The 55,254-nt window shown below is 73.4% G+C and carries 54 protein-coding genes (1 of these 54 only partly in view); 18 read left to right on the top strand and 36 right to left on the bottom strand.

Annotated features, from left to right (window positions below; genetic code table 11):
- The 3 genes from AB0Q99_RS04265 to AB0Q99_RS04255 all read left to right on the top strand — a co-directional run.
- Positions 1 to 69, top strand: the 3' portion of a protein-coding gene (locus tag AB0Q99_RS04265) for an SDR family NAD(P)-dependent oxidoreductase (RefSeq protein ID WP_363568331.1). The gene continues 669 nt to the left of window position 1, outside the view; 69 of the gene's 738 nt are visible here — the last part of the coding sequence; its start codon lies off the left edge, out of view; its stop codon occupies positions 67 to 69.
- An 83-nt stretch (positions 70 to 152) separates the two neighbouring features.
- Positions 153 to 545, top strand: coding sequence for a SchA/CurD-like domain-containing protein (locus AB0Q99_RS04260; RefSeq protein WP_363568329.1), 393 nt, complete (start codon positions 153 to 155; stop codon positions 543 to 545).
- A gap of 76 nt (positions 546 to 621) precedes the next feature.
- Positions 622 to 1,497: an NAD(P)-dependent oxidoreductase gene (locus tag AB0Q99_RS04255; protein WP_363568327.1), complete on the top strand. Its 876-nt coding sequence runs from the start codon at positions 622 to 624 to the stop codon at positions 1,495 to 1,497.
- A 221-nt stretch (positions 1,498 to 1,718) separates the two neighbouring features.
- On the opposite strand, the gene AB0Q99_RS04250 is transcribed toward AB0Q99_RS04255, so the two are convergent.
- The 3 genes from AB0Q99_RS04250 to AB0Q99_RS04240 form a co-directional block, all read right to left on the bottom strand.
- Entirely contained in the window at positions 1,719 to 1,985 is a 267-nt protein-coding gene (locus tag AB0Q99_RS04250; RefSeq protein ID WP_363568325.1) for an acyl carrier protein, read from the bottom strand.
- A 69-nt stretch (positions 1,986 to 2,054) separates the two neighbouring features.
- Entirely contained in the window at positions 2,055 to 3,065 is a 1,011-nt protein-coding gene (locus tag AB0Q99_RS04245) for a beta-ketoacyl-ACP synthase 3 (protein WP_363568323.1), read from the bottom strand.
- Complete coding sequence (locus AB0Q99_RS04240) at positions 3,062 to 3,838, bottom strand: NAD-dependent epimerase/dehydratase family protein (RefSeq protein WP_363568321.1); 777 nt, start codon at positions 3,836 to 3,838, stop codon at positions 3,062 to 3,064. The genes AB0Q99_RS04245 and AB0Q99_RS04240 overlap by 4 nt, the downstream gene beginning before the upstream one ends.
- Positions 3,839 to 4,073: 235 nt before the next feature.
- Here AB0Q99_RS04240 and AB0Q99_RS04235 point away from each other — a divergent pair, with 235 nt between their 5' ends.
- Entirely contained in the window at positions 4,074 to 4,487 is a 414-nt protein-coding gene (locus tag AB0Q99_RS04235; RefSeq protein ID WP_363568319.1) for an SCP2 sterol-binding domain-containing protein, read from the top strand.
- Positions 4,488 to 4,554: 67 nt separating this feature from the next.
- On the opposite strand, the gene AB0Q99_RS04230 is transcribed toward AB0Q99_RS04235, so the two are convergent.
- From AB0Q99_RS04230 to AB0Q99_RS04220, 3 genes are read right to left on the bottom strand one after another with little or no spacing between them, the layout of a single operon-like run.
- On the bottom strand, positions 4,555 to 5,724 hold the full coding sequence (locus AB0Q99_RS04230; RefSeq protein ID WP_363568317.1) for a nucleotide disphospho-sugar-binding domain-containing protein: 1,170 nt from the start codon (positions 5,722 to 5,724) through the stop codon (positions 4,555 to 4,557).
- Between the two features lie 53 nt (positions 5,725 to 5,777).
- Positions 5,778 to 6,575, bottom strand: coding sequence for an FkbM family methyltransferase (locus tag AB0Q99_RS04225; RefSeq protein ID WP_363568315.1), 798 nt, complete (start codon positions 6,573 to 6,575; stop codon positions 5,778 to 5,780).
- A 43-nt stretch (positions 6,576 to 6,618) separates the two neighbouring features.
- Positions 6,619 to 8,109, bottom strand: coding sequence for an FAD-dependent monooxygenase (locus AB0Q99_RS04220; protein WP_363568313.1), 1,491 nt, complete (start codon positions 8,107 to 8,109; stop codon positions 6,619 to 6,621).
- A gap of 268 nt (positions 8,110 to 8,377) precedes the next feature.
- Here AB0Q99_RS04220 and AB0Q99_RS04215 point away from each other — a divergent pair, with 268 nt between their 5' ends.
- From AB0Q99_RS04215 to AB0Q99_RS04205, 3 genes are all read left to right on the top strand, one after another.
- A complete protein-coding gene (locus AB0Q99_RS04215; RefSeq protein WP_363568311.1) occupies positions 8,378 to 9,574 on the top strand; it encodes an amidohydrolase family protein in 1,197 nt (398 codons plus the stop codon).
- A 152-nt stretch (positions 9,575 to 9,726) separates the two neighbouring features.
- Positions 9,727 to 11,031: a glycosyltransferase gene (locus AB0Q99_RS04210; protein WP_363568309.1), complete on the top strand. Its 1,305-nt coding sequence runs from the start codon at positions 9,727 to 9,729 to the stop codon at positions 11,029 to 11,031.
- Positions 11,032 to 11,215: 184 nt separating this feature from the next.
- Positions 11,216 to 12,412 (top strand): cytochrome P450, encoded by a 1,197-nt coding sequence (locus AB0Q99_RS04205; protein ID WP_363568307.1) that lies wholly within the window; start codon positions 11,216 to 11,218, stop codon positions 12,410 to 12,412.
- A 95-nt stretch (positions 12,413 to 12,507) separates the two neighbouring features.
- Here AB0Q99_RS04205 and AB0Q99_RS04200 read toward each other — a convergent pair whose 3' ends face one another.
- The 17 genes from AB0Q99_RS04200 to AB0Q99_RS04120 all read right to left on the bottom strand — a co-directional run bounded on the left by AB0Q99_RS04200 (position 12,508) and on the right by AB0Q99_RS04120 (position 25,926).
- A complete protein-coding gene (locus AB0Q99_RS04200; protein WP_363568305.1) occupies positions 12,508 to 13,206 on the bottom strand; it encodes an N-acyl homoserine lactonase family protein in 699 nt (232 codons plus the stop codon).
- Positions 13,203 to 14,888, bottom strand: coding sequence for an FAD-dependent monooxygenase (locus tag AB0Q99_RS04195; RefSeq protein ID WP_363568303.1), 1,686 nt, complete (start codon positions 14,886 to 14,888; stop codon positions 13,203 to 13,205). Before AB0Q99_RS04195 ends, AB0Q99_RS04200 begins: the two co-directional genes overlap by 4 nt.
- 138 nt (positions 14,889 to 15,026) lie before the next feature.
- Entirely contained in the window at positions 15,027 to 16,046 is a 1,020-nt protein-coding gene (locus AB0Q99_RS04190; protein WP_363568302.1) for a Gfo/Idh/MocA family oxidoreductase, read from the bottom strand.
- Complete coding sequence (locus AB0Q99_RS04185; RefSeq protein ID WP_363568300.1) at positions 16,043 to 17,536, bottom strand: NDP-hexose 2,3-dehydratase family protein; 1,494 nt, start codon at positions 17,534 to 17,536, stop codon at positions 16,043 to 16,045. Before AB0Q99_RS04185 ends, AB0Q99_RS04190 begins: the two co-directional genes overlap by 4 nt.
- Positions 17,537 to 17,546: 10 nt before the next feature.
- Positions 17,547 to 18,614 carry a glucose-1-phosphate thymidylyltransferase gene (locus tag AB0Q99_RS04180; RefSeq protein WP_363568298.1) on the bottom strand — a complete coding sequence of 356 codons (1,068 nt, stop codon included), beginning with the start codon at positions 18,612 to 18,614 and terminating at the stop codon, positions 17,547 to 17,549.
- Positions 18,611 to 19,651, bottom strand: a complete 1,041-nt coding sequence (rfbB, locus tag AB0Q99_RS04175) for a dTDP-glucose 4,6-dehydratase (protein ID WP_363568297.1) — start codon at positions 19,649 to 19,651, stop codon at positions 18,611 to 18,613. Before rfbB ends, AB0Q99_RS04180 begins: the two co-directional genes overlap by 4 nt.
- Before the next feature lie 26 nt (positions 19,652 to 19,677).
- A complete protein-coding gene (locus AB0Q99_RS04170; protein ID WP_363568295.1) occupies positions 19,678 to 19,896 on the bottom strand; it encodes a DUF6059 family protein in 219 nt (72 codons plus the stop codon).
- 31 nt (positions 19,897 to 19,927) lie between these two features.
- A complete protein-coding gene (locus AB0Q99_RS04165; protein ID WP_363568293.1) occupies positions 19,928 to 20,260 on the bottom strand; it encodes an antibiotic biosynthesis monooxygenase in 333 nt (110 codons plus the stop codon).
- Entirely contained in the window at positions 20,257 to 20,589 is a 333-nt protein-coding gene (locus tag AB0Q99_RS04160; protein ID WP_363568291.1) for an antibiotic biosynthesis monooxygenase family protein, read from the bottom strand. Before AB0Q99_RS04160 ends, AB0Q99_RS04165 begins: the two co-directional genes overlap by 4 nt.
- Before the next feature lies 1 nt (position 20,590).
- Entirely contained in the window at positions 20,591 to 21,340 is a 750-nt protein-coding gene (locus tag AB0Q99_RS04155) for a 3-oxoacyl-ACP reductase family protein (protein WP_363568289.1), read from the bottom strand.
- Positions 21,341 to 21,361: 21 nt separating this feature from the next.
- Positions 21,362 to 21,820: a DUF1772 domain-containing protein gene (locus tag AB0Q99_RS04150; RefSeq protein ID WP_363568287.1), complete on the bottom strand. Its 459-nt coding sequence runs from the start codon at positions 21,818 to 21,820 to the stop codon at positions 21,362 to 21,364.
- A complete protein-coding gene (locus tag AB0Q99_RS04145; protein WP_363568285.1) occupies positions 21,820 to 22,290 on the bottom strand; it encodes an SRPBCC family protein in 471 nt (156 codons plus the stop codon). Before AB0Q99_RS04145 ends, AB0Q99_RS04150 begins: the two co-directional genes overlap by 1 nt.
- A gap of 2 nt (positions 22,291 to 22,292) precedes the next feature.
- Positions 22,293 to 22,556: an acyl carrier protein gene (locus AB0Q99_RS04140; protein ID WP_363568283.1), complete on the bottom strand. Its 264-nt coding sequence runs from the start codon at positions 22,554 to 22,556 to the stop codon at positions 22,293 to 22,295.
- A gap of 91 nt (positions 22,557 to 22,647) precedes the next feature.
- A complete protein-coding gene (locus AB0Q99_RS04135; RefSeq protein ID WP_363568281.1) occupies positions 22,648 to 23,901 on the bottom strand; it encodes a ketosynthase chain-length factor in 1,254 nt (417 codons plus the stop codon).
- Entirely contained in the window at positions 23,898 to 25,169 is a 1,272-nt protein-coding gene (locus tag AB0Q99_RS04130; RefSeq protein WP_363568280.1) for a beta-ketoacyl-[acyl-carrier-protein] synthase family protein, read from the bottom strand. Before AB0Q99_RS04130 ends, AB0Q99_RS04135 begins: the two co-directional genes overlap by 4 nt.
- Positions 25,166 to 25,606, bottom strand: a complete 441-nt coding sequence (locus AB0Q99_RS04125) for a cupin domain-containing protein (RefSeq protein WP_363568278.1) — start codon at positions 25,604 to 25,606, stop codon at positions 25,166 to 25,168. Before AB0Q99_RS04125 ends, AB0Q99_RS04130 begins: the two co-directional genes overlap by 4 nt.
- Positions 25,603 to 25,926, bottom strand: coding sequence for a TcmI family type II polyketide cyclase (locus AB0Q99_RS04120; RefSeq protein WP_363568276.1), 324 nt, complete (start codon positions 25,924 to 25,926; stop codon positions 25,603 to 25,605). The genes AB0Q99_RS04125 and AB0Q99_RS04120 overlap by 4 nt, the downstream gene beginning before the upstream one ends.
- A 268-nt stretch (positions 25,927 to 26,194) precedes the next feature.
- Between AB0Q99_RS04120 and AB0Q99_RS04115 the strand changes: the two genes are divergently transcribed.
- Together AB0Q99_RS04115 and AB0Q99_RS04110 are read left to right on the top strand one after the other, a co-directional pair.
- Positions 26,195 to 27,199 carry an acyltransferase domain-containing protein gene (locus AB0Q99_RS04115; protein ID WP_363568274.1) on the top strand — a complete coding sequence of 335 codons (1,005 nt, stop codon included), beginning with the start codon at positions 26,195 to 26,197 and terminating at the stop codon, positions 27,197 to 27,199.
- Positions 27,200 to 27,319: 120 nt separating this feature from the next.
- Positions 27,320 to 28,528 carry a cytochrome P450 gene (locus tag AB0Q99_RS04110; protein WP_363568272.1) on the top strand — a complete coding sequence of 403 codons (1,209 nt, stop codon included), beginning with the start codon at positions 27,320 to 27,322 and terminating at the stop codon, positions 28,526 to 28,528.
- Between the two features lie 61 nt (positions 28,529 to 28,589).
- Here AB0Q99_RS04110 and AB0Q99_RS04105 read toward each other — a convergent pair whose 3' ends face one another.
- From AB0Q99_RS04105 to AB0Q99_RS04085, 5 genes are all read right to left on the bottom strand, one after another.
- On the bottom strand, positions 28,590 to 29,135 hold the full coding sequence (locus tag AB0Q99_RS04105; RefSeq protein ID WP_363568270.1) for a DUF1707 domain-containing protein: 546 nt from the start codon (positions 29,133 to 29,135) through the stop codon (positions 28,590 to 28,592).
- Positions 29,136 to 29,206: 71 nt separating this feature from the next.
- Complete coding sequence (locus AB0Q99_RS04100) at positions 29,207 to 30,403, bottom strand: cytochrome P450 (RefSeq protein ID WP_363568268.1); 1,197 nt, start codon at positions 30,401 to 30,403, stop codon at positions 29,207 to 29,209.
- A gap of 14 nt (positions 30,404 to 30,417) precedes the next feature.
- Positions 30,418 to 32,298 carry a BTAD domain-containing putative transcriptional regulator gene (locus AB0Q99_RS04095; RefSeq protein WP_363568266.1) on the bottom strand — a complete coding sequence of 627 codons (1,881 nt, stop codon included), beginning with the start codon at positions 32,296 to 32,298 and terminating at the stop codon, positions 30,418 to 30,420.
- 314 nt (positions 32,299 to 32,612) lie between these two features.
- Entirely contained in the window at positions 32,613 to 33,242 is a 630-nt protein-coding gene (locus AB0Q99_RS04090; RefSeq protein ID WP_363568264.1) for a methyltransferase domain-containing protein, read from the bottom strand.
- 68 nt (positions 33,243 to 33,310) lie between these two features.
- Positions 33,311 to 33,766, bottom strand: a complete 456-nt coding sequence (locus tag AB0Q99_RS04085) for a DUF1772 domain-containing protein (protein WP_363568262.1) — start codon at positions 33,764 to 33,766, stop codon at positions 33,311 to 33,313.
- A 484-nt stretch (positions 33,767 to 34,250) separates the two neighbouring features.
- Between AB0Q99_RS04085 and AB0Q99_RS04080 the strand changes: the two genes are divergently transcribed.
- Positions 34,251 to 35,039, top strand: a complete 789-nt coding sequence (locus AB0Q99_RS04080) for an SDR family oxidoreductase (protein ID WP_363568260.1) — start codon at positions 34,251 to 34,253, stop codon at positions 35,037 to 35,039.
- A gap of 77 nt (positions 35,040 to 35,116) precedes the next feature.
- Here AB0Q99_RS04080 and AB0Q99_RS04075 read toward each other — a convergent pair whose 3' ends face one another.
- The gene (locus AB0Q99_RS04075; RefSeq protein WP_363568258.1) at positions 35,117 to 36,826 is read right to left on the bottom strand and encodes an MFS transporter; all 1,710 of its coding nucleotides are present in this window, start codon (positions 36,824 to 36,826) and stop codon (positions 35,117 to 35,119) included.
- A gap of 216 nt (positions 36,827 to 37,042) precedes the next feature.
- Here AB0Q99_RS04075 and AB0Q99_RS04070 point away from each other — a divergent pair, with 216 nt between their 5' ends.
- The 3 genes from AB0Q99_RS04070 to AB0Q99_RS04060 all read left to right on the top strand — a co-directional run bounded on the left by AB0Q99_RS04070 (position 37,043) and on the right by AB0Q99_RS04060 (position 38,864).
- Positions 37,043 to 37,540, top strand: a complete 498-nt coding sequence (locus AB0Q99_RS04070) for a MarR family transcriptional regulator (protein WP_363568257.1) — start codon at positions 37,043 to 37,045, stop codon at positions 37,538 to 37,540.
- 152 nt (positions 37,541 to 37,692) lie between these two features.
- Positions 37,693 to 38,469, top strand: coding sequence for a DUF4097 family beta strand repeat-containing protein (locus tag AB0Q99_RS04065; RefSeq protein WP_363568255.1), 777 nt, complete (start codon positions 37,693 to 37,695; stop codon positions 38,467 to 38,469).
- 14 nt (positions 38,470 to 38,483) lie between these two features.
- Positions 38,484 to 38,864: a hypothetical protein gene (locus AB0Q99_RS04060; protein ID WP_363568253.1), complete on the top strand. Its 381-nt coding sequence runs from the start codon at positions 38,484 to 38,486 to the stop codon at positions 38,862 to 38,864.
- A gap of 566 nt (positions 38,865 to 39,430) precedes the next feature.
- Here AB0Q99_RS04060 and AB0Q99_RS04055 read toward each other — a convergent pair.
- From AB0Q99_RS04055 to AB0Q99_RS04040, 4 genes are all read right to left on the bottom strand, one after another.
- Positions 39,431 to 40,948: an NADH-ubiquinone oxidoreductase-F iron-sulfur binding region domain-containing protein gene (locus AB0Q99_RS04055; RefSeq protein ID WP_363568251.1), complete on the bottom strand. Its 1,518-nt coding sequence runs from the start codon at positions 40,946 to 40,948 to the stop codon at positions 39,431 to 39,433.
- Positions 40,945 to 42,312: a hypothetical protein gene (locus AB0Q99_RS04050; protein WP_363568249.1), complete on the bottom strand. Its 1,368-nt coding sequence runs from the start codon at positions 42,310 to 42,312 to the stop codon at positions 40,945 to 40,947. The genes AB0Q99_RS04055 and AB0Q99_RS04050 overlap by 4 nt, the downstream gene beginning before the upstream one ends.
- 229 nt (positions 42,313 to 42,541) lie before the next feature.
- Positions 42,542 to 42,997 carry a hypothetical protein gene (locus AB0Q99_RS04045; RefSeq protein ID WP_363568247.1) on the bottom strand — a complete coding sequence of 152 codons (456 nt, stop codon included), beginning with the start codon at positions 42,995 to 42,997 and terminating at the stop codon, positions 42,542 to 42,544.
- A gap of 406 nt (positions 42,998 to 43,403) precedes the next feature.
- A complete protein-coding gene (locus AB0Q99_RS04040) occupies positions 43,404 to 45,086 on the bottom strand; it encodes a S53 family serine peptidase (RefSeq protein ID WP_363568245.1) in 1,683 nt (560 codons plus the stop codon).
- Between the two features lie 359 nt (positions 45,087 to 45,445).
- Here AB0Q99_RS04040 and lepB point away from each other — a divergent pair, with 359 nt between their 5' ends.
- From lepB to AB0Q99_RS04020, 4 genes are all read left to right on the top strand, one after another.
- On the top strand, positions 45,446 to 46,429 hold the full coding sequence (gene lepB, locus AB0Q99_RS04035; RefSeq protein WP_363568243.1) for a signal peptidase I: 984 nt from the start codon (positions 45,446 to 45,448) through the stop codon (positions 46,427 to 46,429).
- A gap of 157 nt (positions 46,430 to 46,586) precedes the next feature.
- Positions 46,587 to 47,300: a response regulator transcription factor gene (locus AB0Q99_RS04030; protein ID WP_363568241.1), complete on the top strand. Its 714-nt coding sequence runs from the start codon at positions 46,587 to 46,589 to the stop codon at positions 47,298 to 47,300.
- Positions 47,297 to 48,712 (top strand): HAMP domain-containing sensor histidine kinase, encoded by a 1,416-nt coding sequence (locus tag AB0Q99_RS04025; protein WP_363568239.1) that lies wholly within the window; start codon positions 47,297 to 47,299, stop codon positions 48,710 to 48,712. Before AB0Q99_RS04030 ends, AB0Q99_RS04025 begins: the two co-directional genes overlap by 4 nt.
- A 439-nt stretch (positions 48,713 to 49,151) precedes the next feature.
- Entirely contained in the window at positions 49,152 to 50,894 is a 1,743-nt protein-coding gene (locus AB0Q99_RS04020) for an RICIN domain-containing protein (RefSeq protein WP_363568237.1), read from the top strand.
- Positions 50,895 to 51,073: 179 nt separating this feature from the next.
- On the opposite strand, the gene AB0Q99_RS04015 is transcribed toward AB0Q99_RS04020, so the two are convergent.
- Positions 51,074 to 52,366, bottom strand: coding sequence for a hypothetical protein (locus AB0Q99_RS04015; protein ID WP_363568236.1), 1,293 nt, complete (start codon positions 52,364 to 52,366; stop codon positions 51,074 to 51,076).
- A gap of 198 nt (positions 52,367 to 52,564) precedes the next feature.
- Between AB0Q99_RS04015 and AB0Q99_RS04010 the strand changes: the two genes are divergently transcribed.
- A complete protein-coding gene (locus AB0Q99_RS04010; protein WP_363568234.1) occupies positions 52,565 to 53,140 on the top strand; it encodes a hypothetical protein in 576 nt (191 codons plus the stop codon).
- A gap of 73 nt (positions 53,141 to 53,213) precedes the next feature.
- On the opposite strand, the gene AB0Q99_RS04005 is transcribed toward AB0Q99_RS04010, so the two are convergent.
- Both AB0Q99_RS04005 and AB0Q99_RS04000 read right to left on the bottom strand, forming a co-directional pair.
- On the bottom strand, positions 53,214 to 53,615 hold the full coding sequence (locus AB0Q99_RS04005) for a hypothetical protein (RefSeq protein ID WP_363568232.1): 402 nt from the start codon (positions 53,613 to 53,615) through the stop codon (positions 53,214 to 53,216).
- Positions 53,616 to 54,010: 395 nt separating this feature from the next.
- Positions 54,011 to 54,736, bottom strand: coding sequence for a ricin-type beta-trefoil lectin domain protein (locus AB0Q99_RS04000; RefSeq protein ID WP_363568230.1), 726 nt, complete (start codon positions 54,734 to 54,736; stop codon positions 54,011 to 54,013).
- Between the last annotated feature and the right edge of the window lie 518 nt (positions 54,737 to 55,254).

Raw genomic sequence — 55,254 nt, 5'->3', positions numbered from 1 at the left:
CTCTTCCTGGCCGGTGACGCGGCCCGTTACGTCACCGGCATCACGCTGAACGTGGACGGCGGCCTGTAAGCCGGTCGGCCGTCACCCCGCTCCACCCCTCTCACGCGGATCCCACCCGGATCCCTCTCGGATCTCACCCGGAAGGACCTCCCATGGCCACCGCTGCCATCACCTACAGGATCAAGCCCGGATTCGAGGAGGAGATCGCCGAGATCTTCTCCGGCTTCAAGCGCGCCGGCTCCCCGATCATCCGGGACGAGAGCGGCACCGAGATCGGACGCATCACCGCCACCTCGCTGTTCATCAAGGACGACCGGATGGTGCGGTTCATCCAGTTCGAGGGGACGCTGGAGGACGTGGGCCGCCACATGGCCCGCCAGGACGGTGTCCAGGAGGCCGAGCGCAAGCTCGCCCCGTACCTGGCCGAACCGCGCGACACCGCCACCGTGGAGGGGTTCCTCACCTACTTCCGGAACAGCTCGATGCGGTGCCTGTCCCAGCTCTCGGTGGACAGCCTGCCGCCCGAGATCCTCGCCCAGCTCTGAGTCCACCCCGCCCACCCGTTCGAACCGTCCCGTCGGCGGCCGGACCGCTGCTGACACGTCACCACCGGAAGGGTCGTTGATGACCGGCCGACACATCGCCTTCATCGGGCTCGGCAGCATGGGCAGCGGGATGGCGCTCCGCCTGCTCGACTCCGGGTTCCGGGTCACCGTCTACAACCGGACCGAGGAGCGGGCCCGGCCCGTCGTGGAGGCCGGCGCCGAACCGGCCGACTCGGCGGCGCGGGCCGCGGCCGCCGCCGACGTCCTCGTGCTCAGCATCGCCGACGAGGGCGCGGTCGAGGAGATCCTCTTCGACCACATCGCGTTGCGGCCCGGCGTCCTGGTGGTCAACACCTCCACCGTGTCGCCGAAGTACGCCCGCGACGCGAGTGCCCGGGTGGAGAAGACCGGCGCCCGCTGGATCGACGCCTGCGTCATCGGCAACCCGGCGCAGGCCCGCGAGGGCTCGATGCGCGTGCTGGCCTCCGGTGCGCCGGAGGACGTCGAGGCGGCCGGGCCCGTGCTCTCCGCCCTGGGCAGCACCGTGATCCCGCTGGGGCCGGTCGGCCGGGCGCCTGCCATGAAGCTGGCCTTCAACCTGCTGCTGGGGGCCCAGGTCGCCTCGCTGGCGGAGGCCGTGCGGTACGGCGAGCGGGCCGGCCTGGACCGCGACCTGCTGCTCGCCGCGATCGGGGCCAGCGGATTCAGTTCCAAGGTCATGTCGTTCCGCGCCGACCTGATGCGCAGCGGCGCGTTCCAGCCGGCCGCCTTCCGGACCAGCCTGATGCACAAGGATCTGCGGCTGGTGGTGGAGGAGGCCCGGGGCATGGGCCTGGAGCTGACCGTGACCGAGACCGCGTCGGCCTACTTCGAGCGGGCGATCGCCGCCGGGAAGGGCGACTTCGACGCGGCGGTCATCGGCGAGGCGGTCATCGGCGAGGCGACCGCCTGAGACGGCGGCCGGGGCGCGCGCACCCGGCCACCGGAAACCGGTGGGCGGCGGGACCGGACGGTCCCGCCGCCCACCGGTTTCGTCCTGCCCGGACGGACGCGACGGACGCGGTGAACCGGACGGAGGCGACGGACTTCACGGCACCGCACGACGGACTCGCCGGGCCCGGGATCGGTGATCCCGGGCCCGGCGAGTCGGGTTCCGGGCGGGCAGTCAGTCGGTCAGCCCGCCCGCCGTACCTCGGCGAGCCGGCCCGCCACGTACGTCAGCACCGAACCGAGGGTCTTGAGCTCGTCGATGTCCTCGTCCGGGATGGGGAATCCCAGGTCGTCCTCCAGCCGCGTGAACACCTCGTACACGGCCAGTGAGTCCAGTCCGAGCTCCCCGAACTCGACGTCCAGGTTGGACTCGTCGAAGACGATCGCCTCGTCGACCCCCACGCAGGCGTCGACGTTCTTCTGGAAGTCCGCCGCGGTGAATGTCCGCACTGTCTCTCCTCTTTCCCATCTCGATGGTCGCCGCCCGCATCCGGTGCGGCGTGTGGTGGTCGGCCGTGGTCACGGCATCAGGACGACCTGTCCCGCGTAGTTCAGGCCCGCGCCGAACCCGATCAGCAGCGCCGGCTCCCCGCTGTGCACCGCGCCCTCGCTGAGCAGCCGGTCCAGCGCGAGCGGGATCGAGGCCGCCGAGGTGTTGCCGCTGCCGGTCACGTCCGTCGCCACCCGCACCGAGTCCGGCAGGCCGAGGCGCTCGACCATGACCTCGGTCATCCGCAGGTTCGCCTGGTGCGGGACGAAGGCCGCCAGGTCCTCGGGGCGCACCCCCGCGGCCGCCATGGCCCGGCGGGCCGCGGGCACCACCTCGCCGACCGCCCAGCGGAAGACCCGGCGGCCGTCCATCCGCATGTACGGCCGCGGCAGGCTCGGGTCGTCCCGGACCGAGCCCCAGTCGCCGTCCATCCGCAGGGCCTGCGCGTAGGAGCCGTCGGCCCCGCGCACCGCCGGTCCGATCCCCGGCTGGTCGGACGGGCCGACCACCGCCGCGCCGGCTCCGTCCGCGAACAGGAAGGCGATGCCGCGGTCGGTCGGCTCGACGATGTCGGTCATCCGTTCCGCGCCGATCACCAGGACGGGCCCGGCTCCCCCCGAGGCCACCAGGTCACCGGCGACCGCCAGCGCCTGGCAGAAGCCGGCACAGGCCGAGGAGAGGTCGAAGGCGGCCGCCTGCCGGGCGCCCAGCGCCTCGGCCACGACCACCGCGAGGGCCGGGGTCTGGACCAGGTTCGACATGCTCGCCACGATCACGCAGTCGACCTGCCCCGGTTCCAGGCCGGCGTGCGCCAGCGCCTTCGCACCGGCGGCCGCGGCCATCACCGGCAGGGTCTCGTCGGACGAGGCGAAGCGCCGGGTGACGATGCCGGACCGCGTCTCGATCCACTCCTCGGTGGAGTCGATCCGCTCGCAGATCTCGGCGTTGGTCACCACCCGGCGGGGGCGGTACGCGCCCAGGCCGAGGACGCGGCTGTGCCGCCGCTCGGTGGTGAGCAGGCGTGCGGTCCGTGCGGTCATCGGTGGTCCCCCTCGGTGGTGGCCGGAGCCGGCACGCGCGTCGCGCTCAGGTAGCGGTCGATGACCGTGCGGTAGTAGTCCGCCCGACCGACCCGCTCGGACACGGCCGGCACCAGCTTCGCGAGCCGGTCGACCGACACGGTGTACTCGCCGGCGACCTGGCGGTAGGTCTTCCGCGCCACGGTGCCCAGCGACCGTTCGATGTGCTCGACGATCCGCTCGACCGGCACCGCGGTGCCGGAGGCCACGTTGACCACCTGTCGCGACTCGGCGGACGCGAACAGCTCGTCGAAGACCGCCACCGCGTCCTCGATGTCCAGCAGGTCGCGGTAGGCGCCGCGGTACACCTGGAGCGAGCCGCCGCGGATCCGGTCGGTCAGCGCCGGGAGCAGCTGGTGCGCCCGTTGCCCCGGCCCGACCAGGTGGGTCAGCCGCAGGACGAGGTGGTCGGCCCGGGAGGCCGCCAGGACGGCTTCCAGGGCCAGTTTGTGGCGCGCGTAGGCCGAGCCCGGGAAGACCGGTTCGTCCTCCCGGCCCCTGCTGTCCGGCGCGCCGTACATCCCCGCCGAGCAGGTCGAGAAGTACACCAGTCGCCGCCCGTCGGCCGTGCAGCGCCGGATCACCGTGTAGAGCAGGTCCGCCTCGCGGGCGAACTGTTCCTCGGCCACCGACCCGGCGCTCGACACGCCGGCGGCGAAGACCACGGTGCCGGGATGCCGGTGGGCCAGGGGGCGCAGGTGACGCGCGATGAAGCCGTCCCCGACGATCTCCATACCTTTCCGATCCTTCCTCTGAGGCTGCCGGCCCTGCGCCGTCGAGCCTGCTGCAGGGCCCTGGCAGGACGCTGGACCGCTGCTGTCACCCCGCGCGGTCGATGCCGCCGGGACCCCGGTCCGTCACCCGCGCGGTCAGGGCGTCCACGGGACGTCCAGCGGGGGGTGCGAGGGTTCGGCTCGAACCGGGGCACGTCCCGGGCGATTCGAGATCGGAGCAGTGATGGAGGCAGGCATGGATTTCGCGGAATTCCGCGGGCTGGTCGGGGGCGGCACGGCGGAGGAGGCGGAGGCGAAGGCGGTGGCCCGCTTCGGCGGCCCCGCCGAGGCCCTGGACGCGCTCTTCGCCCTGTACGAGGCCGCGTTCGTCCCGGAGAAGGCGTCCGGCGCCCGGGGCGAGTTCCAGTTCGACGTCACGACGGCCACCGGGCCGCAGCAGTACACCGTCGCCGTGGCGGACGGCGGCTGCCGGACCCGCCGCGGGGCGGCCGCGACCGCCACGGCCGTGACCACCGTCGGGCTCGGGGACCTGCTGCTCCTGTCCATCGGCGAGACCAGCGGTTTCCACCTCAGTGCCGAGAAGCGCCTCCTCACCAAGGGGGACCTCGGCGCGGCGATCGGCTTCAAGGACTGGTTCAAGCTCGGCTGAGCACCGCGGACGGGACGAGGGGCCGTACGGCGCCTCGTCCCGTCCGCGGTCCGGCGGGCCCCGGCCGTCAGCCGGTGACGGCCAGCCGCTCCAGCACGGCGACGGTCTCGCCGGGCGAGGGCATCGCCTGGATCTCCTCGCGCAGCCGCCGCGCGTTCCGCACGTGGGCGGGGTCGTCGAGGAGTTCGCCGACCGCCCGGCGGATCCCCTCGACGTCGTTCTGCTTGTCGGCGCTGTCCAGGGTGATCCCCGCGCCGGCGGCGGCCAGCCGGTCGCCGTACTCGAACTGGTCGAGGAACTGCGGGACGACCAGCTGGGGCACACCGAACGCGGTCGCCGTCAGACAGCTGCCGGCCCCGCCGTGGTGGATCACCACGTCGCACCGGTCGAGGAACAGGTTCAGCGGCAGCGACTCGACCACCCGCACCCCCTCGGGCAGGTCGCCCAGCGACTCGCGGTCGGCGGCGGTGAGCGTCACGACCACTTCGACGCCGTCGATCCCGCGGACCGCCTCGATGATCCGGCGCAGCAGCGGGACGCCGTTGAGCACGAGCGTCTGGGTGCCCAGCGAGACGCAGACCCGCCGCGCCCCGGGGCGTGGCGCCAGCGCCCAGTCCGGCACCGCCCCGGTGCCGTTGTACGGGACGTAGCGCATGGGCCGGCGCGCCGCGGCGTCCGTCCGCCCGAACGAGGGCGGGCAGGTGTCGAGGGTCAGGACGGGCTCCGGTGCCCCCTCCTTCAGCCCGAGCCGCCCGGCGACCGGGGCCAGGGCTTCGGCCGCGCTCTCCTCGAACCGCGCGGCCCGCCCGGTCAGTCCGATCCGGTGGCGGACCCACGGAACGTCCAGGACGCCGCCCATCAGGCGCGCGCAGAACTCGAAGGGTTCGGCGACGATCAGGTCGGGGGCCCAGGCCCGGCAGAAGTCCAGGTACTCGTCCACGGTGCGGTGCGCCTGGGTGGCCCAGGTCCGCGCCGCCGTCGAGTAGAGCGGTTCGACCACGCGCCCCCAGGCCTCGATCGGGGACTCCTCGCCCGGCAGGATGTTCCGCAGGTGGAGCAGTTGGTCGAAGGCCTCCCCGATCGGCTGCCCGCACAGTCCGGCGCCGCGCACCGTGGGCATCAGGTTCGGCTGGCCGCCGATCACGACCTCGTGCCCGGCGCCCCGGAGCGCCCAGGCGAGCGGCACCAGGGGGGTGACGTGGCCGGGGGCCGAGATCGACGTCATCAGGACTCTCATGCGATCTCCAAGTCTTCTGGTCGACACGGTGACTGACGGTTCGTCAGGATCCGTCAGCGGTCCCTGGTGGCGAGCAGCATGTGGACGTTGGTCCCGGCCAGCAGTGGTTCCTGACCGACCTCGACCGTGAAGCCGCGCCCGGACAGCTGCCCGGTGATGGAGCGCAGCCGGCCGTCGGTGTCGTGGATCTCCGCCACGATCCGGCGGATCCTGGACCAGCCGGCCTCGCCGACGCCGTCCAGCACGTCCTGTTCGGCCCGCTCCACGTCGATCTTCAGCAGGGCGATCTCGTCCACGGCGTACTCGTCGAGGGCCGCCGCCACCGTGGTGACCTCGACCGGGTAGCTGTGGCCCTGGTGCATCGCCGACAGGATCGCGTCCGCCAGGTCCGCGCCGATACCGCTGTTGACCATGTAGGCCGTGCTGTTGCGGCGGTCCTCGTCGGTGTCCGGGTACAGGCTGCTCTGCGCGGGCGACTTGGGGTAGTAGGTCAGCTCCGCCCGCCCCGGCGCCGAACCGACGGCGGCCCGGATCGCGGTGATGTCGGCCGGGTGGCGGGCCGCGTTCTCGCTGAGGCAGGCGTAGCAGGCCGCGGCGGGCTCGAAGGAGTACACCCGCAGGCCGGGTACCAGGTCGGTGAAGAGATAGGCGGCGAACCCGATGTTCGCCCCGACGTCGAAGACCACGTCACCGGCCGTCAGCCCGGCCACCGAACGGACGTAGATGTCGTTGTCCACGACGTCCTGCCACAGCGCGACCACCTGGTTGGGTTCCGGGCTGAGGATCTTCCGGCCGCCGGGGAGCGCGACTTCGTGGGTCTCGTAGGCCGGCACTGCCGCTGGTCCAGTCATGCCCTGCCCTCCTGTTTCTCTCGGTGCGTTCCAAGGACTTCGTTCAGCCGCCGAGGACCCGGGTCAGGTACCCGAGCGCGTCCTCGTCCGATCCGCCGCGGTAGCCGATGTGGCCGTCCGGCCGGATCAGGAGCGTCTCGCCCGGGGCCGGCCCTGCGGGCCCGCCGGCCGTCTCCGCGGGCGTCGCGGCCCGGCGCGTGGTGCGGGTGCCGGGAAGGGTGCCGGGCGGGGCGGCCGCGGTGCCGACGAGCACCCATTCGCCGTGGCGGAGCTCGTCGTAGAGGGTGGTCGCGGTCCCGTCCGCCCGGACCAGCGCGACCTGCGGGGCGCGGTCGCCGGCCGCCGGGCCCGGGCCCGGCGCCGTCTGCCGGCTGAGCGCACTGCCCCGGTAGTCGACGGCCTTCTCGCCGCGGGCCTGCTGCTGCTTGCGGACCCCGGCGGCGACGGCCTCGGCCGTGGGGGGCGTGCCGACCCCGCCCCAGAACGATCGTTCGGTGCGCTTCAGCAGGTCGTGGGCGACCGGCAGGCGCTCCGCCTCGTAGCTGTCCAGCAGCCGGTCGGGCGCCCCGGCGATGACGGCGGCCAGCTTCCAGCCCAGGTTGAAGGCGTCCTGGATGCCGGTGTTCATGCCCTGGGCGGTGACCGGCATGACGGTGCGCCCGGCGTCGCCGACCAGGAAGCAGCGGCCCTCGCGGAACCGGGCGGCGACACTGTTGTGCAGCCGGACCCGCCAGTTGTACAGCGGCGACTCCAGCCGGACGTCCGGCCGGCCGGAGAGCTTGCGGACGTACGCCTCCACCTCCGCCACGGAGGGGTCGAGGCGGTTCTCCGGATCCGGGTCGGCGACCGCGGCGAACAGCCTGCGCCGCCCGTCGGGCAGCGGCAGGTCCCCCAGGAAGCCGTCCTCGGTCAGGTGCAGGTGCGCCTCGCCCGGACCGCCGGACGGCAGGCCGTGCGCGACGGCGTCCACCTGGACGAGCTGCGTCCCGCCGAACCGGGTCGTCCGCCACGGGATGCCGAGCGCGTCCCGGAGCACGCTGTGCGAGCCCTCCGCCGACACCACCCAGCCCGCCCGGACCGCCTCCCGGGTGCCGTCGCCGTGCTCCAGGGTGAGCGAGACGCCCTCGGCGTCCTGCTCCGCGTCGACGGCGTGCACCCCGCGCTCGATCCCGCCGCCGAGGTCCCGCAGGCGCTCGGTCAGCGCCCGCTCGGTCTCCTGCTGGCCGATCAGCAGCGGGAGCGGGTACGGGCCCTCGTCCTCGCGCAGGTCCACGGCCATCTCCGGTTCCCCGAAGGGGTGGTAGACCCTGCGCCGGTAGCCCACCGCGCGCGCCCGGAAGTCCGCCACCGGCAGACCCATCAGGTCGAAGGTCTCCAGCGTGCGCTGCCATACGGTGCAGCCGCGGGTGCCCGGGCGCGGTTCCACCCGGCGGTCCACGATCCGGAAGTCCACCTTCCGGCGCGCGAGTTCGATCGCCAAGGTCAAGCCGACCGGCCCCGCGCCCACCACCACAACCTCGGTCGATCGTGCCATGTCCTCCCTTTCCACTCGTCCGAACGTCCGTCACATCCAGTTCCCGGAGCAGGAGTTGATCCGCTCCCTCGGTGGCTCGGCGTCCCGTGGACAGTCGCCCGCCTCCTCGCCTACGGTGGACCCGACCGGCTTCCCACGGCCCCGTCGAACCCTCCTGGCGCAGCCCCCGCGTGGGCGCAGCGCCCCGGAACCGCCCCCAGCTTCACCATGCGCGCTGGACGCACGGTGGACGCGCCACGGCAGCACCGGACACCCAGGAGGAGCCCCCATGACCCGTACGGTCTTCCGCGAGGCGAGGATCTTCGACGGACACCGCGTCAGCGCCGACGACACCGTGGTCGTCGCCGATGGCCGCATCGAGGCGGTCGGCCGCCGGCTCGCCGTGCCGGCCGGCGCCGAGGTGGTGGAGGGCAAGGGCCGCACCCTGCTGCCCGGGCTGATCGACGCGCACACCCACGTGATCGGCGCCGCCCTGCGCCGGGCCCTGGTGTGGGGCGTCACCACCGAGCTGGACATGGCGAACTTCCCGGAGCAGATGGCGGCCGCGAAGAAGGAGCAGGACGGCCCGCTCGGCCCGTCCATCGCCGACCTCCGTTCGGCCGGCTGCGCCGCCACCGTCCCCGGCGGGCACGGCTCGGCGCGCTTCCCGGAGATCCCGACCCTCACCGAGCCCGAGGAGGCGGCCGGCTTCGTCGACGCCCGGATCGCCGAGGGCTCGGACTACATCAAGGTCCACTACGACGACGGCCAGGTCTCGGGCCACATGGACGACCGCACGCTCCCGGTGATCCGGAAGGAGACCATGGCGGCGGTCATCGCCGCGGCCCGTGAGCGCGGCCTGCTCACCATCGTCCACACCGGTACGGTGCGGGCCGGTCTGGACGCCGTGGAGGCCGGCGCGCACGGCCTGGCCCACCTGCTCGTCGACCGCGCGCCCGGGCCGGAGTTCGGCGAGGCGCTCGCCCGGCACGGGGCCTTCGCGGTCCCCACCCTCAGCATGGTCGAGCTGTTCTCCGGCAGCGCCGAGCTCGGCACCCTCGCCGACGACCCGGCCGTGGCCCGCCACCTCACCCCCGAGGAGCTGGCGCTGCTGGAACGCCACCGGGCGGGCACCGCGCGGCGGCTCCCGGTGGACGTGTCGGCCGCCGAGGCCGCCGTCCGTTCGGCGCACGCCGCCGGAGTGCCGCTGCTGGCCGGGACCGACGCGGTGATGTGGCTGCACGGCATCGGGCTTCACCGGGAGCTGGAACTGCTGGTCCGCGCCGGGCTGACGCCCCGCGAGGCGCTGACCGCGGCCACCGCGAGCCCGGCCCGGATCTTCTCGCTGTCCGACCGCGGCCGGATCGCCCCCGGCCTGCGCGCGGACCTCCTCCTGGTGGACGGCGACCCCACCCTGGACATCCGGGCCACCCGGGCCGTCCGGGGGATCTGGAAGCGCGGGGAGCGGGTCACCCGGGAGTCCTGAGCGGACACCGCCCAGGTCGACGGGGGCCGACCGCCCGCCGCGGGGGCACGTCCAGCCGGGGTCCAGCGGACTGGACGATCCTTGGCAGCCAGCTGACCCCAGTGCCAACGCCGGCCGCTGCGGCGGGCACGACTCCTCGAACGGAGCAGATGATGTCCACCATCCTCTTGGCCACCCTGGCCGCAAGCGGTCACGTCAATCCCTTCGGCCCGGTCGCCGCCGAGCTGGTCGAGCGCGGGCACCGGGTGATCTGGTACACGGGCGCCGCCTACGCCGACCGGGTCGCCCGCACCGGCGCCGAACACGCGCCCCCGGAGGACGGCAGCTTCGTCGACCTCGACCGGCTGCCCGCCGAGTTCCCCGAGTTCCTGTCCCTGCCGCCGGAGGCCCGCGGGCCGTGGTTCCTGGAGCACGTCTTCGTCCGCCCCGTCCCGGGGCAGTACCGCGACCTCCGGGCGCTGACGGCCCGGCACGGGGCGGACGTCCTGCTCGCCGACTCCACCATGGCCGCCGCCTCGCTGGTGCACGAGCTGGACGGGCAGCTGTGGGCGACGCTGAGCGTGGCGCCGCTGGCGATCCCGGACCCGTGGGTGCCGCCGTTCGGGAAGGGCTGGCCGCCCGGCGGGCAGCCCTGGCGCCGGATCCGCAACTGGTACACCGAGGCCTCCGAGCGGCGCCGGTTCCCGGAGCCGCTCGACCGGATGAACGCCATCCGGCGGGAGCTGGGCCTGTCACCGGTCCGCTCCAGCCCGTTCGACGCCAACCTCACCCCGTACCTGTACGCGCAGGCGACCGTGGCGGAGTTCGAGTACCCGCGCCGGCGCCTGCCCGAGCAGGTGCACTTCATCGGCCCGCTGCTCCCGGCCGCTCCCGCGCCCGGCCCGCTGCCCGGCTGGTGGCCCGAGCTGGAGAAGGACCGGCCCGCTGTCCTGGTCACCCAGGGCACCGGCGCCCGCGACCTGGGCGAGCTGGTGGTGCCGACCGTCCAGGCGCTGGCCGGTCAGGACGTCACCGTCGTCGTGACCACCGCCGGCGCGTCCCACCCGGCGCTGGATCCCGCCGCCCTGCCGGCGAACGTCCACGTCGAATCGTTCCTCCCCTACGCGGAGTTGATGCCCCACCTCAGCGCCATGGTCACCAACGGCGGGTACGGGACGGTCCAGCTCGCCCTCGCCCACGGCGTCCCGATCGTGGCCGCCGGCGTGACGGAGGACAAGCCCGAGGTCTGCGCCCGGCTCGCCTGGAGCGGAGCGGGCATCGACCTGCGGTCGAAGCGTCCGCCCGTTCCGGTCCTCGCCGAGGCCCTGCGGACCGTCCTGACCGATCCCCGCTACCGGCGGAAGGCGTCCGCGCTGCGCACCGCCTTCGCCGGGCGCCAGGCGCCGAAGGAGCTGGCGGTGCTGCTGGAAAGACTCATCGCGACCAGACGGCCGGTCCTCGCTTCCGGCCGCCGCTGACCCCCGGGCCCGTCGCAGCCCCGCCCCGCCCGTCCCCCTCCCCCGCCGTGCCGGTCTCCGGACCCGGACCGGGGGACCGGGACGGCGCGGGGCGCTCCCCTCCCGTCGGACACCGTCCCGTCGGGAACACCGTCCCGTCAGGAAAATCCGTCCCGTCAGGAAACACCTCCCGTCAGGAACCGCCGTGACCACTGAACAGCCCGCCGCCCCCTTCCCCTTCCCGACCAGCGAACCCTGGCACCCCGCAGCGGAGTTCGGCGAGCTGCGCGCCGCGGACGGCCTGCACCGGGTGACGCTGCCGACCGGGGACCCCGCCTGGATCGCCACCCGGTACGAGGACAACCGCCGGCTGCTCTCCGACCCCCGGTTCAGCCGGGCCGCCGCCGCCCGCGCCGGTGCCCCCCGGGCCCGGCGCGCGGCGCTGGAGACCCGCTCCCTCACCACCATGGACCCGCCCGAGCACACCCGGCTGCGCCGGATCGGCATGCGGGCGTTCTCCTCCCGGCGGATCGACGGGCTGCGGCCGCGCATCCAGCGGACCACCGACCGGCTGCTGGACGCCCTGGCGGCGGCCGGGCCGGGCGCCGACCTGGTCGCCACGGTCGCCAGGCCGCTGCCGGTCACGGTGATCTGCGAACTGCTCGGCGTGCCGGTCGCGGACCAGGAGCGGTTCGGGGCCTGGTCCCGGGTCTACCTCAGCGTCACCGCGCACTCCGCCGAGGAGATCGAGGACGCCGCGGCCTCGCTCAAGGGCTACCTCGCGCAGCTGGTCCGGGACAAGCGCCGCCGGCCCGGCGACGACCTGCTCAGCGACCTCGCCAACGCCGCCCCGGAGGACCGCCTGGACGAGGACGAGCTGGTGACCTTCGGGGTCACCCTGCTGGTCGCCGGGGTGGAGACGGTGGCCCACTCGATCAGCGGGGGCGTGCTGGCACTGCTCCGGCACCCGGAGCAGTGGGAGCTGCTCCGCGCGAAGCCCGAGCTGCTCGACGGCGCGGTGGACGAGCTGGTCCGGTACACCCCGGCCGCGGTCAGCGGCGGCACGGTCCGGGTCGCGCTGGAGGACGTGGAGCTGGGCGGCACCCTGGTCCGCGCGGGCGAGGCCGTGCTGCCGGCCGTGATCTCCGCCGACCGGGACGCCACCGTGTTCGCCGATCCCGACAGGCTGGACGTGACCCGCAGCCCCAATCCGCACATCGGCTTCGGCCACGGCCCGCACCGCTGCCTGGGCGCCCAGCTCGCCCGCGCGGAACTCGCCGTCGCCGTCGGCTCGTTGGTCGCCCGCTTCCCGGAGCTGCGGCTGGCCGTGGCGGTGGAGGAGCTGGAGTGGGACCTGCGCACCATGCAGCGCGGTCCCCGGGCGCTGCCGGTCCGGTGGTGACCGCCGGGTGGTGACCGGCGGGCCGTCCGGCACCGAACGGCGCGGGGCGGCGGGCTTCCTGCCCGCCGCCCCGCGCCGTTCCCGGCCGTACCGGCTCAGTCGTAGTACGCGGTCGGCGCGGTCCGCAGCGTCGGCCACTGCTGCGCGTCGTGGCCGCGGACCAGCAGGGCGTTCTCGGCCTCCGCCAGCTCGACCAGCCTGCGGGTGCTCGCCCGCACCGCCGCCTCGTCCACGTCGAACGGCGTCATCGCCCGCCGGTCGGGGTCGAGGAACTCCGCCGCCGGGATGGCGTCGGCCGCCAGCAGGACCGCGCCGGTCCGGGGCAGCCGGACGAGCAGCGACTGGTGCCCCTGGATGTGCCCGGAGCTCTCCACCAGGAGCACGCCCGGGAGCAGTTCGGTGTCGCCCTCGACCAGCCGGTACTTCAGGTGGGGCAGGTCCCAGCTCGCCCGGGCCATCGCCAGCCGGCCCGGCTCGCTCGACCTCGCCAGCTCGTGGTGGCTGCGCTGGACGACGAACTCGGCGTCGGGGAACAGGTCGTGGTTGCCGGCGTGGTCCGGGTCCAGGTGGGTGCACACCACCAGGTGGATGTCCGGCGGCCGCAGCCCGAGGCCGGCGAGCCTGGCCTCCACGCCCTCCTCGGGGCCGACGTCGACGAAGGCCTTGGGGCCGGTGGCGGCGCGCGAGAAGCCGGTGTCGACCAGGACGTTGGTGCCGTCCTCGGTCTGGACGAGGTAACCCGGCACGGGCGCGCCGGTCGGGGTGGTGCCGAGCTTGAACAGGTGCAGTCTCATCCCTGGCTCCTGATATCGGTCGTGGCGGTGGTCGTCGTGGCGGTGGTCGTCGTGGCTGCGGCCGTGGTGGCCGCGGTCGTGGTGGCGGTGCCGGTCGGCCGCCCCGACAGCGCGTCCAGCGCCGCGGTGAGGGCGGTCCGCGGATCGGCCCCGGCGGTGAAGCGCTCCAGGACGAATCCGTCCGGCCGGACCAGCACGGCGCCGTCGCGCGGAACGCCGTGCGCCCCGGCCCACCCGTCCGACGGGTCGGTGAGTCCGTCCGCGCCGATCCGGTGGACGGTGACCGGCAGCGGGCTGCCGGCGGCCGCCTCGCGCCACTCGCCCGCCCCGGGCCCCGCCACCAGGACCAGCCCGCGCCCGTCGTAGAGGTCCAGCGAGGAGATGCGCACGCCGTCCCGCTCCAGCCACAGGTGCGGAGCCCGCGTCCCCGGAGCGCCGGGGTCCGCGGCCGACGCCGGTCCGTCCCCGGGGGCGACGCCGCGCACCGGGTAGCGGTACCCGAGCGCGACCACGTGGTCGGGCAGGATCGCCCCCTCCGGGATCCGCTCGCCGTGGCCGGGCCGGTCCAGGGAGCGCAGCACGGTCTGCTCCACCGTGGTCCGGGCCACCGGCTCGCGCTCGCTCGGGTAGCTGTCGAGCAGTTCCTCGGACGCCTCGCCGCGCAGCACCAGGGCCAGCTTCCAGGCGAGGTTGTGGGCGTCCTGGATGCCGGTGGCCGAACCGAACGCCCCGGTCGGCGGCATGACGTGGGCGCAGTCCCCGACCAGGAAGAGCCGCCCCGCCCGGAAGGTCTCGGCCACCAGCCCCGCGGCCTTCCAGGGCTGTGCGCCCAGGATCTTCACCGGCAGGTCCGGGAGGCCGGCCGCGGCCCGCACGGCCGCTTCGCAGCGCGCCTCGTCCCAGCGCACCTCGTCCCCGCTCTCCCCGTCGGCCTCGGCCCGCGGGTCCAGGGGGACGTGCAGCAGCCACCGGTCGGTGTTGTTGATCGGCAGCAGCCCCGCGGTCACCTCGGCGTTGCGGACGTACGCCATGACGAAGCGCCGACCGCCGAGCGCCTCGGTGAGGTCGGCGCGGAAGTGGATGTTCAGGTAGCGCGCGAGGGTGCCGCGCCCGTGCCGCGCGATGCCGAGCCGCTCGCGGACCGGGCTCCCGGTGCCGTCGGCCACCACGAGGTAGCGCGCCCGCACGGTGTACTGCTCGCCGGTGGCACGGTCGAGCACGGTGGCGGTCACGCCCTCGGCGTCCTGGGTGTGGCCGGTCAGCTCGTGCCCGAAGCGCAGGTCGGCTCCGTCCTCCTCGGCCCGGGCCCGGAGCACCGGCTCCAGTTCGTCCTGCTCGCACAGGGTCCAGCCGGTGGGGCTGACGTCCTGCGCGCCGTCGTCCTGGTAGTCCCGGTTGAAGCCGGGGGCCTGGGCCCCGGCCAGCGACTCCATCCGGACGATGCCGCTGTTGCCGGCGAGCGCGACGGCCGACTCGGTGGCCCGGATCCGGCCTTCCAGGCCGACCTGCCGGAACAGCTCCATCGCCCGGACGTTCACCCCGCGGGCCCGGGGGTGGCGCGAGGTGCCGGGGTTCCGCTCGACCAGCAGCGGCCGCTCCCCCTGCCAGGTGAGGAAGACGGCCGCCGACAGTCCGACCAGCCCTCCCCCCACGATGAGTACCGGAACACGCACGTCTTCCATCGTCGTCTCCTCAGCGGCTGGTCCGTCGATCAGCCTGGTCGCTCGGTTCGCCGGCACGGTTCGCCGGCTCGGTTCGCCGGCACGGTTCGCCGGCCCGGTTCGTCGCACGGCTTGCCGCACGGCTCGTCGCACGGCTCGTCAGGCCGGCCTGATCACCCGGGCCGTGTCACGGACGGCGCTCAGCAGCGCGGCCTGACGCAGGATCCGCGCGTACTGCTCCTCACGGGCGGCGGCCGGCCCGCGCGCGAGCTCCGCGAAGGCCGCCGCCGTGTTGCCGAACTGGTCGTCGGCGTCGAGCACGAACCGCTGGTCGTGGTCCTGCCCGGACAGCCGCAGCACCGGCCGGGCGGTCGGCGGCGGGGTGAAGGGCTGGTCGAGCACGAGCCGCCCCGTCGCCCCCCACAGCGCGCAGTGGCCGCGGTAGGCGTGTTCGAACCCGAAGCCGAGCTCGGCGGTGACGCCGGCCGGCGTGGCCAACAGCACGCTTCCGGCCGTGTCCACCTCCCGGCCCGGACCGACCCGCAGCACCGCGCCGACGACCTCGACGTCGTCGCCCAGGTACAGCACGGCCGCGCGCAGCGGGTAGGCACCGACGTCCAGCAGCGCGCCGCCGCCCAGTTCCCGCCGGTAGCGGATGTCCGCCGGCGGCCTCGGCGGGATGCCGAAGGAGGACTGCAGCGCCCGGAGTTCACCGATCTCGCCGTCGTGCAGCCGGCGCCGGGCGGCCGCGTGCTGGCCGTGCCGCAGGAACGCGAAGTTCTCCATCAGCGCCAGGCCGCGCTCGCGCGCCAGCCCGACCGCCTCCCGCGCCTCGGCGAGCGTGCCGGCGGCCGGCTTCTCCACCAGCACGTGCTTGCCCGCGTCGAGGGCCCGGACCGTCCAGCGCGCGTGCAGGCCGGTGGGCAGCGGGATGTACACCGCGTCGACGTCCGGCCGGGCGAGCAGCCGTTCGTAGTCGTCGACGGCGTCGCACCCGAACCTCGCCGCGAAGGCCCCGGCCTTCCCCGGGTCGCGGCTCGCGACCGCCGCGACCCGGACGCCGGGCGTGCCCGCCACGGCGGGCAGCATCCGGCGCCGGGCGATGTCCGCGCAGCCGAGCACCCCGACCCTGAGCTCAGCGGCCCCGGGCAGCCGCTCGGCCGGCCGGGGCGCCGTCACCGCCGGCCCTGCCAGAGGGACTGCAGGCAGGTCATCAGGGTGCGGGCCTCGACGTTGACGTGGTTGCCGTACCGCAGCAGCTCCTTGAGCTGGGTCAGAGTCACCCACCGCATGGTGGCGGGTTCGGCGTCGGGGAACTCCTCGCCGACCTCCACGACGGTGTACCGGTTGTCCCGGTGGTAGAACCGGCCGCCCTCCTCCGGGAGCACCGCGCTGAACCGCACCTGCGCGGCGTCGGCGCCGAGCACCCGGTCGAGCAGTTCGGGCCGCTCGCCCGGCGGCACGGCCCGCCAGTCCCGCGACACGCACTGCACGGTCGGTCCGATCTCGATGGCGTCCCGGATCCCCGGCTGCGCCTTGCCCTGGACGAGGACGTGCAGGACCCCGTCGATCCGCTTGACCAGGAAGGCCGCCACCCCCTGGCCCGGGAACTCCAGCATCGGCTGGGTCCACCGGCTGACCTCCCGGGTGCCGGCCCTGACCGAGACGGCGATCACCTTGAGGCAGCTGCTGGACGGCTCGGTGACGGCCTCCTCGTCCCTGCTCCACCCGGCCAGCTCCCGCAGCGGCACCAGCCGGGCCGACTGGTAGCTCTCCGACCGCAGGTCCTGCAGCCAGCTCAGCAGCTCCAGATCGCCGTGGACCGTCGGCTCGTCCCGGTCCAGGGACCGGGTCAGCGCGTGCTGGAAGGAGTCGGCCGGCTCCCCGGCGACGGCCTCCCGGGACGGCCCGCCCCGGTGCCCCAGCGGCAGGCAGCTCAGCACGGTCCGGACGTCCATGTTGACCAGGTGGTCGATCCCCATCAGCGCGTGGACCTGCCCGAGGGTCATCCAGCGGTGGCCGTCGTCCACCGGGATGTCCTCGGACACCTCCACCACCATGTTGCGGTTGCGCTTGTACAGGAAGCTGTCGCCCTGTTCGGACTGGACCGCGTCCACCAGGATCCGGCCGCGCTCCGGCCCGACGAAGTACTCCAGGTAGCGCGTGTGGCCGCCCCGGTGGACGCGCGTGTAGTTGCTCCGGGTGGCCTGGACGGTCGGGCCCAACTGGACCAGTCCGGTGTTGCCGGGCTCCATCTTGGCCTGCATGAGCAGGTGCAGGACGCCGTCGATCTCCCGGACCAGGATCCCCAGGATCCCGGTCTCCGGCTGGTTGATGATCGGTTGGTTGATGACCGGCGGGGTGGGGTTCCCGGCGGGCCGCGCGCCACCGGTCACCCGCAGCCCCTCGACGGTGAAGAACCGCCCGGTGCTGTGGACCAGGTTGCCGGTCTCCGGGTCGAAGCTCCACTGGTCCAGCGCGGCGAACGGTATCCGGTCGACGGCGAAGTCGCCCTCCCGGCGGGCCCGTTCGAGCCAGGGCAGGACCTCCTCGGTCGCGAAGCGGGGGTTGTCGAAGGTGGCGGCGGACAGGCTCAGCCGGTCGGCCAGGACCACGGTGGTGTCCGGTCCCGTGGGCCGGCCGGCGAGAGCGTCGGCGCGGTGCGACATGTTCTCTCCTTCAGTAGTTCAGGCGGACCCGACTGTGGTCGCCGATGATCAGCTGGTGGCCGCGCGGCGCGGGGCCGGCCGGGGAGACCTCCACGTTCCGGCCGATGAGCGAGTTCTGGATCCGGCTCACCCCGGTGAGGGTGGAGTGGTCCATCAGGATCGAGTACTCGATCTCGGTGCGGTCCAGCCGGCAGCCGGCCCCGACCGAGGTGAACGGCCCGACGTAGCTGTCCGCGACGACCGTGCCCGGGCCGATGGACACCGGGCCCACCAGCCGGGAGCGGATGACGACCGCGTCCTCGGCGATGTCCAGGCGGCCGATGAGCTCGCTGTCCCCGTCCACGCTGCCGCCCGCGCGGGGGGCGATGTTCTCCAGGACCATGCGGTTGCACTCCAGCATGTCCTCGACCCGCCCGGTGTCCTTCCAGTAGCCGGAGATGACGTGCGAGCTGACGTTCTCCTGCCGGACGATCAGTTCCTGGATCGCGTCGGTGATCTCCAGCTCGCCGCGCGCGCTGGGCCGCAGCCGCGCCACGATCGGGTGGACGACCGGGGTGAACATGTAGATCCCGACCAGGGCGAGGTCGCTCCTGGGCTCCTTCGGCTTCTCCTCCACCCTGACCACCCGGCCGGCGGCGTCCAGTTCGGCGACCCCGAACTCCGAGGGGTTGCCGACCTTGGTCAGCAGCAGCTGCGCGTCCGGGCGCCGGGCGCGGAACTCGGCGACGAACTCGCGGATGCCGTCGATGACGAAGTTGTCGCCGAGGTACATCAGGAAGTCGTCGTCCCCGAGGAACTCGCGGGCGATCAGCACGCAGTGCGCCAGGCCCAGCGGGGCCTCCTGCGGGAGGTAGGTGACCGACAGGCCGAACCGCGACCCGTCGCCCACCGCGCGGCGCACTTCCGCCCCGGTCTCGCCGACGATGATCCCGACCTCGCGGATGCCGCTGTCCCGGATCGCCTCCAGGCCGTAGAACAGCACCGGCTTGTTGCCGATCGGCACCAGCTGCTTGGCCGAGGTGTGGGTGATCGGCCGCAGCCGTGAGCCGGTACCACCGGCCAGCACCAGGGCCTTCACCGGGCACCGGCCCCGGACTCGGTCCAGGCCCGCTCCTCGACCGGGCGGCGCTCCAGCAGCGGCTCCCACCAGCCGGGGTTGTCGCGGTACCAGCGGATGGTCTCCCGCAGTCCCTCCTCGAACGGGACGGTCGGCCGCCAGCCCAGGGTGTCCCTGAGCAGGCCGGAATCCAGCAGGTACCGGCGGTCGTGGCCCGGCCGGTCCGGCACGGTGGTCTGCAGCGAGGCCGGCAGCCCGAGTTCGTCGAGGACCAGGTCGGCGATCCGCTGGACGCTCGCCTCCGTCCCGGTGCCGACGTGGTAGGTCCGCCCGACCTCGCCGGCGGTGAGCACCGCGTCGATCGCGCGGCAGTGGTCGTCCACGTGGATCCACTCCCGCCGGTTGTGCCGGGACGCGTAGACCGGCAGGCTCACCCCGCGCAGCGCGTTGGTCGCGAACAGCGGGATGACCTTCTCCGGGAACTGGTAACGCCCGTAGTTGTTGGCGCAGTTGGTGATGGTGACCGGCAGGCCGAAGGTCTCGTGGTAGGCGCGCACCGCGTGATCGGCGCCGGCCTTGCTGGCGTTGTACGGGGTGCGGGGCCGGTACGGGGTCTCCTCGTGGAAGGCCTCCGTGCTGTCGAGGGCCAGGTCCCCGTACACCTCGCAGGTCGAGACGTGGTGGAAGCGCTCGACCCCGGCGCCCAGGGACGCGTGGAGCAGTTCCTGGGTGCCGAGCACGTTGGTCCGGAAGAACCTGCCGGGGTCGAGGACGGCGAGGCTGTTGTGCGACTCGGCGGCGAAGTTCACCACCACCTGCACCCGGTGCTCGCGCAGGACTTCGCAGACCCGGGCGCCGTCGGCGATGTCGGCCCGCACGAACACCACCTCGTCGCGCACCGCCGCGAGGTTCTCCCGGTTGCCGGCGTAGGTCAGCGCGTCCAGGGCGACGACGGTGTCGTCGGGGTGCGTCCGGCGCCAGTAGTGGACGAAGTTGGCGCCGATGAAACCCGCCGCGCCGGTGACGAGCACGGTGCGGGCCGGGACGTCGCCGTGCATCTCGGGGTTTCCTTCCTCTCGGGTCATCACGTCGGCCACCGCATCTCCCGGCGCAGCTCGTCGAACAGCCATTGCTCCATCGCGGTCGCCGGCCGCTCGGGGGCCAGCCGCTCCGGTGAGCCTTCCGGGGGGTCCGCCAGGACTCGTTCGCCGGGGTTCTGTGGCGGCAGCGCGAAGTGCATCGCTCCCAGCACTTTGAATCCCTCGTACAGGGTCAGTCCCAGCGCGCGCACCAGGTTGCGCATCGCCAGATTCCTCTCTCGTGACGACGTGGCGTCAGGCCTGTTCGGGCACGGCGAAGGTGGCGCGCACCTGGTAGATCCCGTAGTGCCGGCTGTCGCCGCGGTCCTGGTACTGGCGCAGCGGCGAGGTCTGCTTGCGGTGCGCCGCCCCCTGCTCCCAGGCCTGGAAGGACGCGGCGTCCTTCCAGTGGCTCAGGACGGCGAAGGAGCCGCTCTCGCCGTCGATGGTGGACTGCAGCAGTTCGCTGCCCAGCAGACCGGGCACCTCGGCCAGGTCGTCGTTGATGTGGTGGAAGGCCGCCTCCAGCGGGGCGTCCCCCTCCTGCGGCGCCCGGCAGTACACGATCACCCGGATCCCGCCGCTCATGCCGTCGCCCCCGCCGCCTTGGGCAGGTGGTGGACGACCCGCATGGTGGCCATCGAGCCGCCGGAGCGGTAGGGGTGCAGCCGCTCGCGGTGCTTGACGTGCTGCTCGCTGTGCTCGAAGGTGCGGAAGCCGGGCTCGTCGGTCCAGTCGCTGATGATGTAGTAGATGTGCTCCTCCTCGGTGGAGCGCAGCAGCCACTGGCCGAGGTTGGCCGGGTCCGCGGTCACCGCGGTGCCGATCTCCAACCAGGTCCGCTCGAAGTCCGCCGCCATGCCGGGGTGCGTCTCGACCCGCAGCAGGACCCGGAAGGTCTCCTCGGGGTGTGCCATGTCAGATTCCTCCGTCGACGTGGATGATCTCGCCGGTCAGGTAGCTCGATGCGTCACTGGCGAGGTAGACGACCACCGAGGCGACCTCGGCGGGCAGGCCGAGGCGGCCGAGGGCGGTCATGTGGCGGTACCGCTGCTGGAGCGCCTCGTACTCCTCCGGCGTCAGCTTCGCCGCCTCCTCGGTGTCGATGACGCCGGGCGCGACCACGTTGACCCGGATGCCGCGGGGGCCGAGCTCCTTGGCCATCGACCGGCTGAGCCCGATCAGGCCGGCCTTGCTGGCGGTGTAGTGGGCGCGCAGGGCGAGTCCGACGGTGGCCACCCGGGAGCCGACGTTGATGATCGAGGGCTTCTCCGCGAGCAGCGGCAGCGCCTTCTGGGTGATCAGGAAGGGCGCGGTGAGGTTGGCGTCGATGACGCGCTGCCACTCCTCCAGGGCCAGTTCGGCGAACGGCACGTGGGAGATGACGCCCGCGTTGTTGACGATGGTGTGCAGCGTGCCGAAGCGGGTCCGGCACTCGCCCAGCAGCCGGTCGATGTCCTCGGGCCGGCCGACGTCGGCCACCGCCAGGTGGTGGTTGCCGGGCAGCGACTTCAGCTCCCGGGCGAGGCTCTGGGCGTGCTCGCTGTCCTTCCGGTAGCAGGTGATGACGTTGGCGCCGGCCTCGGCCATGGCGAGCACGATGGCCCGGCCGATCCCGCGGGTGCCACCGGTGACGAGCACGTTCTGCCCGTCGAGCGACAGGTTCATGGGGTCTCCTTCGGTGTGGGGTTACAGGGCGAGTGCGGTGGCGAGCGCGTTGGCCAGCAGCGCGACGACCACGAAGGCGGTCCGGACGAGGTTCCAGTTGCGCCACCGCACCCGGGGGTCGATCCGCTCCCAGTCGGGCGGCACGACGCCCGGCTGCAGCCGGCCGACCCACTTGTTGATGGGGACGTTCTTGACCAGCGAGACCACGATCGCCGCCAGGAGCAGCACGGCCGCGACGCCCTCGGGCCCGCGGGCCGGGCCGTCGGAGAACGTGGCCGCGGCGCCGTCCGCGAGCATCGCGGTGATCATGCAGAGCGGCATGAACGGGTCGTACCGGGTGACCAGGAACTGGTGGATCGGGATGTAGCGGTCGACCGGGAGGCTGAGCAGCAGTGGGGCGCCGCCGAGGGAGGCGATCATCAGTCCGCCGGCCCCCATCCCGCTGCCGATCAGGGCCAGTGGCAGGAGGATCCGGTCCATCACGCCGGATCACCGGAGCGGTCGGCCGCCGCCTCGACGAGCTTCTTGATCCGGGCCATCTGGACCTTGGTGTTGGTGTTCAGGTGCTCGGCCATCGCCGCGTCGTCGAAGGGCATCTCCGGCCGGACGTGGAACTCCTGCACCCAGCGCATCCGGACGCCGCCCTCGACCTCCTGGTAGTCCCAGGCGATGTCCATGAACTCGAACGGTCCGGTCTCCACCCGGTGCGCCCGGACGGTGCGGGTCGCGGCGTCCGGCCTGCGCAGCGAGACCCAGCTCCAGACCTTGCCCTCCTCGTCGGGGAACATGGTCAGCCGGAAGCGGATGGTCCCCTCCGGCGAGCGGTCCAGGATCTCGGCCGCGGCGTACTCGTCGAAGAGCTGCGGCCAGGACTCGATGTCGTTGGTCATCTCCCACACCAGGTCCATGGGGGCGTCGATGACCACGGTGTTCTCGGTCTTCGCGGTCATGGTCAGGCTCCGGCCGGCAGGTGGCTGTCGATGTACTCCAGGACCGCCCGGGGGGTGGTCATCAGCTCGATGTGGTCGTCCGGGATCGGCACGCCCAGCTGGTTCTGGATGCGCGCCGCGAGCTCCAGCATCGCGAGGGAGTCGTAGCCGAGGCTGCTGAACGGCGTGTCCAGCGCCGCGCCGTCGAGGTCGACCGACTCGTCGACCCCCGCCGCCTCCTCCAGCATGGTCTTGAGTTCGTCGAGCGTGAGAGCGCTCACGGTCATGCCTCCGTTTCCACAGTGGTGCTCCTGCTGTTCCTGTCGATCAGTCGGTGGTGAGTGAGCCGGTCGGTCGGGCGGCCGGTCGGTCAGTCGGTCAGTCGGTCAGGCGCACGACGGCGACGGCGTTGAAGCCGCCGTACCCGCGGGCGATGACCATCGCGGTGCGCAGCGCGGTCTCCCGGGGCTGGTCGACGACCAGGTCCAGCTCGTGCGCGGCGTCCGGGCTCCTGACGTGGGCGGTGGGCGGCACGACCTGGTCCCGCAGCGCCAGCAGGGCACCGGCGGTGTCGAGCGCGCCGGCCCCGGCGTACAGCCGGCCGGTCATGGTCTTGGGCACCGTCACCGGCACCGCCCGCGGGCCGAAGACCTCGGCCAGCGTGCGCGCCTCCCGGCGGTCCATCTCCGCGGTGCCGTGCCCGTCCGCGAAGACCACGTCGACGTCCTCGGGCGCCAGCCGGGCGTCGGCGAGGGCCGCGCGCACGCAGCGGGTGAGCGTGGGCGGCCGGCCCGAGCCCGGGCGCGGGTCGAACGTGGCGGCGTAGCCGACGAGTTCGCCGTACGGGCGGTCGACCCCGCGGTCCCGCGCGGTGCCCGCGTTCTCCAGCACCAGGATCGCACCGCCCTCGCCGGGGACGAACCCGGAGGCGCCGGTGTCGAAGGGCAGGTAGGCGCGGGCCGGATCGGTGACCGCGGTGAGGCCGCCGGTGGGCAGCTGCGAGACGAACCCGGCCGGCGACAGCGAGGAGTCGCTCCCGCCCGTCACGACCAGCCGGGTGCCGTCCCGGACCACCCGGCGGGCCTGCCCCAGCGCGTCCAGACCGCCCGCCTGTTCGCTGACCATCACCCCGCACGGCCCGCGCATCCCGTAGCCGATGGAGATCTGGCCGGTGGTCGCGGCGTAGAACCAGGCGATGGACATGTACGGGCTGACGTCCCTGGGGCCGCCGCGCCAGAGCTTCTGCAGCTCGCGCTGGCCGAACTCGGCGCCGCCGCTGGCGTTCGCGGTGATCACCCCGAGCTCGTACTCCGGGATCCGCGACAGGTCGACGGCCGCGTCCTCCAGCGCCATCCCGGTGGCGGCCAGGGCGAAGTGGCTCATCCGGGAGGTCTCCACCACGATCCGGGCCGACAGGTGCTGACCGGGGTCGAACTCCCTTATCTCCCCGGCGAGTCGGGACGGGTAGGACCGGGCGTCGAAGCTGCGGACCGTGTCGATCCCGTTCTTGCCGGCCAGGGTGGCGGCCCACCAGTCCTCGGTGCCGGTCCCGTTGGGCGCCACCACGCCGATCCCGGTGAAGACCGCGCCGGGCCGGCCGTCGGTGCTCCGTCGGTGCTGCGATCCGCTCATGCCGCCGCCTTGTCGGGTGCGGCCAGCACGATCGCGCTCTGGAAGCCGCCGAACCCGCTGCCCACCGAGAGCGCCGTGGAGATCTTCTGCTCACGCGCGGTCAGCGGGACGTAGTCCAGGTCGCACTCGGCGTCGCGCTCGTGCAGATTGGCCGTCGGGGGGACCACGCCGTGCTCGATGGCCAGCGCGCAGGCCGCCACCTCGATGGATCCGATGGCGCCCAGGGAGTGGCCGATCATCGACTTGATGGAGCTCATCGGGACCTCGAACGCCCGGTCGCCCAGGCTGGTCTTGACCGCAGCGGTCTCGTGCCGGTCGTTCTGCTTGGTGCCGGAGCCGTGGGCGTTGACGTAGTCGATGCCGCTCGGGTCCAGCTCGGCCTGGTCGAGGGCGACCGTGATCGCCTCCGCCATCTCGCGGCCGTCCGCCCGCAGACCGGTCATGTGGAAGCCGTTGGCGCGGCTGGCGTAGCCGAGGATGCGGGCGTAGACGTGCGCGCCGCGGCGCCGGGCGGCCTCCGCGTTCTCCAGCACGAACATCGCGGCGCCCTCGCCCAGGACGAGCCCCCGGCGGTCCCGGTCGAAGGGCCGGCAGGCCCCCTCCGGGTCGTCGTTGTAGGTGGAGGTGGCCTTGATCGCGTCGAAGCACGCCATGGTGATGGGCGAGATCGGCGCGTCGGCGGATCCGGCCAGCACGACGTCCGCGCTGCCCTCGGCCAGCAGACCGGCGGCGTACCCGAGGGCGTCGATGCCCGAGGTGCAGCCGGAGGAGACCACCGACGCCGGCCCCTCGGCCCCGGACCGCCACGCCACCTCGGAGGCGATCGAGCTGGGTACCAGGTAGTTGTAGAGGTGCGGGACGGCGAAGTTGTGGTCCACGGACCACTGCCGGCCGTCGTCGCTGAGGACCCGGTACTCCGTCTCCAGCCCGGTGGTGCAGCCGACCGCGTTGCCCACGGTCACGGCCACCCGCCCGGGGTCCGTGCCGGCGAGGTCGAGCCCGCTGTCGGCCAGGGCCTCGTCCATCGCCACGGCCGCGAACTGCGCGGCCCGGTCCATCCGGCGCCACTCCTGCGGCGTCAGCCCGTGGGCGGCCGGGTCGAAGTCGATCTCGGCGGCCACCTGGCAGCGGAACCCGGTCGGGTCGAACAGGGAGACCCGGCGGGTGGCCGCGCGGCCCGAGACGATGCGCTCCCAGAACGCGTCCCGGCCCGCGCCTCCGGGGGCCATGACGCCGATCCCGGTGATCGCGACATCCGTCGTCCTCATGCGTCCGCCCCGACCGGTCCGCCGACCCGGGGCGCCGGAGCGCCAGCCTGGCCGGGCAGGAACTCGGTGTCCACGTGGCCCAGTTCGGGCTTGGGGGCGAGCGGGCCCAGGTGGAAGACGGCCTGCGCCTGGACCGGGCCGGTGTTCACCAGCCGGTGCCGCAGGCCGATCGGCACCAGGGCCGAGTCGCCCGGGTGCAGCTCCAGCGTGGTCTCCCCGATGGTGAGCCGCACGATCCCGCGGACCAGGTGGACGAACTCCTCGGAGTACGGGTGGTAGTGCTCGCACACGTACTCGCCCGGCTCCAGCGTGACCGTTCCCATGAACCCCGAGGTGGCGCCGACCGTCAGCGGGCTGAGCAGGACTCGGACGTCCCCGCCCCGGCGCAGGTTCGGGGTCACGTCGGTGACGGCGACCTTCTTCACTTCGGCACTCACCGCTGCTTCTCCCAGGTGTAGAACGGGCTGGCCATGGCGTCCTTCGGCTCGCTCCACGCCGGGTCGTACGGCCGGATGTGCCGCGCGAGCCTGACGTGGATGTCCTCGTAGAGCGGGTGGCTGCGGGCCCGGTAGAGGTTGGGGGTCACGTCCTCGTCGCCCTCCACGAGGTGGAAGTACAGGTCGTGGAAGCGCCACAGCGTGCGCCGGGACACCCCGATCAGGTGCGGCAGTTCGGAGGCGTCCGAGTCCGCGAAGATCTGCGCGACGGAGTCCGCCTGCGAGGGTTCCATCCGGGCGACGATGAGGTTCTGGTACAAGGGGTCCTCCCCAAGTGGACGGTCTGAGGTGGCGTAGGACGTGTCAGGGGCCGGGCCGGGCGCCGCGCGCCGTGGTGTCACCGCCGGTCCGGTCGCCGGGCAGGCCCTGGTGCACCAGACTGGGCCGCGCCGCTGGACGCGGGCTGGCGAGCGGCTGGCAGCCCCGCCCGCGTCGGTCCAGCCGCCTGCCAGTCGGCCGACAGCGGGCCGTCCCACCGTGGGTGCGGTGCGCTGCCCGGGCGCCCGAGCGTTGACTTCGGAGACGCCCATGGAGACCACCGCCCCGTCCGGCCCGCGCCCCGTGGTGCTGATGTTCGCCGGCCAGGGTGCCCAGCACCCCGGCATGGGACGACACCTGTACGGCACCGAACCGGTGTTCACCGCCGCCCTGGAGGAGGTCTTCGGCCTGCTCGGGCCGCGGGCCCGGCGGCTGCGGGCCGACTTCCTGGCCGGCCGCGCGGACGGTCTCGACGACGCCGAGCGGGCCCAGCCGCTGCTGTTCGCCCTCGGTTACGCGACGGCGCGGCTGGTCCGCGGCTGGGGTGTCCGTCCGGCGGCCCTGCTCGGCCACAGCGTCGGCGAGGCCGTCGCGGCCGTCGTCGCCGGGGTGATGTCCCTGCCCGATGCCGTGCGGCTCCTGGTCGCGCGGACGGAGGCGGCGGCGCGGACCCCTCCCGGCGGGATGCTGGCCGTGGCCGCGCCGGCCGGCGCCCTGGCCCCGCTGCTTCCCGCGGGGGTGGTGATCGGTGCGGTGAACGGCCCCCGCCAGACCCTGCTGGCCGGTGCCGACGCGCCGCTCGCCGAGGCCGAGCGCCGGCTGCGCGGGCGGGGCGTGCTGTGCCGCCGGGCCCGGGCCCGGCAGGGGTTCCACAGCCCGCTGATGGATCCGGTCGTCGCCTCGACCCTGCCCGACCTCGCCCGAACGCCCCTGCGCCCGCCCGCCGTTCGGCTCTACTCGGCCTGCACCGGACACCCCCTGACGCCGGCGCAGGCCGTCGACCCGCGCTTCTGGGCCGGCCAGATCGCCGCACCCGTGCTCTTCGGCCCCGCGCTCGACCGGCTCCTCGCCGACGGCGACGTCCTGCTGGTCGACGCGGGCCCCGGCGAGAGCCTGCTGAGCCTGGCCCGCCGGCACCCGGCGGTCACCTCCGGCCGCAGCGACGTCGTCGCCGTGCTCCCGCCCGCGCGCGCCGACACGGGCCTCGTGCACGCGGCGCTCCCGGCCGCCCTCCGCCGGATCCGGGCGGAAGGGCACCGTTCGTGCGTCCAGTGATCGTCCACCATCCACTGCCAGAGTCGCCTCGGTACGACCGGCCGCGCCGGGACCGAAGTCCCCGCTGACAGCCCTACCGAGCTGGTCGAACAGGCCGGATCCGATCTCTGAGGGAGATGCATGACCACCACCCCCACGACCACCGGTGCGTGCCCTTACCCGTTCACCCGGCCGTCCCCACTGGAACAGCCGAGCGAGCTGCGCACCATCCGGGAGGAGCCGGTCGTCCCGGTGACGCTCCCGAGCGGCGACCAGGCCCTGCTGATCACCAGGTACGCGGACATGCGCGCGGTGCTGTCCGACGAGCGCGTGAGCCGCGACCTGACCCGGCCGGGGACCGCCCGCATGACGAAGGACAACGTCATGTTCCAGGACCCGCACATCAGCCCGGACCCGCCGGAGCACACCCGGATGCGCCGGCTGATCACCAAGGCCTTCACTCCCAAGCGGGTCGAGGAACTGCGCCCGCACGCCGAGAAGGTGGTGGCCGAACTCCTCGACGCGATCGAGGCCGGCGGCCACCCGGCCGATCTGAACGAGGCGCTGGCGTTCCCGCTGACCATCCGAATGACCTGCGAACTCCTCGGGGTCCCGCTCCGGGACCAGGACCGGTTCAGGGGCTGGACGGACCACTTCCTGTCGGTCAGCCGGTTCACCGGCGCGGAGATCGGCCGGGCCCGTGGTGAACTGATCGCCTACGTCGAGCAGTTGGTGGCCGCCAAGCGGGAGGCCCCCGGGGACGACCTGATCAGCGCGATGATCGCGGTCCAGGACGACGACGAGTCGGGCCTGAGCGAGTACGAGCTGGTCTACTGGGTGATGCTGCTGCTGATCGCGGGGTACGAGACCACCGCCGGCCAGCTCGGCTCCAGCCTCGTCGTCCTGCTCAGCCGGCCCGAGGACCTGGCCCGGCTCCGCGCCGACCCCTCCCTGGTGCCGTCGGCCGTCGAGGAACTGCTGCGCCTCCAGGTGATGGGTTCCTCGCTGTCCATGCTGCGCTACGTCAAGGAGGACATCGAGGTCGGTGGCGTCCTGGTCCCGGCCGGTTCGAGCATCATCCCGTCGATCGAGTCCGCGAACACGGACCCCGACGTCTTCCCCGACCCGGAGACCTTCGACCTCGCCCGGTCGGACAACCGCCACATGACCTTCAGCGCCGGCATCCACTACTGCGCCGGGGCCGCCCTGGCCAGGATGGAGCTGCAGGTCGCCGTCGCGGGCGTGCTGCGGCGCTTCCCCGGGCTGCGGCTCACCACGCCCGCGGAGGAACTGCCGCGGAACGAGGGCGCGTTGATCCAGAACTTCCTGGAGATACCCGTGCAGTGGTGAACGAAGGGTCGGGCCGCGCACCGCTCCGGTGCGCGGCCCGACCCGGTTGCCGGACGGGGTGTCAACTGATGAACAGCAGGGTCTTCAGCAGGTCGCCGGTGACCACGAACCCGGTGCCGCCGGGGAGACCGCCCCGGCCGGTCACCCGGTTGCGGACGAAGCCCTTGTGGACCGCCAGTCCGTTGACCGAGACCGACGCCCCCGGGGGCAGCCGGAGACGGACGACGCTCTTGACGGCGGACAGGTCGACGCGGACCACCGGGTGCCCGATGGACGCCTCACGGAAGTCCAGCCGGGTCACCGCGTCGTAGCACTCGACCGACAGCAGCGCCGGCACCTCCCAGTGCCCGTCGAACCGCGCGATCGTCTTGACCCGGTGGATCCGCACCGTCTCCAGCGGACGCGCGGCCGGAAGGTCGGCCGTGACGGCGTCGACCTCCGGCCGGGTGTCCGCCGAGTAGACCAGGGAGAGCCGCTGGTCGAGCTCGGCGAAGGAGATGCGCCCCTCGCCGACGGCGGTCTGCAGGCGCTCGACGACCCGCTCGCGTTCCGCGTCGGAGATCCTCAACGGCTTCGGCTTGGCCCGGCCCTGCGACTCGTCAGCCATGTTCAGCCCCTTTCTCATCGCTCATGTCCCCACAGCCGCAGCCTACGTGTCGATCCGTCAGGAATTCACGGTCACCACCGCACCGGCAGCGCGGTCAGGCTCCGGATGACGCCCGCGGTGCAGCTCAGCTCCTCCTCCGGCACCGCGAGGCGCAGCCCGGGGAACCGGCTGAGCAGCCCGTCGACGGCCACCGTCAGCTCCATGCGCGCCAGTTGGGACCCGAGGCAGTAGTGCGCCCCGAGCCCGAAGGCCAGGTGGGGGTTGTGGTCGCGGTCGGGGTCGAACGCGACGGCGTTCTCGAACACCGTCTCGTCCCGGTTCGCCGAGGTGATCGCGGGCAGCACCGCCTCGCCGGCCCGCACCAGGACCCCGCCCAGTTCGACGTCCTCGGTGGCGACCCTGATCGTCCCGCCGTTGACGCCGGCGGTGCTGTACCGCAGGATCTCCTCGACCGTGGCCTGGATCCGCCCGGGGTTCCCGGCGATCCGCCCGATCAGCTCCGGACGGCGCAGGAGTTGCAGGACCCCGTTGGCGAAGGTGCTCGACGTGGTGTGGTAGCCGGCGATCAGCAGGGTGACGCCGAAGACCACGAGTTCGTGCTCGCTCAGCCGGTCGGCCTCCTCGCTCGCGGTGATCAGCAGGCCCAGCAGGTCGTCCGTGCTCCCCGCCCGGCGCTTGGTCTCGATCAACTCCCCCAGGTAGCCGGCCAGTTCCGAGCGTGCGGCGCGGACCTGGTCGGGGCTGTGGGTGCCGAGGCTGAGCATCACGTCGGCCCACCGGCAGAACAGGCCACGGTCGGCGAAGGGCACGCCGAGCAGCTGGCAGATGACCGCGACCGGCAGGGGCAGCCCGAGACCGGCCACCAGGTCGGCGGGCGGGCCCGTCTTCTCCAGCGCGTCCAGCAGCTCCCGGGTGGTCCGTTCGACGAAGGGGCGCAGCCGCTCGATCTGCTTCTTGCCGAAGGCCCGGGCCACGAGTTTGTGCAGCCGGGTGTGCTCGGGCGGGTCCATCGACAGGATGGTCGCCGCGTCGGCGGCCAGCGGCCGCATCCGGGGCGCGTCCGGGAGCGCCGCGGCCGCACGGCTGAAGCGTGCGTCGGTCAGCACGGTGCGCACGTCCTCGTACCGGGTGACCAGCCAGCCGGTGTCCCCGGTCGCGAAACCGACGTGGGCGACCGGGCAGGAGGCCCGGAGTCGCTCCCACTCCTCGGGCATCTCCAGCACGCCCGGACTCCGGAAGGGGAAGGGCAGGGCACTGTCTTGGTCCATCATCGCTCCATCACCTACAGGCCGACGCTCGGCACTGCGAAGTCGGGACACATGCGGGGAGGCCTGTGACCGGCCCTGGGTAAGATCCGCGGCAGCGAGTCGTCCATCCGCAGCCTGGCCGCGCGTCGGCGCAACTGCGCGTAGAGCCGGACCAGTTCGTGGCTGCGGTAGGCGGGCCGGTAGCTGCCGTCCTCGATCCGGATGACCCGTTCCACCAGCCGGCACTCCAGCAGCTGCCGCAGCGCGTCGTCCAGGTCGTCGCCACCGGCCAGCAGTTCCTCGCGGGTGAACGTCTCGGGCAGCGCTCCCAGCCGTTCGAAGATCCGCTGACCGCTCGATCCGAGCATCCGGCAGCTGAGCTCGAAGGTCTTGCGCAGGCTCGCGTCCGGCGACATGAGGGTACTCAGCCGGCCTTCCGCGTCGGCCAGCCAGTCGGCGAGTTCGCGCAGGCGCCACTGCGGCCTGGCACGGAGCTGCTCCGCGGCCGCGCAGATGGCGGCCGGCAGGCGGCCGCACAGCCGGACGACCTTCTCGGCGTGCTGGCGGTCCTGCGCCACCAGTCCGGCCGGGAGCAGCGACTCCAGCAGCCGGACGCCCTCCGTGAAGGACGGGAGCGAGAGTTCGAGCGCGATCTCCTCGCCGAGCCCGGCCAGCCGCGACCGGCTGGTCAGGATGGTCGCGCACTCCGGTCCGCTGGGCAGCAGCGGGAGCACCTGCTCGGCGGAGACCGCGTTGTCGAGGACGACGAGCACCTTGCGCTCCGCGCTCCAGGAGCGGAACCGCTCGGCCCGGTCCTCCAGCCGGCCGGTCGGGTCGGAGCGCAGTCCGGCGGCGTGCAGGAAGCCGTCGACGGCCTCGGCGGAGGACAGCGGCTGACCGCGCCGGTCCCGGAGGTCGACGTAGAGCTGGCCGTCCGGGAAGAGCGAGAGCACTTCGTGCGCCGCGTGCAGCGCCAGGGCGCTCTTGCCCACGCCGGGCATGCCGTGGAGGGACACCAGCGGCGGTGCGTCGTCCCAGTGCCGGGGCCGGTCGGCGGCCGTGCGCAGCACCGCCTCCAGCTGCGCGGCCATTCCCTGGTGGATGGTCAGGTCCACCTGCTTGTCGGGGAGCCGGTCGGGGCCGCCGTTCAGCCGGACGACCGTCCGGTCCCCGCCGGGGAGGCCCAGCGACGGTTCGGCGCTGAGGATGGCCCGGTGCAGCCGCACCAGCTCGCTCGACGGGTCCAGTCCGAGTTCGCTGACCAGCCGACGGCGCAGCGAGCGGTAGACCTCCAGCGCCTCCAGGCGCCGGCCCGACCGGTAGAGGGCCAGCATCAACTGGGCCGGGAACCCCTCGTGCAGGGGGTGACTGGCGATCAGGGACCGCAGCTCGGCGATCAGTTCGTGATGCCGGCCGAGCTGAAGCCCCGCGTCGATCCGCATCTCGTGCGCGCGCAGCCGGGCCTCCTCGAAGCGCACCAGGTGCGCTTCGAGGAGCGGGCCGACCGGTACGCCCTCCAGGATGTTCCCGCGCCACAGCGACAGGGCTTCCCCGAGCAGCGAGGACGCCTGGTCGGGCTTTCCGTCCTGGAGCGCGTCCTGTCCGAGCCGGGAGAGCTGCTCGAACAGGGTCATGTCAAGCTGTTCCGCCTTGGCCCGCATCAGGTAGCTGGAGTTGACGGTGACCAGGATCTCCCGGTCGCCGCTGCCCTCGTACAGGCCGAGCTTCTTCCGGAGCCGGTAGATGTAGGTCTGGAGTGTGGTGGCGGCCGTGGCCGGCGGTTCGTGCAGCCACAGCTCTTCGATCAGCGACTCGGGTCTGACCGGCCGGTTCGCATGGAGAAGCAGAGCGGCCAGTACGTGGCGCAATTTCGGCGACGTCGGAGTGACCAGCCTTTCCCCGTCGTACACTTCCATACTTCCAAGAATGCTGAATCGCATTCAGGCCCCCGTCCATTGAGCTTCAAATGCCCTGTCACTGCAACATGCGCACTTTTCCGTCCGGCAGCGTCGATGGAATCGATCACGTCACTGACCCGCGCAGCGCCAGGTGTACCGCGGCAAGCAACGCGATCCGACCGACACCATATTCCGCCACCACTGTTTCCAGGCGGTCTCCCGATTTTTTCAGCCGACTTTCGCCGGCCCGGTTGCAGGTGTTGCCGGCGACGGCCCGGCGAGTTCACCGAACCGCTCTCCGGGGCTGCGCCCGGTCCGGTCCGGGCGGTGCCTCAGCGCCGCACCATGAGGAAGCAGGCGGCGTGCGCCGGCCTGGGCGGGTCGGGGAGCCGCTCGATGTCGAAGGCCCGGCCGAAGAGGCGCTGCGACTCCCCCGGCGCCATCACGGTGTGGAGCAGCCGGGACATCCGCTTGCGGGCCACCCAGGGCAGGTCCTTCTTGTCCGCCGCGAAGCACCAGTGGAAGAACTGCGAACCGGGGCGGGAGAGCCGCAGCACGGTGTCGACGATGCCGCGCTTCACCGGACCGGTGGTGTCGTCCAGGGTCCCGTAGTCGACCAGCAGGTCGAACGGCCCGACGACGCCGGGGATCTCCGCGGCCGAGAGGTCCCCGTTGACGAACCGGCAGTGCGGTGCGACGCCCGCCTCGCGGGCCCGCCCGCGGGCCCGCTCCAGGGCGAACTCGGTGAAGTCGACACCCACGACGTCGAAGCCGTTCTGGGCGAGGAACACCGCGTTGGAGCCGGTGCCGCAGCCCAGGTCGAGGGCGCGCGGACGGCCCTCGGACCGCGACGGGGCCTTGATCCGCCCCTCGGCGACCAGCTCGCGCAACTCGGGGCTGACCCCGACGCGCTCCCACGCCGCGCCCCGCTTGTACAGCCACGTGTAAAACCACGGTCTCATCACAGTTCCCTTCGGCTGAGTGTTGCCCATGACGTGCGGCGGGGCCGGCCCCGGTCGGTGCGGCGCGGTCAGCCGGCGTAGGTGATCGCGAGGCTGTTCAGCAGCAGGACCACGAGCGCCGCCACGGTCCTGATCAGGTGCCACATCCGCCACCGGGGGCGGGGGTCCTGCCAGTCGGCCGGCACGGCCTCGGCGTCCGTGCCCCTGACCACCTTGTTCAGCGGCACGTTGCAGAGGTGGGAGACCCCCTCCACCACCACGATCCCGACGATCGAGGTGATCAGCAGGGACCGGACGGTCGCGGACGGCGCTTCCACGGCCAGCACGATGTCGGCCACCAGGGTCGCGTTGACCAACAGCGGCATGATCGGGTGATAGCCCTTGCCCAGCAGGGAATGGGCCTGCAGATAACGGTCCGGGGTCATGGCCGACAGTGCGGGCAGAACACTGACGGCCACCGCGAAGAACACTCCGGATATCAGGCCGCTGCCGATCAGGACCGCGACGCCAACGAGCTGGACCACTGGATTTCCCTCCCTCTCACGCGCTCCCCTTCCCGGTCGAAGAGGTCCCGCCGTCCGGTTCCGCGACTTGACCGATGCTCGATAAGCGCACTAGCAGCTCGATGGACGCGACGCGACCGGAACTGAGGGTTTCGGGACACCTGGGACGGTTGTGAAGGAATCGGGTTCCCGGTCCGCTCGTGTCATCGGGGCGGGTCCGGCGGCCCGGACCTGACCGAACGACTCCGGTGAATGGCCGGAACCGGGATGTCACCCCGGCGGCGGGTTCCGGTGAGCATGGCCGTCATGGGTCGGCGGAATCCCGAATTCCCGATCGCGGGGCCGACTCGTCGCCGTCGACGGGGCCTCGCGGTGGTTTCGCCGCCGCCTCTCCGCTGTCCAGCAGCACGCTAGCCCGGTTGGCCAGCATCGTCGCCATGACAATGGCGTGCGTTCCGTCTCCGACCGGTTGGCGAGCGCTCGGCGAGAGACGAGGTGGCACGGGATGGTGACCTACGCATCGGCCCTGGTGACCGGGGCGTCCAGCGGCATCGGCCAGAGCCTGGCCCGGCGACTGGCGGAGCAGGGGACGGACGTGGTGGTGGTCGCCAGGCGCGGCGACCGCCTGGAGAGCCTGGCCGAGGAGCTCCGCGGCCACTACCGGGTGTCCGTCGAGGTGCTGGCGGCCGACCTCACCGTGCCGGAGGAACTGGCCGCGGTCACCGAGCGGTTGACCGACCCGGACCGTCCGATCGACCTGCTGGTCAACAACGCCGGGGCGGGCTCCCGGCCGCCCCGGCCGCTCGCGGACCAACCGCTGGAGTACGAACTGGGGAAGGTGGAGCTCAACGTGCTGGCTCCGCTGCGGCTGACCCACGCGGCGCTGTCCCTGATGATCCCCCGTCGGCACGGCGGCATCCTCAACGTCTCCTCCATCGCCGGCTTCCTCCCCCAGCCGCAGGGCGCGACCTACGCCGCGACCAAGGCCTTCCTCACCTCGATGACGGAGACGGTGTACTGCGAGGCGCGTACCTCCGGTGTGCACGCCACGGTGCTCTGCCCCGGCTTCGTCCGGCGGGGCGAGGGCGGGGCGCACGGCGGAACGCGCAGCGTCCGCCTGCCGGAGTTCGTCTGGCTCGACCGCGACGAGGTGGCCCGCGAGGCGATCGCGGCCGTGCAGTCCGGCAAGCCGGTCTGCATCCCGGGGCGGCACTACCGGGCGGCCATCAAGCTGAGCCGGATCCTGCCGCGGTCGGTGTCCCACCGCGCCTTCGAGCGTCTGTGGGGGCGTTAGGACCACCGCACCGCCGCTGATCACGGTGGGGCCGGGACCGTCGGGTCCCGGCCCCACCGTGCTCGTTCGCCCGGCGGCTACCCCCAGCTCCGGGGCCGGGCCGGCAGGACGAAGGAGAGCAGGAAGACCAGCAGCATGGCGCCCGCCGCGAACCACAGGGTGCGCTGGAGCGCCAGGGTGAAGTTCTCGCCGTTCGCCCGGGAGCCGGCCTGCTCCAGGGCCGTCGCCATCTGCTTGTCGACGGAGCCCGGCACCTGGGCGCTCGCCCCGTCACCGGACTGGGCGCCGCGGCAGCTCGCGGGCGTCTGCGACTGGTCGTTCGCCACCATCCGGTCGTGGTAGCAGGACCGGAAGGTGGCGATCACCTGGTCCTGGACCGTTCCGGGCACGTTCGCCGCCGCCATCTCGATCCTCAGCTGCGGGGCGACCCGGTCCACCATGCCGGTGGACTGGGAGCCGAGCAGCGAGAAGAAGATGACGCCGAGGACCGCGATGCCGGCCGAGGCCCCGATCTGGGTGACGGCGTTGACCAGACCCGAGGCGGACCCGATCTCGCGCGGCTCCACGGCCGCCAGCACGATGCCGAACAGCGAGGAGACGACCGCCCCCATGCCGAGGCCGGCGGCCAGCAGGCTGGGCAGCATCTCCCACGACGAGGCGTCGGTGCCCTCGAAGTGCAGCGTCAGGACGAGACCGGTGAAGGCCGCGGCCATGACCAGCGCCCCGATGCTGAGCAGCTTGCGGCCGAGCTTGGGAGCGAGCACCGCGCCGGAGACCGCCGAACCGATCGCCATGCCGAGCGACCAGGGCAGGGCGGTCAGGCCCGCGTGCATGACCCCGAAGCCCCGGCCGATCTGCAGGTACAGCATGAAGGTGAAGAAGAAGCCGATCAGCCCGGCGAAGAACAGGAACGCGATGATCAGGCCGCCGTTGAAGGGGAGCTTGCGGAAGAGGCTCATCTCGACCAGCGGCGACTTGTTCGCACGGCCCTTGCGGATCTGCACGAAGGCGAAGAGGGCGAGCACCGGGACCGACATCACCATGGACACGTACGTCCACGTCGGCCAGCCGAGGTCCCTCCCCTTGAGCAGGGGGTAGACCAGCAGCAGCATGGCCAGCGTGACCAGCGCGCTGCCCACGATGTCGACCCGTTGCACGTGCTCGGCCTTGGTGTTCCGCACGTACAGGGCGGCACCGACCAGCGCGATGATCCCCACCGGGACGTTCACCAGGAAGATCGACCGCCACTCCAGGCCGAACGCGTCGCTCCTGATCAGCAGCGCGCCGAGCATCGGCCCGCTGACCACGGCGAGGCCGGAGACCCCGCCGAACATGCCGGCCACCATGGCCCCTTCCTTGGGCGGGAAGGTCGCCATCAGGGTGGAGAGCACCTGCGGCACCATGAGCGCGGCCAGCGCGCCCTGCAGCACGCGGGCGGCGATCAGCATCCCCGGGTCCTGGGCCGCTCCGCAGAGGACCGAGGAGAGCACGAAACCGGTCACGCCGATCATGAACAGGTTCTTGCGGCCGTAGATGTCCCCCAGCCGGCTGCCGGTGATCAGCACCAGGGCGAACGCCAGTGCGTACCCGGAGGCCACCCACTGCGCGTCGGAGTCACTCGTCCCCAAGTCCCTTTGCAGGGAAGGGATCGCCACGTTCACGATGGTCCCGTCGAGCAGGTCCATGAAGCTCGCCAGGAGCATCGCGATGAGCGCGAACCACCGGCGGGAGTCCTGGGAGGCGCCGCCGCCTGGACCGGCGGACGCCTCCACGTCGATTGCAGTCACATCAGTCTCCTCGTTGCTCGCTCGCACCCGGACGGCATGACACGGGACAGCCGCGGATGAGAGAGCCAGCTGCTTGCCGAGCCGACCCGACAAGGTGCATCAGCAGTTCTTCTCCCGGACCAGGGGAGTTCGAAGAAGTGGCGGCACGCTTGAGAATTCGGCCACGATGAAGTATCTTACCTTACGAGCTAAGATATTAGGGAGGCCGCAGGACCCATGTCAACTGGATTGCCCCCGAGAGAGGACCTCGTCGGAGCCCTTTCCTGGAAGATGCGCCGCCTCAGCGGTGAAACCGTCCTGTTCCACCAGGCGATTGCCGACCGGCTGGGCATCAGCCCGACCGACCTGAAGTGCCTCGACCTCGCCTCCGCCGGCCCCGGGCCGATCACCGCCGGCCGGCTGGCCGAGGTCTCCGGGCTCACCTCCGGCGCGATCACCGGAGTGATCAACCGGCTGGAGAAGGCCGGCCTGGTGTCCCGGGAACAGGACCCGAACGACCGGCGAAAGGTGATCATCGTCGTCAGTCCGAGCGTGCCCGACCGGGTCGTGGGGCTCTTCGGCTCGATGACGGACTCGATGACGGAGCTGTGCTCCCGCTACCAGGACCACGAGCTGGCCCTGGTCCTCGACTTCGTCAGTCGCGCGGCCGACACCACGCACCAGGAGGCGGCGAAGCTCCAGGAGAGCATCCGCACGTCCACCGCCCGGAGCTGACGTCGCACCGGACACCGGTCGGGGCAACCGCCCGCCGACCGCCCCGGTGGGGATACCGCTGCCCCCGTCAGTGACATCCCCACCGGGGCTTCATGGACTCCGAACCAGGCCTCGCCGTCCACCGTGGCCGCCCATCGGAACGAAGGAGCGCGATGAAGAACGTGCAGATCGACGGACCGCGGCGGATGACGCTGGAGGGCGTGACAGCCGTCCGGTCCTTCGTGGTCAGGGGACGCATCCAGGTGATCGGGACGGACGACGACGAGGTCACCCTGAACGTCTCCGAGATCGACCGACACCCGGTCAGCGTCCAGTGCCAGGACGGCCGGCTCTTCCTGGGGCACCAGGGCACCAGCTGGCAGCAGCTCACGAAGGGGCGGCTCAGCCACCGCTCCTCCCAACACGTCGTCATGTCCCTCGCCGTTCCCCGCACGTGCGCCCTCGACCTGTGGTCGGTCTCCGCCGAGGTGCTGGCCAGCGACACCCGGGCCGAGGTGCAGGTGCACAACGGGGAGGGCGGGACCACGCTGAACCTGCTGTCCGGCCCGGTCGAGGTGGAGACCTCCTCCGGGCACGTGGACGCCATCAACCTGAGCGGCGACGTCGAGATCCGGTCGGTGTCCGGCGCCGTCGCCCTGTACGCCACCCCCCGCGAGACCCGTACGCTGAAACTGTCGAGCGTGTCGGGCGACATCAGCATCTGCCTGCCGGAGGCCACCGACGCCAGGGTCCACCTGGAGTCCGTGAACGGACGGGTCTCCAGCCAGTTCCGGGAGATCAGCCCGGTGAGGATGCCAGGACACCACAAGGCCAAGGGCGACATCGGCAACGGCAGCGCCTCCCTGTGGGCCAGCAGCGTCTCCGGCCGTATCGTGCTGCTCAACGGCGGCACCCCGGACGGACCGGGAGGAAGCGGAACCGCGGACTAGGAGTGGTACGGCAGATGAGTGATGGCTTCCTCCCCTCCCGACCGGACGACCAGGCCGCCGCGCGGAGCTCGGCGCCTCCCCCGGAAGAGCTGAACGAAGCCGTCCGCGACGCGGTCGAGGAGATCGTCGGCGACTTCCGGAAGCAGTTCGGATCCGCGCGGGAGCGCCCGGCGCTCGGCCTGGACCAGCACCGCGGGCTCAGTTGGACCATAGCGCTGCCCGCCGGTCCGCCGCCTTCTGCCAAAACGTTCTTTCAGCAGCGGCTCGACGAACTCACCGAGACCGCACAGCAGTTGCTCCAGTCCGGATCCACGCCGGACGACACCCTGTGGGAGGGCGCGAAACTGCTCGGCGAGCTGGCGGCCAAGCTGGGCCCGGGCGGCTCCAGGAGCTGACCGGACTCAGGTCTCCCGCTCCCCCGGCCCGCTCCCCCGGCACTCGCGGCGCGGCTCCGGCCGCTCCGGCCGCTCCGGCCGGGCGGCGGGACCGGCAACCGCGAGTGACAGGATCGACGCCATCAAGGACGCGATCGGCGTCAGGGTGGCGTCCAGCGGCTGTCCCGGCTCCTCCTCCACCGCCTCCGCGGGCCGGTCCGCACCCACCGTGCGGACCGCGCCGGCCCGCCGCCCCCCGTGCCGCGCGCCCGGGCTCGTACCTTCCGATCGCAGACTCACAACGCCTCCGCATGTGCCGTGGCTCCGTGTCCGGAACTGTCCCGGGTGGGTCTGGACGGCTCCTGGAGGCCGGCTGTTCGCCCGCCCGAGGACGGCTGGCGAGCGGCTGGACGACCACGGCCGGCCACCACGGCCCGCCCCGAAACCCCCGGTCACCGCCCCCGTCCCGGCCCGCCCCGGCGTCCAGCCCCCGTCCACGAGCCCCCCACCACCCCCTGCGCACGGACGACGGCGGCCTCCCCCGGCGCGGGGTGCGGCGGGGGAGGCGGGGTGGCCGGTGGTGCGGTTCAGCGGCCGGAGGCGGCGAAGCGGAGGGCCAGGGCCGGGCACTGGTTGACCGCGCGTTTGGCGGAGAGGGTCAGCCAGACCGGGACCGGGCCCTCGTTGACCACCGGGAAGCCGTACTGGTCGAGGGTGAACAGCTCCGGGGAGATGTCCGCGCACAGTCCGTGCCCGTCGCACAGGGCCCAGTCCACCTTCAGGTTCACCTGGGCCCGGCCGAGCTCGTCGTCGCCCCGGTCCGGGGTCCAGGGAACGGTCGGCAGCACCGAGCGCACCCGCCGTCCGCAGCCGGCTCCCCCGGTGTGCGCGCGGACGTCCTCGGTGAAGGCGCCGAGCGCGGACCGGACGAACCCGGCGGATCCGTCGGGGTGGCTGCAGGCACCCTGTCCCACCACCGCGGCGGCGAGCCGGCGGACCTCCTCCACCGCGGGGGCACCGCCACCGGCGACCATCGCGCCGAAGGCCCGGGCCAGCTCCGGCAGTCCGCGCCGGCAGGGACCGCACTGGCCCGCCGACTCCGCGGCCAGCCACTGGACGATCCGGGCCGCCTCGCCCAGCGGGCAGGTGTCCTCGGGCAGCGGGATGACGATCCCGGCGCCGAACGTCCCGCCGGACTTCCGCATGCCGGCCCGGGAGCAGGGCGCGGTCACCGCCGACTCGGCGTCCAGGAACATGCCGTGGTAGCCACCGACCAGCACGCCCTGCCCCGGCCCGGTCCCGCAGGCGTCCAGCACCGCACCGAGCGGGGTGCCGGCCGGGGCCTCCACCACCACGGGCCGCCGGGCGCCCGGCCGGTTGACCGTGAGCAGCACCGTGCCGGGCTCGGCGTCGGGGCCGACGGCGCAGTACGCCTCCGCGCCGAGCCGGGCGGCGACGGCCAGTTGGGCGTACGTCTCGGCGTTGGACAGCAGCGTCGGCAGCCCGTCGACGCCGCCGACTCCGCCGTCGGAGGAGCGGACCTTGCGGCTCGGCGGCAGGGCGACCAGCCCGTTGACGCCGCGGATCAGCGAACCGGACTCGCCGGAGACGAAGCGGGCCGGCTGCTGCACCACCCGGATCGGCAGCCGGGAGCGGCGCTCCGCGACCGCCGAGGGCATCGAGGTGACGCCCGGGCTGCCCTCGTCCACGCCGACGGCGATGCTCTCGGCCCGCAGCGCCTCGCTCACCAGCAGCGCCCCGTCCAGCACGAGGTGCGGGGCGCGGGCGAGCAACATCCGGTCCTTGGCGCTGCCCGGCTCGCCCTCGGTGGCGTTGACCACGACGGCGGTGGGCAGCCGCCGGCGCCGCGCGGAGTCCATCACCGCTTTGAGCTTGCGGGCGAAGGGGAAGGCGGCGCCGCCCTTGCCGGTGAGCCCGATCCGCTGGGCGAGGTCGACCAGCTCCGGCGCGCCGTACCTGGGCAGTGGTCCGTGGACCGCGAGATGGGCCTCGTAGCCCATCCGGATGTACTGGTCGAGCCCGGCGGTGAGCCGGGGCGGTCCCATCCGGATGACCTCCGGGACGTCCACGGTGCCGGCCGTCATCGGTTCTGCCAGGGATCGACCACGTACCCGGAGGGCTGGGTCCCGGTGCGCTGGGGCCAGGAGCCGGGGCCGGACCAGGGCCCCTCCGCGGGCGGGAACTGCGGGCCGGGGTCGGGGGCCTGCGGGTACCCGGGCCGGACGGAGTACGCCTGCGGCGGGTACTCCTGGTACGTCTGGTACCCCTGGGCGTACGGCTGCTGGGGGTAGCCGGCCTGCGGTTGCTGCTGCTGGTACCACGCCGGCTCGACCGGGTACTGCCGGCTTCCGGCGCCGAGCATCGCGTCGAGCGCGTTGGTGTCCCACGGATTCGCCGTGAACTGGGCCTGGGACAGCAGCTGTTGCTGCTGGAAGGCCGCCTGCTCGGCCAGGTACTGCTGGTGCCCGGCGTCGAGCAGGGCGTTCAGCTCACCGGTGTCCCACTCCATCGAGGCCGGGTCCATCGGCACCGGGGCGGGCCCGGCGGCGGCCATGGCCGCGGGCACGACGGTGGGCACGACGGTGGGCACGACGGGTTCCGGCGCCGCCGCCGGCCGGTCGTCCGGCAGGTCCACGTCCAGGGCCAGCAGGGCGGAGGACTCGCCGAAGACGGGCAGCTGGTCGCCCAGCGGCTCGGTCGCCTGCGCGCCGGGGCCGATCAGGTCCACGGCGACCAGGCGGCGGTTGGCGTTGACACCGGTGGTGTTGCGGCCGGCTCCGTACAGGAACTTGATCAGCAGGACGAGCGCCACCGCGGCCATGTTGATGCCGTACGACCAGATGACCCAGCCCCTGGCCGGTCGCCCGGCCTCCAGCCCGTGCGCCAGGGCGAGCGGCCAGGAGGCGTAGGCGACCCAGTGCAGCGGTCGCCACAGCCGGGTGAGCCGGGGGTTGGCGGCGAAGCGGCCGCGGAGCGCGCCGGTCACCGCGGCCAGGACCAGGAGCTCCGCGGCGATGGTGCCGACGCCGACCACGAAGCGGGTGCCGGAGGCGAACGGCAGCACCGCCGCCGCGGGGGCGGCATGCCCCTCGGCGATCTTGTTGCCGATGTGGATCACCAGAGTCACCACCGCCGCCACCGAGACGGCCCGGTGCACGGCCTGGACCGCGACCCGGTGCCGCGGCGTCAGCAGGCGTCGCTCGGCGGCCAGGAGTCCGAGGGTGACGCTGCCGCTGAGCGCCATCAGCGTCAGCACGCCGAAGAAGAAGTCGACGAACCGGTGCACCGCCTCCGTGCCGCTGCGGTTGTGCTCCGTCGCGGGGAGTTGGAGGGCCTGCAGCACGGTGGCGACCACGGCGAGCACCACCACGGCGGCGACGATCAGGATCGTGGCCGGCGGCCTCGCCAGCTCCGGGGCGCTGCCCGCGGCGGCTGCGCGGAGTCGCATCGGGGTGTTCCGCCGGGACCTGCGCCTTGTCGAATTCCTCAAGCTCTTTCCTTGTCCGATGATGGTGAAGGACCCGGCGGTCGGCGCGGACCCGGAGCACCCGGGCGGGGCGCCGATCGGGCGGCGGACGGCCTCGGCCGGGCGCCGCCGGGGGGAGGCTGTGAGTGCGGTACGGGCCGGAGCCGGACGGACCGGACCCAGGCGGGCGGTGCCCGTCCGGCCCCGGCGGTCACCCGGCGTCGAGCGGCGGCTGGGCGTTCTTGTCGCCGCCCTGCACCGGCCCGGTCGCCTGCTGGGCCGGCGACTGGCCGGGCGGGACGACCGCGGGCCGCACCGACGGGCCGCTCTCCAGCAACGCCGGTCCGGCCTGCTTGCCCGCCGCGACCGGCGTCTGGCGCGGGGGTTCGACCACCGGCGTGCCGGACAGCGGCATCATCGTCGTCGCCGGCGTGCTGCCGGCGAGGGCGCCGACGGCGCCGTGCGCCGCGGCCACCGGGCGGGTCCGGAAGGCCAGCTGGTGGCTCACCGCTTCGTCGAGGGTGACCGCCCGCTTCAACTCACCGGCCAACTCCGATGCGAGAAGGCCGAGTTCGGCGACGCGTTGCCAGTCGAGACGGACCACGAGGCGCAGCTCGGCGCCTCCTTCGGGGGCGGCTGTGACAGCCGGGATGGCCATGTCGTTCACGGACGATCGATCCTTACGGTGCGGAGTGCGGCGGGGAGTGCACGTCGGCGGAGGGCAGGTGCGGCCCGTGCGGCCGACCGCGCGGCGGCGCCGGGGTGGCCGGGGCGGGGCCGGCCCGGTGCCGTGCGGTCCGAGCCGGGCTCGGTGAGAGAGACCGTACGGCCTGGCGGTCCGTCGAAACACCGTCAGCGCGGAACTTTCGGTTTCCCTAAGGGAGCGCTCACTCCGGGCTCAATCGGTACCGCCGGGGCCCGCCCGGCACCGCTCCCGCGGTGCCGGGCGGGAGGCCCCCGGAAAGCCCCCGCAATGACGTCGGGAAGACGTCGGGAAGACAGTCGGGAAGACAGTCGGGATGCCTTCGGGAAGCCTCCGGAAAGCCGGGCCGCCGGGCCACCGGCCGTCCCGGTCAGCGGTGCGCGGCGAGCAGCCCGGCGGCCAGCTGGTCGGCCACCGGGGTGCCCCAGCCGGTGACCTGGTCGTAGCCGGTCCTGGCGGGGAAATCCTGGTTGCCGGCGGCGGTCACGTCGTGGAACGCCGACCGGGCGGCGGCGGAGCCGGCCAGCGCGTACAGCTTGGGGTTCACCTCGCCCAGCGGTGCCTGGCCCGCCGCCTTGGCCTTCTGGTCGTACAGCGCGGCGAAGCCGGCCCACAGCGGGGCCGCCGCCGAGGTGCCGCCGATGGTCTGCCAGCCGGGCCCGGTCCGGCCCTGGGTGAAGATCGCGAAGCCGCTGGCGGGGTCGGCGTCGGAGGCGATGTCCGGTACGGTGCGCCTGGTGGTGTTGACGCCGGTGCCGTTCTGCCAGGTCGGCTTGGCGAAGACCTTGGAGGTGCCGCCGCCCGAGGTCCGCCAGGCGCTCTCGGCGGCGTAGGCGTTGCCGTTCAGCCTCAGGTTGGTGCCGCCGACCCCGGTGTTGAACGGGCTGGAGGCCGGGAAGTCGACCGCGGCCGTACCGGGGCCGGTGGCGGAACGGCTGCAGTCGCGCGAGCCGTCGTCGCCGGAGGCCGAGAAGATCGAGATGCCCTGCGCGGCGGCCTGCTTGAAGGAATTGTTCACCGCGGTCATGATCGAGGCGGTGGTGTCCGGTTCGCAGGAGCCCCAGGAGATCGAGATGACCGAGGCCTTGTTGTCCGCGACGATCCTGGCCGCCATGTCGACCTCGCCCTGGTCGCTGTTGGGCGCCTCGTAGATCAGCTGCTGGGCCCCGGGGGCGACGCCGCGCACGATCTCGCTGTCCAGCTCGACCTCGCCCTGGCCCCCGCCGGGGCGGGCGTCGTAGTTGGCGCCGTCCACCGGGACGGTGCGCACGGCCGGGCCGGAGAGTCCGAACCTGCGGTCGTAGGCGGTCAGGTCCGAGGAGCGGTAGCCGTCGAACTCCCAGAGCGCGACCGTGGTGCCGGCGCCGTTCGTGCCGAGCTTGTCCAGGTTGTAGGCGCCGTCGTACTGGGCCGGGCCGTAGCCGCCCGGGGCGGCGGCCGGGGTCGAGGCGTCCGGTTCGACTATTCGGGCGGTGCGGCTGGTGTGGTCGTCGAGGCCGACGACCCCCGCGACGACGTCGGACAGGTCGGACGGCACCGAGGCGGGGGTGTCGTTGGCGTGGAAGGTCCGGTGCTGCTCGCCGTCGACGTACATGCTCTCGTGGGTCCCGAAGGCCGCGGCGATCCGGTCGGCCGTGCCGCCGACGTCGACCACCTGCCGGTTGGCGCTCACCCCGGTCACGGTCAGGCCCTGGGAGGTGAGGAACTTGCTGACCCGGTCCACCTCCCCCTGGGTCGGGCCGTATTCGGCGGTGAACCGCTCGGGCGTCAGGTACTGCCCGTACAGCGGGTCACCCGGGGTGGAGACCGCGGTGAGGAAGCGGTCGAGGGCGGCGGTGTTGCGCAGCTTGAGGTTGACGGAGACCGCCATCGGCTGGCCGGCGGTGACGGCGTCCTGCCGCTGGGAGTGGGACACGGCCGGGGACATGGTCTCCGGCAGGGCCGTTCGGGCGGTCGCGGCCTGCGGAGTCAGCGAGGCGTTGGCGGTCAACGAGACGGCGGCCAGCGACAGGACGGCCAGGGAAGCGGACAGGGCAAGCGATCGGTATCGCACGGACTCCTCCGGAGAATGGGAACGTTCCGGGTTCGGGAACATGCGAACGAGCATTGCCGAAAAGCCGTTAGGGAAGACTTAGCGCAGCTTTATCGGCAGGTGTGCCGAATTCGCCTTCGGCGCAGTCGGACGGGCCGTGCGCGGGCCGGTGAATTCACCCGGGGAAGACCACCCGCTTTATCCGGCGAACGGTCGCTAAGCTCTGGCCGATGAGCACTCAATTCTTTCGCGGTTCACGGCGGCGGGCGGGTCGTCGGGCCGCTCGGGGGCGGGTGGGCCACCATGCCGCCCGGGGACGGGCCGAGCGGCGCAGGGTCGCCCGGGGACGGGCCGAGCGGCGCAGGGTCGCCCGGCGCGCGGTGCGCCGGAAGAGGCGTTCCCGTCTGTTCGAGCTGCCGCTGATCACCCTGGCGGCACTGGTGCTGGCCCTGCTGCTGAAGACCTTCCTGACGCAGATGTTCGTCATCCCGTCGGGTTCGATGCAGAACACGCTCGCCATCGGCGACCGGGTCGTCGTCGACAAGCTCAGCCCCTGGTTCGGCGGCCTGCCGCACCGCGGTGACGTGGTGGTGTTCCAGGACCCCGGCGGCTGGCTGGAACCGGATCGGCACGACTCCTCGGACGGACCGGTGCTGCGTACCGTGCAGACGGCCTTCTCCTTCGTCGGCCTGTTCCCCTCGGACGACAAGCGGAACCTGATCAAGCGGGTGATCGGGGTCGGCGGCGACACCGTGGCCTGCTGCGACGACCAGGGCAGGATCACCGTCAACGGCGTGGCGGTGGACGAGCCCTACCTGGCGCCGGACAACGCGCCGTCCCAGCAGCCCTTCGACGTCACCGTGCCCGCGGGGCGGCTCTGGGTGCTGGGTGACCACCGCGAGGTGTCCGCCGACTCCCGCTTCCACATGGGGAGTCCGGGCCGGGGGACGATCCCGGTGAGCAGCGTGGTGGGTCGGGCGATCGCGATCGTCTGGCCGGTCCCGCGGATCGGAGGCCTGGGCGAACCCGCCGCGCTCTCCTCGCTGCCGACCGCGTCGGCGGCACCGGCGGCGGGCCGGGGGCCCGCCGGATCGTCCCCGGATCCGGCCGGCTCCCGGCCCAACCCCCTTCCGTGCCCGTCGCGTTGGGCGCGCTCGTGCCCCCGCTCAGATGGTGGCGGGAGCGACGGTGGTCCCGGCAGCGGTCCGTCGGACGAGCCGGCCCTCCGCCCGCGCGTGCCACCAGCGGCGACGGCCACGGTCGAGGACCGGCCGAGGCCGCTCCGGGGTCGCCGCCGAGGGCACGTCCGGGGCACCTCCGGGGCCGTCTCCGGGAGCGCTAAGGAACCCCTAAACCTCCGCTAAACCTTTCCGGAATCCGCCCCTCACACCCCGCTGACCAGCGAAAGTCCAGGCCGGCCGGGCTCCCGGCCGGGCGACCGGCCCGACCTGCCCGCGCCCGCCCGCCCACCGGTCCGAAGGCGCCGCCGACCGGCTCGACCCGTCGGCTACGGTGTGCGCCATGACGTCCGTCCTCGTCGTGGAAGACGACCCCGCCATCCGTGCCTCCCTGATAGAGCTCCTGGTCAGCCACCAACTGGTGGTGCGCAGTTCCCCCGACGGCTTCGGCGCACTGCGCGAGGTCGCCCAGTGGCAGCCGGACGTGGTGGTGCTGGACCTCGGCCTGCCGGACCTCGACGGCGCCGACGCGTTGAAGATGATCCGCGGACTGTCCCAGGTCCCCGTCCTGGTGGCGACCGCGCGGGACGACGACGCCGAGATCATCAAACTGCTCAACGCGGGTGCCGACGACTACCTGGTCAAGCCCTTCTCCGGCGGGCAGTTGCTCGCCCGGCTGACCGCCGTCCTGCGCCGCTGCGGCGATCCGGCCGGCCGGCCCGGCCCGGTGGACGGAGCCCCCGGAACGCGCCAGGAGCCCTTGGTGCTGGGCGAGTTGCGGATCGACCCGCTGGCCCGGACGGTCCATCTCGGCGGCCGGGAGATCGGCCTGACCCGCCGCGAGTTCGACCTGCTGTCGTTCCTGGCGCTGAACGCCGACCGGGTGGTCTCCAAACGGCAGCTGCTCGCCGAGGTGTGGCGGCAGGCGTACGTGGACGAGCAGACCGTGGACGTGCACCTGTCGTGCCTGCGCCGGAAGTTGGGCGAGCGCGCCGCCCGGCCGCGCTTCCTGCACACCGTCCGGGGCGTCGGGGTGAAACTGGTGTCGCCCCGGTGAGATCCGCCCTTGCCACGGTCGCACTCGCCGTGACGGTGATGGTCACCGTGTCGTTCCTCGTCCCGCTGGCCCTGCTCCTGCGCACCCACGTCCAGACCCAGGCGCTGCTCGCCGCCGAGCAGCGCGTGGCCACCACGATGCCACTGCTGACGCTGGTCCCGGACCAGGCCGATCTGGCCGCGGCGGTGGCCCGCACGAACACCACGGGCCGGCTCTGCGTCCATCTGCCCGACGGCACCCGGCTGGGCACCTCCCGTGCCGGCAGCCGCCTGCTGAACCGGGCGGTGCAGGGCAGGACCGCCCTGATCGGCGACGTTCCCGGCGGCCGGGACTACCTCCAGCCCGTCCTGCTCGGGCACGACCAGATCGCCGTGGTCGAGGAGTTCGTGCCCGATTCGGAGCTGAACCGCGGACTGGCCCGGGCCTGGACCATCATGGGCCTGCTCGCCACCGGCCTGGTCGTCGGGTCCGTGTTGCTCGCCGACCGGCTCGGCGCCCGCGTGGTGCGCGCCTCGCGCAAGCTGTCCCACGCCGCGGCGGCCCTCGGCGCGGGTGACCTCGACGTCCGCGTCGAACCCACCGGTCCGCCCGACCTCAGGGCGGTCGGCGACGCCTTCAACACCATGGCCGACCGGGTCAGGCAGCTGCTGGCGACCGAGCGGGAGCTGGTGGCCGACCTGTCGCACCGACTGCGCACCCCGATGACCGCCCTGCGCCTCGCCGCCGAGCGGATCGGCCCCACCCCGGCCGCGCCCCAACTGGCCAACGCGATCGAACAACTGGAGGACGAACTGGACGCGATCATCGTCGCCGCCCGCACGCCCCTGTCCACCAGGGCCACCAGGGCCGAGCCCGGAGCCGCGCATCGCGCCCCGGGCACCGGACCGACCGGCCCGGCCCCGGCCGAGTCCTGCCAGGTGTCCGAGGTCGCCGCCCACCGCGTCGGCTTCTGGGCCGTCCTCGCCGAGCAGCAGGGCCGGATCTGCACCTTCGAGGCGACGGACGAGCCGACCCCGGTCCAGCTGCCGGGCGATCACGTCGCGGCCGTGGTGGACGCCCTGGTGGGCAACGTGTTCCGGCACACCCCGGACGGCACCCGCTTCGCGGTGAGCGTCCGGCGGACGGCCCAGAGCGTCGTCCTGGTGGTCGAGGACGGCGGGCCCGGCATCGCGGACCCGGCCGTCGCGCTCTCCCGGGGGACCAGCGGCGCCGGATCGACCGGTCTGGGCCTGGACATCGCACGCAGCGCGGCCGAGTCCACCCGCGGCCGCCTCCGCATCGGGCCCGGCCCGCTGGGCGGAGCACGGGTGGAGGTGGACCTCGCACTGGCGGCCCAGGACCGACGGCCGCTCGGCCGCCCGTGGCGCAACCGCCGCAGGGGGGCCCAGAAGCCGCGCGGCCGGCACGGCTGACGGACCCGGGACACCGGGCCGACGGACAGGGGTCCACGGACCGACGGACCGGGAGCCGCGGCTGACGGACCGATACCCGACCCGACTCGAAACGATTCCGCACGCGACCCGGACACATACTCGACAGAACGCGTTACTGACGGAACGTCTCACGGTCAAATTCGCACACGGACTGTTCATCGCCTTTTGCTGGCAGCTACCAGCTGGTAAATTCCGCCTCTCGCCAAGGTCGCCACCGGTGCCGGCCTCGGCGGCGCCGGGTCCGGAGACCCCCCGAGGGGGGAACACCTCCCTTGATCCCCCTGGTCACGGCGCCGCGAGAGGTGCCCCACCCGCGGCACCCTCCGGCCGGCCCGCAGCGCCCGGCCCCGCCCTCGTGCCGGGCCGAGCAGTGACTGTCCGACCACTTGCCTTCCCACCGGCATGCTCAGGAGTGACGATGCCAGACTCGGGGACCGCGACGATCCCGGAAGCCGATCCCGCACACCGGATCCCGGGCAGCCGACAGCCGGACGGACCCGGCACCCCGCGGCCGGCCGACCGTCACCGGGACGCCGTGTCGGCCTACGCCGACGCGTGCTGCGCCGACCGCCGCGCCGGGCGGGAGCTGGCGGACGAGGCGTGGCAGCGGGCCGGGGGCGCCGACGGCCACCCGGCCCCGAGCCGGCTGCACCTGCTGGCCGAGGTGACCAGGACGGCGGCCGAGTGGGCCGACTCGGGACGCGGATCGGCGCTGAGCCCGGCCTTCACCGCCTGGCTCGCGGACCTGCCCCGGCCCGGCGGCGGAGTCGGGTCGGCACGTGCGGCGCTCAGCGCGGCGGAGGCGGACTCGCTCGTCCTGAGCGCGTTCGGGAGCCTGCCCGCGGCGCGGCAGCAGGACCTGTGGCGGCGCCTCGACGACGCGGCCGGGTCGCAGGCCGGGTCACCGGCCCGTCCGCCGCGGGCCGAGAACCCGGTCGAGCGCCGCCTTCAGGACGCCTGCCTCCGGGCGTACGCCTCCCGCACGCCGCAGCGCTCCTGCCGGCACCTGGCCGCGCGGCTCGCCGACCGCGTCCGGCACACCGCCGCCGGTGACCCCGGCGACCTCGACCGCCACCTCGCCAAGTGCGCGAGCTGCCGAAGCGTCCGGGCGGACCTGGAGGCCATCCGGACCTGGCAGCGGCCCGCCCTGCTCAGGGCACTGGTCCTGTGGGACGCGGAAGCGTCGGCACCGGCATCGCCGTCGGCCGTGGCCCTCGGAGCCGGGCAGCAGCCCCGGGAATCCCGGCCGCCGACGCCGGCCGGTCCGTCATCCGACGGTCCCCGCCCCGGCGCCCACGACCCCGGCGCCCCCACAGGGCGTCGGCGTCTGCCCCGGGCGAAGCGCGCCGACGGCCGGGCCGGTTGGCACCTGCTGATACCCGTCGCCGCGGCGGGCGCCGGCGGCCTGGCCGCACTCGCCGTCGCCGGTCTGCTGCTCACCACGGTGGAGCGGGCCGGCGAACACCCGCAGCCGGTCGACGCCCCGACCCTGCCCGCTCCCGGCACACCATCGCCCACCACCGACTCCGACGACGCGCCCCCGGAGATCGGCCCGGCCGCGATGTCCTCCCCCACGCCCACCCCCGCCACCTCGGCCACGGCTCCCACCGGCGCCTCCCCCACGCCCACCCCCTCGGCCACCCGGTCGGCGACCGCCCCGCCCACCAGCGCCGCCCCTTCACCCACCCCGCCGGTCGCCGCCGGGATCCCGCTCGTCAACTACGGCTCCGGGCTCTGCGTCGGCCTCGCCCCGGCCGCGCAGACCGCCGGCCCGCCCCAGCTCCAGCTCCAGCAGTGCGGCGGCCAGGCCACCCAGCGCTGGCAGCGGCTTCCGGTCGGACAGGACACCTACCAGCTGCGCAACACCGGCACCGGGACCTGTCTCGACGGCACCACCACGGGCGGCAACCTCGTCGCGGTCACCCTCACGGTCTGCCGGTCCGATCCGGGGCACCCCGAGCAGCTCTGGCGGTTCACGCCGAACGCCCAGGCGACCGCCTTCCGCCTCGGGTTCGTGCCACCCGTCCCCGCCAGCGACTATTCCGCCCACCTCCTGGGCCCGCAGGACTGGACCGATACGACTCCACCGCACCCGGGATCGCTCCTGGTGCACCTGCCGAACTACTACCAGTCCGAGAGCTTCCTCTTCACCATGGGCTGACCGGAGCCCGGTCTCCGGCGCTCCGCCCGTGGGCGGCCCGGCCGGGAGGCCCACGGGCAACGGCCGCTCCCGCACGCTTCGGCACGGGACTTGCCGAAGCGTGGGGAACGGCCGCGTCAGGTGCCCCGGCTCCCGGGGGTCTCAGCAGGTCGGGTGACCGGCGAGGTCGGACGACGGGCTCAGAAGTGGGTGCCGAAGGACGACGGGAGCTGACCGGGCGTGCTGGGCGGCGTTCCGCCGACCGTCGCGCTGGGCATGCCGGTCGGCTTCCCGCCGGCCGTCGGGCCGGGGGCCGGCGGGAGGACCTGCTGGCAGCCGAGACCCGTGAAGGAGTCGGCCAGCCGCTGGTTCAGGAAGTCGAACAGCGTGCGTCCGGGCTGCGGCGAGGCGACCTTGGCGGTGAACTCCTTGTCCCGCTGGAGCCGTTGGGAGTCCACGGTGGCGAGGGCCTGACAGTAGGTGCGCAGGTCGGTGGTCGTGGCGTGATCGGCCGGCGGCGGGTTCCCGTCGGCGGGGAACTGCCGGGTCCGGTCCTTGCCCCGCGCGGGCGGCGTGCCGGTGGGGCTTCCGGTGATCGGGGCCAGGCCCACCGGGGACGCCTTGAAGTTGGCCACCTGGAGCTCGTTCAGGGCGAGCGAGGTGGCCTTGCCGCCCGGGTCCGCCAGGTCGGGGGCCGTCCACGGGGTGCAGCCGAGCGCCGGGTCGATGAAGTCGGTGAGCAGCAGGTTGTCACTGCCGGTGGGCGGTGCGACGGCGCCGCGCACCACCGTCGAGCCGGACAGCCGGCCGGTGGTGGCGGCGGTCCGCTGGGCCGTCGCACCGCGTCCGGTGATCAGGTACTCGGTGGTCACGTTGCCGGCGTGGTCCTGCCCGACGATGCCCAGGTCGCGGGTGGTCGGGCAGGGCCGGCCGTCCCGGGCCATGCCCAGTGGCGGCACGACGAGCCGGCCGGTGCTCTGCGCGGACCACGCCGCGTCGAAGAACGCGGCGGCGTTGCACGAGGCGAACTGGCCGAACGGCTGCGTCGGCGAGCGGCCCGCGCACCTGCCGGCGGCGGCGTGGCCGCCCAGGGTGAGGGTGTTGCCGTCGAAGCCGAACCAGATGCCGACGACGGCGTGTTCGGGCAGCTTGGGCCGGACCGGGGCGACGGCGGGCTCGCTGCCCCGGTCGGTCACCAGGGGGTTGTAGACGAAGACCGCTCCGGTCTCCGGGTCGAGCACGGTGGCCTGGACGAAGGCCGCCTGGTGCGGGTTGCTCTCGTGGCACGGGCCCTTGGCCGGGTCGGTGGCCGTCAGGACGTAGGGGGTGGCCAGCCCGCGGGCGGTGAGCGGCTCGTCGGGCACGGTGAGCGTGCAGTCCGGGTCGGCGGGGGCGGGCGGGGCCGCGACGGGGATCGTGTCGGCGAAGGAGACGCTCAGCAAGGACGCGCCGATCGCGAGCACCCCACCGAGACCCAGGCTGAGCGAGGTCACCCGGTTCCTGCCCGCCCGGGACTGGTGTCTGTTCGGTGTTCTGGGCATACGTTGATCCTTTTGTGGTCGGATGTCGGAGGGGGCGGCGGCACGGACACGACCGGCAGTGCGTCGGGCCGGGGTGTCGGTGGAGCGCCGCCCGTTCGGCCGTGGGCCTACCAGTGGTTGCCGAAGACCGGGGAGGGGTCGGAACCCGCCATGGTCGGCATGCCGGTCGGCATCGGCGTCGGACCGCCGGTGGGCATGCCGGGCGGCATCCGCGTCGGCATACCGGTGGGCATTCCGGGGGGCATCCCGGTGGGTTTGGGCATCGGCATGCCGGGCTTGCCGGTGGGCATGCCGGGCGGCATCGACGTCGGCATTCCGGGCGGCATTCCCGACGGCATACCGGTCGGCTTGGGCATCGGCATGCCGGACTTTCCGTCCGTGGGCATACCGCCGGGCATTCCGGACGGCATTCCGGAGGGCATTCCGGTCTGCGTCGGCATGCCGGAGGGCATTCCGCTGGGCTTGGGCATCGGCATGCCGGTCGGCATTCCGGAGGGGGTGCCGGTCGGGGTTCCGGTCATGCTGACCGACGGCATCGGGGCGCCGGACGAACCGGCCGTCGGCATGGTCGGGACGCAGGCGACGGCAAGCACCGACGTACCTACGGCCAGCAGGCCGTACAGCACCGGCCGGCGGCCGGCCGGCCGGCCGCCCACGCCACTGCGTGTACGGAAAAGGGGAGTTGGGGTTCGGCCTTTCATGCTGCGCTCCTCCGGGGATGGGTGATCCGATGGGTGTGGTGCGGCAGGTGGCGGAGCCGGGCGCACCGCTTCAGGGGCTGCCCGGGTCCGCCGGTCGGTCAGCCGGCGGCCGGCCGGTACGCGTACTCGTGGCCGGTCGGGGTCGGTACGGCGGCCGGCCGGCCCGGGCGCAGGACCGTCACAGCGGCCGCGGGCCGGTCCGGGGTGCCGCGCTCCGGACCGGCCGGCGCCGACGCGTCCGCCACCACCGGCGCCGGGAAGGGCAGTTCGACGACCACCCCGGGCCACGGCGCCGCCGAGGTGCCGTCCGGGGTGTCGGCTTCGGGGGCGCCGGCTTCGGGGGCGCCGGCTTTGGCGACGTGTTCCCAGAGCGGGCAGACCGTGCGGCTCGGCTCGGTGGCTCGCGTCGGGGCGGCCGCCCCGACGGGGTCGGCCGGGTCGGTCACAGCGGTCGTGCCAGTGATGTCGTTCATGTCGGTCATGTCGTTCATGTCGTTCATGGAGTGATCCTCACTGTGCGGGTCGGGGAGGCGAGCAACCGCGGTGGAACGGCAGGAAGTCGGATCCGCCGACGCGGTGCGGGCCAGGGGTGTGGAGCCCGGGAGTCCGCCTGCCGGACGGGCCGTGCGGGCGGAGGCGGGGAGCCGGCGGAGCGGGCGGAGCGGGCGGGGAGACCCGCGGGCCCGGTGCGGAGAGCCCTCGGAATCGGGCCGGCTGAGACCGACACTAAGCCCTGCCCGCTCCCCGGAACACCGCCTCCGCCGAACTTCGGGTTCCGTTAAGGGAACGCTCACCCCTGGCTTCACCGCGCCTCGGACGTGCCGGTACCGACCGCCAACGCCCCTGTGTCGTCACGGCGTTGTGCTGTCAGTGCGTCGTGCCGCCACGGCGCGGGTCAGGCTCGGCCGACCGGACCGGGGCAGGTCCACAGTTGGAGCGGGGTGCCGTTGGCCCGGTATCCGTCCAGGACGTCCAGGCACAGCCCGGATCTGGCGTTGGCCAGATTGCCGTCCGAACGCACGGTCCACTTCTGGCTGTTCGATCCGGTGCAGGGAACAACCACCACCCGGGTGCCGTCCTGCCCGGAGTCCTGAGCGGGAGCGAGGCAGAGGGTGTTGTCGGCCGTGCGCAACTCGTCGGTGACGGTACGGGTCCACTGCTGCGTCGCGCGCCCGTCGCAGGTCCAGATCTGCAGGCTGCCGTCCGCGGCGGCCGTCAGGCAGTCACCGGACGCGGCGTCCACCAGCACCTGGGCCCCGGGGGCTACCGGCGGGGTCGAGCGCATGGTGCCGACCGGCGCCGGTGCGGCGGAGCCCGTCGCGGTGCCCGTCGGCACCGACGTGGCGGGGCCCGTCGCGGAAGGGCCCGGTGCGGCGGGGCTCGGCGCGGCGCCCGCCGGTGTCGGCGCGACGGGGTCCGCCGTGCTGCCGACCGGCTGCGGGGACGGCATCCCGGTCGGGGAGGCGGACGCGAGCGGCGAGAGCGAGAAGTCGCTCTGCCCCGGCGGTCCGCCGGGGATGACCACCGCCGCCCCGTCCTCGGAGCCGGCGGGCGCGGTCAGTCCCGCTATCTGCGTGTACAGGACCACCCCCACCGTCAGGGCGAGTGCGACGATCAGCACCGTCCTGCGGGTGAGCCGGCCGGCGATGGCCCCGGACGACGGTGACGGCGGATACCGGCGTCTTCCCGGACCGGGAGGACCGGCGCGCCGCTCGGCGAACGGCTCCGGTCCGCCGATGACCGGGAGCACGGTCGTCTCCGCCTCGGCGCCCGCCGCCGTTCCCGTCCCCCTGCCCACCTCCTCTCGCGGCTCCCCTCTCGACTCCGTTCCGGCCTCCGGCGGATCGAGTTCCAGGAGGTACGGCGGGATGCGCAGATCGAGGCGGGAGTCCGACGGGAACGGGACGTCGAACGGTTGAACGCAGATGTGGCCGGTGCCGGGTCCGTCGAAACGGCAGCGCTCACATCGTGGTCTGGAGTGCATTGGCACGACTCTCTTCATTGTTGTGCCGCCGGCAGGCCGGCAGGTGCGGCGCCGGTGGCCGGCGGCGCGCCGGCCTCGCCCGGCGCCGACGCGATCACCCCCGGCCGGGGTAGGACCCCCGGGCGGCCGCGGGGGGGTCGAGCTCGTGGGGGGGC

The sequence above is a fragment of the Kitasatospora sp. NPDC086791 genome (genome assembly GCF_040685975.1).
GTDB lineage: Bacteria > Actinomycetota > Actinomycetes > Streptomycetales > Streptomycetaceae > Kitasatospora.
This window is presented reverse-complemented; position numbering and strand designations above follow the sequence as displayed.

Bases quoted from the DNA above. Each gene is read 5' to 3' on its own strand.
- AB0Q99_RS04245 (WP_363568323.1), bottom strand. From the start codon at position 3,065: ATGACCGCACGGACCGCACGCCTGCTCACCACCGAGCGGCGGCACAGC.
- AB0Q99_RS04225 (WP_363568315.1), bottom strand. From the start codon at position 6,575: ATGACTGGACCAGCGGCAGTGCCGGCCTACGAGACCCACGAAGTCGCG.
- AB0Q99_RS04230 (WP_363568317.1), bottom strand. From the start codon at position 5,724: ATGAGAGTCCTGATGACGTCGATCTCGGCCCCCGGCCACGTCACCCCC.
- AB0Q99_RS04050 (WP_363568249.1), bottom strand. From the start codon at position 42,312: ATGCGACTCCGCGCAGCCGCCGCGGGCAGCGCCCCGGAGCTGGCGAGG.
- AB0Q99_RS04145 (WP_363568285.1), bottom strand. From the start codon at position 22,290: ATGACCGCGAAGACCGAGAACACCGTGGTCATCGACGCCCCCATGGAC.
- AB0Q99_RS04090 (WP_363568264.1), bottom strand. From the start codon at position 33,242: ATGAGACCGTGGTTTTACACGTGGCTGTACAAGCGGGGCGCGGCGTGG.
- AB0Q99_RS04100 (WP_363568268.1), bottom strand. From the start codon at position 30,403: ATGGACCAAGACAGTGCCCTGCCCTTCCCCTTCCGGAGTCCGGGCGTG.
- AB0Q99_RS04115 (WP_363568274.1), top strand. From the start codon at position 26,195: ATGGAGACCACCGCCCCGTCCGGCCCGCGCCCCGTGGTGCTGATGTTC.
- AB0Q99_RS04070 (WP_363568257.1), top strand. From the start codon at position 37,043: ATGTCAACTGGATTGCCCCCGAGAGAGGACCTCGTCGGAGCCCTTTCC.
- AB0Q99_RS04060 (WP_363568253.1), top strand. From the start codon at position 38,484: ATGAGTGATGGCTTCCTCCCCTCCCGACCGGACGACCAGGCCGCCGCG.
- AB0Q99_RS04210 (WP_363568309.1), top strand. From the start codon at position 9,727: ATGTCCACCATCCTCTTGGCCACCCTGGCCGCAAGCGGTCACGTCAAT.
- AB0Q99_RS04195 (WP_363568303.1), bottom strand. From the start codon at position 14,888: ATGGAAGACGTGCGTGTTCCGGTACTCATCGTGGGGGGAGGGCTGGTC.
- AB0Q99_RS04185 (WP_363568300.1), bottom strand. From the start codon at position 17,536: ATGTCGCACCGCGCCGACGCTCTCGCCGGCCGGCCCACGGGACCGGAC.
- AB0Q99_RS04065 (WP_363568255.1), top strand. From the start codon at position 37,693: ATGAAGAACGTGCAGATCGACGGACCGCGGCGGATGACGCTGGAGGGC.
- AB0Q99_RS04020 (WP_363568237.1), top strand. From the start codon at position 49,152: ATGCCAGACTCGGGGACCGCGACGATCCCGGAAGCCGATCCCGCACAC.
- AB0Q99_RS04005 (WP_363568232.1), bottom strand. From the start codon at position 53,615: ATGAACGACATGAACGACATGACCGACATGAACGACATCACTGGCACG.
- AB0Q99_RS04030 (WP_363568241.1), top strand. From the start codon at position 46,587: ATGACGTCCGTCCTCGTCGTGGAAGACGACCCCGCCATCCGTGCCTCC.
- AB0Q99_RS04215 (WP_363568311.1), top strand. From the start codon at position 8,378: ATGACCCGTACGGTCTTCCGCGAGGCGAGGATCTTCGACGGACACCGC.
- AB0Q99_RS04170 (WP_363568295.1), bottom strand. From the start codon at position 19,896: ATGCGCAACCTGGTGCGCGCGCTGGGACTGACCCTGTACGAGGGATTC.
- AB0Q99_RS04240 (WP_363568321.1), bottom strand. From the start codon at position 3,838: ATGGAGATCGTCGGGGACGGCTTCATCGCGCGTCACCTGCGCCCCCTG.
- AB0Q99_RS04135 (WP_363568281.1), bottom strand. From the start codon at position 23,901: ATGAGCGGATCGCAGCACCGACGGAGCACCGACGGCCGGCCCGGCGCG.
- AB0Q99_RS04220 (WP_363568313.1), bottom strand. From the start codon at position 8,109: ATGGCACGATCGACCGAGGTTGTGGTGGTGGGCGCGGGGCCGGTCGGC.
- AB0Q99_RS04010 (WP_363568234.1), top strand. From the start codon at position 52,565: ATGGTCGGCATGCCGGTCGGCATCGGCGTCGGACCGCCGGTGGGCATG.
- AB0Q99_RS04110 (WP_363568272.1), top strand. From the start codon at position 27,320: ATGACCACCACCCCCACGACCACCGGTGCGTGCCCTTACCCGTTCACC.
- AB0Q99_RS04165 (WP_363568293.1), bottom strand. From the start codon at position 20,260: ATGAGCGGCGGGATCCGGGTGATCGTGTACTGCCGGGCGCCGCAGGAG.
- AB0Q99_RS04105 (WP_363568270.1), bottom strand. From the start codon at position 29,135: ATGGCTGACGAGTCGCAGGGCCGGGCCAAGCCGAAGCCGTTGAGGATC.
- AB0Q99_RS04080 (WP_363568260.1), top strand. From the start codon at position 34,251: ATGGTGACCTACGCATCGGCCCTGGTGACCGGGGCGTCCAGCGGCATC.
- AB0Q99_RS04260 (WP_363568329.1), top strand. From the start codon at position 153: ATGGCCACCGCTGCCATCACCTACAGGATCAAGCCCGGATTCGAGGAG.
- AB0Q99_RS04055 (WP_363568251.1), bottom strand. From the start codon at position 40,948: ATGACGGCCGGCACCGTGGACGTCCCGGAGGTCATCCGGATGGGACCG.
- AB0Q99_RS04130 (WP_363568280.1), bottom strand. From the start codon at position 25,169: ATGAGGACGACGGATGTCGCGATCACCGGGATCGGCGTCATGGCCCCC.
- AB0Q99_RS04150 (WP_363568287.1), bottom strand. From the start codon at position 21,820: ATGGACCGGATCCTCCTGCCACTGGCCCTGATCGGCAGCGGGATGGGG.
- AB0Q99_RS04140 (WP_363568283.1), bottom strand. From the start codon at position 22,556: ATGACCGTGAGCGCTCTCACGCTCGACGAACTCAAGACCATGCTGGAG.
- AB0Q99_RS04200 (WP_363568305.1), bottom strand. From the start codon at position 13,206: ATGAGACTGCACCTGTTCAAGCTCGGCACCACCCCGACCGGCGCGCCC.
- AB0Q99_RS04095 (WP_363568266.1), bottom strand. From the start codon at position 32,298: ATGGAAGTGTACGACGGGGAAAGGCTGGTCACTCCGACGTCGCCGAAA.
- rfbB (WP_363568297.1), bottom strand. From the start codon at position 19,651: ATGCACGGCGACGTCCCGGCCCGCACCGTGCTCGTCACCGGCGCGGCG.
- AB0Q99_RS04155 (WP_363568289.1), bottom strand. From the start codon at position 21,340: ATGAACCTGTCGCTCGACGGGCAGAACGTGCTCGTCACCGGTGGCACC.
- AB0Q99_RS04160 (WP_363568291.1), bottom strand. From the start codon at position 20,589: ATGGCACACCCCGAGGAGACCTTCCGGGTCCTGCTGCGGGTCGAGACG.
- AB0Q99_RS04235 (WP_363568319.1), top strand. From the start codon at position 4,074: ATGGATTTCGCGGAATTCCGCGGGCTGGTCGGGGGCGGCACGGCGGAG.